The sequence below is a fragment of the Arthrobacter sp. Z1-15 genome (assembly GCF_054792395.1).
The window spans coordinates 113,663-167,401 of sequence record NZ_CP096454.1; the positions used below are offsets into that span (position 1 = coordinate 113,663).

Sequence of the window (53,739 nt, forward strand, 5' to 3'; positions counted from 1 at the left end):
CACCGTCGTGAATCCGGACATTGGGGTCTGGGATACCGTGCTTCCCTATTCCGCGGTCATCATGGTGTCTTTGGGACTTGCCCTCCTGTGGAACTCGCACCGGATCGCCAAGCGGCATCCCAAGCCGGGCCTGCTGGCCAGGGCCTACGCCTCCAGATAAAGAATCGGCAACGAACATTCACATTTTCATCATCCTGTGTCAGAATAATGATTATGTAACATCCGCTGCCTGTGGGGGGTCAGCGTGAGGTTACAACCGAAGCCAGCGGATTGCTCCGCTGGCTTCGTTGTATCCGTTTGCCGGAATGTGCGGCCAACGCAAAAAAGCGGGAGTTCCGGTAAATCCGAAGCTCCCGCTTTTGCATTTACCCGCAAATGCGGTGCTATTGGGCGTCGAGGTCCGTTTCCAGGATTTTGGCGAGGGCATCGAGGGCTTCGTCGGCGCCGTCGCCCTCGGCACGCAGCACCACCACATCCCCGTTGGAAGCGCCCAGGCTCATCAGCGACAGCATGCTGGCTGCATCCATCGCTTCGTCGGCGGGCTCTCCCTCCATGGCAATGGTGACGTCCACCGGCTGCGCCGCCGCGGCCTCGGCAAAGATCGACGCCGGGCGCGCATGCAGGCCAACCCGGCTGGCAATAGTGGCTTTACGTTCTGGCATGGGATGTTTCCTTCCGGTTGTACTGAACAGTGGGGAGGCCGGTCACAGGCCCAGCTCATCCAGGATGGCCAGCTTGCTGCGCACCGCCGTCCGCGCCTCCGCGGCGGACCCGGCAGCCAGGGCAAGGGACGCCAGGTCCCTGGCCTCTGCGATGCTCACCGAGGCCAGGACCGCGCCTACGGAAGCCAGTGCCCGCGGGGTCATGGACAGGGTGTTGACTCCCAGCCCCGCCAGCACGACGGCGAGTGCCGGGTCCGCGGCCGACTCCCCGCAGACTCCCACATTCTTGGGTGCCTCCAGGGAGTCCGATCCGGCCGCAGCCTCGGCCGCCCGGGCGCCGTCGACCGTGCTTTTAATCAGCTGCAGGACTGCCGGCTGCCAGGGGTCGTTCAGGGTTGCCAGGGAGCCAAGCTGACGGTCAGCCGCCATGGTGTACTGCGTTAGGTCATTGGTGCCGAGCGAGGCAAAGCGAACCTTCGCCAGAATTGCCTGCGACATCACGGCGGCCGCGGGGACCTCGATCATGACCCCGGGGATGGCAAGTCCCGCCCCGGTGCACATGACGGCAAAGTCCGCGGCTTCCTCAGCGGTGGCGATCATGGGAGCCATCACCCAGACATCCGCCTCGTGGGCACCCGCTGCAATCGCAATTGCCTCCAGCTGCCGTTCCAGCACCCCGGGGGAAGTGCGGTCCGTCCGGTAGCCGCGGACGCCAAGCGCCGGGTTGGGTTCGGTGGTGTCCGTCAGGAACGGAAGCGGTTTGTCTGCTCCGGCGTCCAGGGTGCGGATCACGACCTTCCGGCCCGGAAAGGCCTCGAAGACGGTCCCGTAGGCCTGCACCTGCTCCTCCACTCCGGGCTCGGAGTCGCGGCCCAGAAAGCAGAATTCGGTGCGCAGCAGGCCGATGCCCTCGGCGCCCGCCACGGCAGCGGCCCGGGCGTCCTTGCCGGAACCCACGTTGGCGAGCAGCGGAACGGCGTACCCGTCCGATGTCATGCCCTTGCCGCTGAACGGCGGAAGGGAAACCCGGGCAGCGTACTTTTGGGCTGCTTCCCGCTCGGCCGTTCCGGGGTCCACCACCACGGTTCCGGCTGCCCCGTCGAGAAAGAGCTCGGCGCCGTCGGCGATTGATTCGGACTCCGCGGCACCAACCACGGCGGGCAGGCCCAGGGAGCGGGCCAGGATGGCGGTGTGGGACTGCGGCCCGCCCCCGGACGTCACGAGGCCGATGACCTTGGCGGGATCCAGGGTGGCGGTGTCGGCGGGAGCAAGTTCTTCGGCAATGAGGATGAACGGAACGTCGGACGCCGGGATCCCGGGGGCGGGCAGCCCGTCGAGCCGGGCCACGATCCGGGCCCTGACGTCCAGGACATCCTGGGTGCGCTCGGCCATGTAGCCGCCCAGGCTCTGCAGCATGGCAGCCACTTCCAGTCCGGCTTCCCAGACAGCCCGTTCCGGAGTCATCCCGGCGTTGATGTGCTTGCCGGCGGCCTTGAGCAGCATGGGGTCCGTGGCCATCATGGCCGTTGCGTTCAGAACGGCTTTCGCGTCTCCCGACGCCGTCTCCGCCCGGTGGCGCAGATCGTCCCGCACGTCCTCCGCCGCGTCCCTGAGGCGTGCTTTTTCACCGTCAACCGTTTGCTCCGCCCCGAACCGGGCATCTGCTGCGGGCTCGGGCACCGGTGGCGGCATCCGCAGTGAGGGCCCCAGCACCCGCCCGGCGCTGACTCCGATTCCCGTGATGGTCCGCATCAATGTGCCTCTCGCTGGATGGATGGTGGGTTATGCAATGACAGGCTCCTCCGTGCGCTTGCGCGCCGTCAGACGCTTAAGGGCAACATAGATCAATCCTGAGGCCACCATTCCCGCGAGGATAGCCACAATGAACATCAGCACGTTGCCGATGGCGAAGAAGACGAAGATCCCGCCGTGCGGGGCCTGCGACGTGACGCCGGTGCCCATGCAGATGGCACCCGCCACGGCACCGCCGACCATGCAGGAGGGGATAACCCGGAACGGGTCCGCTGCGGCAAACGGAATGGCTCCCTCCGAAATGAAGGCGGCACCCAGCAGCCAGGCAGCCTTGCCGTTTTCCCGCAGGGCCATCGAGAACTGCTGCTTGTCCAGGACGGTGGCCAGCGCCATGCCCAGCGGCGGAACCATGCCTGCGGCCATGACTGCCGCCATGATCTGCCAGGGTGCCTGGTTCTCGAAACTGCCTTCGCCGAGTCCGGCGACGGCAAAGGCATACGCAACTTTGTTGATGGGGCCGCCGAGGTCCGAGCCCATCATCAGGCCCAGAATAATGCCCAGCACGACGGCGGCAGCCCCCGACAGTCCGGTCAGCCAGTCGTTGAGGGCGAGGGTTAGGCCGGCAATCGGTCCGCCCAGGACCAGGATCATCAGGCCCGAGGCTATCAGGGAGGCAACGAGCGGAATGATGACCACGGGCATGAGTCCCCGCAGCCAGGACGGCACCTGCCAGCTGCCCACCCACTTGGCAACGTAGCCGGCCAGCAGGCCGCCGATGATGCCGCCGATGAATCCGGCGTCCATAAAGATGGCGACGGCGCCGGCCGTGAAGCCTGGGGCAATGCCGGGACGGTCGGCGAGCGCGTAGGCGATGTAGCCGGCCAGCGCAGGCACCAGGAAGCCGAGGGACAGGTTGCCGATCTTCCAGAACACGGCGCCGAGATAGGTCAGCAGGCCTTCCTCCCCGGGGTTGAACAGCGTGTTCCCGTCGAGGATGAGGTCACCGGTGAGGTTGCCGTCGTCGTCGGCCAGCGAGAGTTCGTACCCGCCGAGCAGGAAGCCCAGGGCAATCAGCAGTCCGCCGCCGGCAACAAACGGAATCATGTAGCTGACGCCGGTGAGCAGCGCACGCTTGAGCTGGCCGCCGAAACCCTCGCCGCCGCCGCTGCTGTCGGAGTCCCGTTCCTCGCCTCCCGAACCTCCGCCGCCGGCAACCCGGCGCGCATTGGGGTCCTTTGCGGAAGCGAGTGCTTCATCAATCATCACGCCCGGCTCGTCGATGCCCCGCTTCACGGGGCCGCTGACCACGGGCAGGCCGGCGAAGCGGCCCTTGTCCCGCACATCGACATCGGTCGCAAAGATAACGGCATCCGCGTTCCGGATCACCGAGGGATCCAGCGGGGTGGAGCCCGCCGATCCCTGAGTCTCCACCTGCAGGTCGATGCCGCGCTCCGCTGCCGCCGCCGCCAGGGAGTCCGCAGCCATGTACGTGTGGGCAATGCCGGTGGGGCAGGCTGTGACGGCGACAAGCCGCCGGGTCTCCCCGCTGCCGGACCGTCCCCCGGCCTGCTCCCCGGTCAGGGGATCCGCTTCCGCCGCCCCGGCGTTTCCTTCCCCGGCACTAACGCCGGATGTCCTGGCGCCTGCGGTGTGGGCGCCGCCGGGAGCACCGGCTGTGGAAGCGGCAGCGCCGGCCGCTCCGGAACCCGCCGCACCGGCTGTCCCTGAAGCCGCTCCGGCCTGCGATTCCGGAACGGGACCCAGGCCGAGTGCGCCGTCCACCAGTTCCACGATTTCCGCGGGGGACTGTGCCGTCCGGAGTGCCGCGGTGAAGTTCTTCTTGATCAGGGAGCGGGCCAGTTTGGCCAGCAGCTGCAGATGCTCCTGGTCCGCACCCTCGGGCGCGGCAATGAAGAAGACAATGTCCGCCGGGCCGTCTTTGGCGCCCCACTCCACCGGCGGGCTGATGCGGGCCATGGCCAGCGAGGGCTGGGTAACGGCAGCGGACCGGCAGTGCGGAATGGCTATGCCGCCGGGAACACCCGTTGCCGTTTTGGCCTCGCGGGCCATCGCATCGGAATAAAGGTCCTCGAAACTCGTGGCACGGTGGGTCGAGACGACATTCTGGACCAGGTGGCGGATCACCTCGGACCGTTCAGATCCCAGGTTTTGGTCCAGCGTGACCAACTCCGGAGTGATGAGTTCAGACATTAGTCTTCCTCCTTGGTGGATGCTGCCCGGGTTGAGCTGGTGTGCGGGCCCGCGACGGTGCCGGCTATCTCCGTCACGGTCACCGCGCCGGGATCGGTCTGGGCGAGTGTCGGGACAGTGGTGCCCGGCAGGGAGGCTGCCGCGGCTCCGTGGGCGACGGCCTGGCGCAGGCAGTCCCGGGGCGGCGCTCCGGCGACGTCGGCGAGAAGGAAACCCGCCAGCGAAGAATCGCCGGCGCCCACGGTGGAGCGGGCCTCCACGGGAGGACGGGTTGCGTGCCAGGCGCCGTCGGCCGTGACCAGCAGCGCCCCCTTGGGGCCGAGGGTCGCCAGGACTGCGCCGACACCCCGGGCGATCAACGTCCGCGCCGCGCTGACGGCCAGGCCGGAATCCGCTTCGAGTTCATCCTCGGTCCCTATTCCGGTCACCTCCGCCAGCTCCTCGGCATTGGGTTTGAGCAGGTCCGGGGTGGCGTTGTGGAGGAGCGCCCCGAGAAGCGGCGGGCCGGAGGAATCAATGGCAATCCGCGGCGCCCGGTCTCCGAAGCGCTGCCGGACGGCATGCGCAACCAGTGCATACAGATCCGGTGACGCACCCGGCGGGAGGGAGCCGGCAAGCACCAGCCAGGACGCCGGGGAGCCGTCCTCGCCGGCAGCGCACGTGGTGACCAGCAGGTTGATGAGGCCTTCCTGTTCTCCGGCGTCGAGGGGCGGGCCCGGGAGGTTGATCTTGGTGGTGGTTCCGTCCGGCTCCGTGAGCGTGATGTTGCTCCGGAGCGTGGCAGCTATGGGCAGATTGGCGTAGCTGACACCTGCCGTGCGCAGCCCGGCCATCACGGGATCATCGTCGCGGCCCGGAAGGACGGCTACCGCCCGGACCCCGGAGGCGCTCAGGGCCCGGCAGACGTTGACGCCTTTGCCGCCGGGGTCTTCGCTGATGGCCGCGGCGCGCTGCACGGCGCCGCGGACCAGTGTCCCGGGCAGTTCAACGGTCCGGTCCAAGCTGGGATTGACGGTGAGGGTGACGATCATTGAACCACCATGGTTGGGCTCCTGGGAGTGCTGCAGCTTCAGCCGGCTCCGGGCGGCTGTGGCGCTCGCCGGTGCTGCTGCTGTGGGGGAATCATTGGCCGGTGTTGGTTTGGTGTTGGTTGGGAGCTCAGGCATTAGCACCCGCAGGCTGTGGCGCGCACCACGTCCGGTGCGCTCTGTCCAGCGTACTTTTGGGAGATTGGCGCGTGCAATGTCCTGCGCCGGGACGGACCTCCGCCGCGGCACATTGCTTGGCGGCGGCCTCCGCCGAGCAATGCCGGCGGGCAGCTGTGCACCTCCGGGCAGAAGCGGGCAGAAGCGGGCAGGGCGGCGGTTTAGGGTGGGTGGATGCACATTGAATCGTGGTCGGCGCCCGCGGATGCCCGCTCCGGGACCCATCTCCTGGTGATGCTGCACGGCTACGGCGCCGATGAAGCCGGAATGGTCCGCCTTTTCCCGTCGCTTCCCGCCGGAATCACCGGTGTTGCCCTGCGCGGCAGCTTCCCCGTGGGGGATTCCTTCGGGTGGTTCCTGCTGGATCCCTACCTCGGCTCGGACACCTCCGACGTGCTGGAGGCTGCAGCCGGGCTGCTCTCCCGGGTGGACCGCATCCGGGCCGAAGGCGCCTTCACGGGTGTCTCACTGCTCGGGTTCTCCCAGGGCATGGCCATGGCGACCACGCTGCTGCGGCTGCGTCCGGCCGGCTTCGACGCCGTTGTCGGACTGTCCGGTTTTATCGCCGAAAACGAACTGCTGGCCATGGCCGAACCGCTGCCGGAGCCGGTTCCGTACTTTTGGGGGCGGGACCGAAACGACTGGGTGATCAATGAAGATGCGATTTTCCATACGGAGATTTGGCTTCGGGAAAATACGGCGTTGACGGCACGGACGTATCCCGGGATGGGGCACTCCATCGGGTCCGAAGAGGTCCGTGATGTGGGAATCTTTTTGCGCCGTTATGTATTGCCTTCCCCTTGATCTGACGCGAAATACAAAGGGGCCTAACATTGATAACCGACGAAGAAAAATCGACTTCGACTACTACCTAAGCATGCTTATGAAGTAGAGTGGAGGAAAGCGCGGCCCACAGGTCGCTCAGTAAAACAACGAAATCATCACTCGTTCACACAGCAAGGAGTACATCATGGGTTTCATTGCTTTCCTTATTCTGGGTCTTATCGCCGGTGCAATCGCAAAGGCTATCCTTCCGGGCCGTCAGGGTGGCGGCTGGATCGCTACTCTGGTCCTCGGCGTCATCGGCGCCCTGCTCGGCGGCTGGATTGGCGGCGCACTCTTCGGCGCTGACATCAACGAGTTCTTCTCCATCGAGACCTGGCTTGTAGCCATCCTGGGCTCCCTCGTTGTCCTCGTGATCTACGGCTTCGTTACTCGCAAGAGTGGCAACCGCGCCTAGTTTCATGAGTTCCGCGCCTCGGCGCGGACCCCTGCACTAGCTGCAGGCAGCGGGGCCGGCGGATTTCCGCCGGCCCCGCTTTTTTCGTATCACCCTCACGTAGGCTTAACCCGGCCGGGTCACCGCGCCGGTTCGCCGAAGTTGGAAAAGGAGCGTTGCCGTGGGTTTTGCATCCAACCGTGCCTTCAAGGTTGCCGGAGGGGCCGTCTTCGAGAAGGACGGAACACCGAAAGCCGGACTCCTGAGGGCAATGGAACGGGCCGTCGAGGTCCAGCGTCCATTGGTCCTGGCCAACATCCGCAGGCTGCAGCGCAAGCATCCGCACGCGACGCCGGCGGAACTGGTGACGATCATCGAGAAGCACTACCTGGCCACCGTGACGGGCGGGGGAGCCGCTGTGGGAGCCACCGCCGTCGTACCCGCCATCGGCACCATGGCCGCCCTGGGCCTGTCCGCGGCAGCAACCGTGGGCTTCCTCGAAGCCACGGCGCTTTTTGCCCAGTCCGTGGCTGAACTTCACGGCGTGCACCTGCTGGATCCTGAGCGGTCACGGACCATGGTCATGGCCATCATGCTGGGCGAAGAAGGAACTGCCATGATGCAGTCCGTTGCCGGACGCGGAGCCAAGCCCTGGGCCAGCTCGCTGGGCGGCATGTCCTCCGGAGTGATGGGCAGTGTGGGTTCCTCGATCCGCAGGCAGTTCACCAAGCGCATCATTGCCCGCCAGGGCACTGCCATGCTGGGCCGCGCGCTGCCGCTCGGAGTTGGCGCAGTGGTGGGCGGCGCGGGCAACCACGCAATGGGCAAGGGGGTCATCAAGACGGCACGGAAGGCCTTCGGCCCGGCTCCGGAGAGCATCCCCGGCGAACTGGCGGACGACCTGCGGAAGCTTCCGGAGAGCGATTCGTAAACCGCCCGCCGGTCCCGACGCCCGGCCCTTTCCGGCCGGGCGTCTGCCCGGTCCGGCGGTCCGGGCGCAGTCCTAGCCGAAGACCGCGTGCGCGATGCTGAAGATCGCCAGGCCGGCCAGCGAACCGACCACCGTGCCGTTGATGCGGATGAACTGCAGGTCCTTGCCCACCTGGAGCTCGATCTTCTCGGACGTCTCCTGTGCATCCCAGTGCTCAACCGTTTCGGTGATCACCGCGGCGATGTCGCTGCTGTACGTCTTGACCAGGTAGCCGGCGCCGTCGGCGATCCAGGTGTTCACCTTCGCGGCGAGTTCCGCGTCGGTGCTCAGCCGGCGGCCGAAGTCCTGTACGGCAGCCTTGAAGTTCCGCGTCAGCTCACTGTCCGGATCGTCGACGGCGGTGGTCAGGGCATTCTTGATGGTGGCCCAGGTCTGGGTGATGAGCTGCTGGACCCGGGGATCGTCGAGGACCTGTTCCTTGATGGCGTCTGCCTTGGCCATCACGGCCGGGTCTTCCTGCAGATCCCGGGCCAGGCCCTTGAGGTAGTCGTCCAGGGCGCGGCGCAGCTCGTGGTGCTGGTCCTCCTGCACGGCGGTCAGGAAGCGCCGGACCTCCACCTGCACGCGGTCTCCCACCAGGTCATCCACAAAGGACGGCACCCAGGACGGCGAGCGCTGGGTAACCAGTTCGGAGATGACATCCGGGTTGGCGGCCACCCAGTCGCTGATGCTGTCCACCACCAGGTTCACCAGCTGGTGGTGGTGGCCCTCGTCGAAGACCCGTTCCGCCACCCGGCCCATGGGCGGGCCCCAGGGCGGGTCCACCACGTGGCGCCGGAACATGGACTCCAGGACGCTCTTGACGGCGTCATCATCCAGGACGCGCAGGATGCCGCGGATTGCCGCCGATCCTTCGGTCGCCACGCGGGCTGCGCTCTCCGGGCGTTCCAGCCAGGCTCCTGCCTTCTGCGCGAGTTCCATGGAGCCGAGCTTTTGGCGGATGACCTCCTCGGAAAGGAAGTTGCTCTCCACGAACTGCCCCAGGGAGGCGCCAATCTGGTCCTTCTTGCGGGGAATGATCGCGGTATGCGGGATTTTTACGCCCATCGGGTGCTTGAAGAGCGCCGTGACGGCAAACCAGTCGGCCAGCGCGCCCACCATGCCGCCCTCGGCTGCGGCACGGACGTACTGCAGCCACGGGTAGCGGTCCTGCAGGGCGAACGAAAAGACGAAAATGACCGCCAGCAGCACAAGCAGGCCGGTGGCCAGCATCTTCATCCGCCGCAGGCCTGCGGCGCGCTCGACGTCGTTCAGCAGCGGGACGCTCATGCGCGGGCTCCGCCGGTCCGGACGCGCCGGACGGGATGTGTCGAAAGTAAGGTCATGCCGCTCCTCGTGCTTGTGCCGGACCGCGTGCCCCGGCCGGTTCGGCGCGGGGCAGGAGCCGGCGAGCCGAATATAGTCTCCAGCCAATATTGTCAGTCTGCTGCGCAGGGTGCCATCTCGGCAAACGCGGGGCGCCCTGCGGTGTCCTAGGACAAGCTGCAGCCGTGTGATTGAGTGGGATGATGGCTGCTCCGATTGAGGACTACGCGCTCGTGTCTGACCTTCACACGGGTGCCCTGATATCCCGGCGGGGAAGCATTGACTGGCTGTGCCTGCCCCGGTTTGATGCGCCGTCGGTATTCGGGGCGCTGCTGGGAACGCAGGACCACGGACGCTGGCTGCTGGCGCCGGACGGAGCCGCCGACGTCGTCCACCGCAGCTACGCGGGCTCCACCTTCATTCTGCAGACCCGTTGGGCCACCGAAACCGGAAGTGTTTTGGTCACTGAATTTATGCCTGTGGGGGACGGCCGTGCCTCGATCGTGCGGCGGGTGGAGGGAATCAGCGGCACCGTGGATATGCGCCAGGAGCTGGAGGTTCGTTTCAACTACGGCACCGTCCTGCCGTGGATGCGCCGGGACCCGTACCCGCACGGAGAACGCCTGCTGGCCATTGCCGGACCGAGCGCACTGGTGCTGCGCGGAGGAAACCTGCCCCTGGCCGAAGACCACCGCCACGTGGGCAGGTTCAGCGTTAAGGCCGGGGAACAGGTGGACCTGGAGCTCACCTGGTTCCGTTCACACTCCGCCGTTCCCGCACTGACGGACATCGATGCCGCGCTGGAGGCCACGGCCGCCTACTGGGAAAGCTGGGCGGCGCACTGCAAACCTGCACCGAAGTACATGCCGGCGGTCCGGCGCTCCCTGCTGGTGCTGCGGGCGCTCACGCACGAGTCCACCGGCGGCATTGTGGCGGCCCCCACCACCTCGCTTCCGGAAGTCGCCGGCGGGGAGCGGAACTGGGACTACCGCTACTGCTGGCTGCGGGATGCGGCCCTGACGCTGGAAGCCATGCTGGGCCACGGCTATGCGGATGAAGCGCTGCAGTGGCGCAACTGGCTGCTCCGCGCGGTGGCGGGGGATCCGGAGGACCTGCAGATCATGTATGCCGTGGACGGTGCCCGTGACCTGCCCGAACGCATCCTGACACAGTTCTCCGGCTACCGCGGAGCCGTTCCCGTCCGGGTGGGAAACCGGGCCGTCAGCCAGTACCAGGCCGACGTCGTCGGCGAAGTGATGGTGGCGCTGGCCAAGCTGCGGGAGAACGGGGTGGCCGAGGACCACTTCTCCTGGCCGCTGCAGCGCGCCCTGATGTCCTTCCTGGAGCGCCACCTGGAAGACAAGGACCACGGCATCTGGGAAATGCGCGGCGAACCGCAGCACTTCACCCACTCCCGCGTCATGATGTGGGCCGCCTTTGACCGGGCGGCGGCCGCGGCCCGGACCTACGGCCTGGACGGGCCGGTGGAACTGTGGGATGCCCTGCGGGACGGACTGCGCGAGGAAATCCTGAACCGCGGGTACAACCCCGAACTGGGGTCGTTTACGCAGTATTACGGCAGCTCGGAGGTGGATGCCTCCCTCCTACAGCTGCCCCAGGTCGGTTTCCTGCCGTACGACGACGAACGCATGCTCGGCACGGTGGCGCGGCTGGAGAAGGATCTGCTGACCGAATCCGGGCTGCTGCTGCGCTACGCCACCCAAACCGGGGTGGACGGCCTGCCCGGCGGCGAAAACCCCTTCCTCGCCTGCAGCTTCTGGCTGGTGGAGCAGTACGCCGCGACCGGCCGGGAAGAGGAAGCCGCCGCCCTCATGGACCAGCTGGTGGGCTATTCCAATGAGCTGGGTCTGCTGAGTGAGGAGTACGATCCGGTAAACAGCACCATGGCCGGGAATTTCCCCCAGGCTTTTTCCCACCTTGCCCTGGTCCGGGCCGCAGATGCGCTGAACAACGCAGCCCGGCTGCCGGGCCGGACGTCCCCTGTGCCCACCGGCGCAGTTTCCCCCAGTGAAAGAAGCACATGAACCGCCACAGCATTTCAGCCGCCGCCATGGCCTCCCTGCTGACCATTAGCGCCGTGAACCATTTCCGCAATCCCAAGTTCTACAACGCCGTGGTGCCCCGGAGCATCAGCACTGACACCGGCGGCAAGCTCGGCGTGATGACGCGCCGGCAGTGGACGCATCTGAGCGGCGGCCTGGAGTTCGCCGCAGCCGCCGGCCTCCTGCTGCCGGCCACACGCCGGGCTGCGGCCACGGCAACGACGCTGATGTACGTTGCCTTCATCGCAGGGCACCTCAGCGCCCTGCAGCGCGCCTTCGGATCGCGCGGCTCCGATCAGCAGAAGGCCATCCACCTGGCCCGCCTGCCGCTGCAGCTGCCCCTGATCCGATGGGCCTGGAGCCTGCGCCGGTAGGAGGGCCGGACCGTGGCTACACACCTGCTGGTGCTCTCCGACACCCATCTGCCCAAGCGGGCGAAGGAACTTCCCAAATCGCTGTGGCGGGACATTGAGGCGGCCGACGCCGTTGTCCACGCCGGCGACTGGGTCAGCGAGGACGCGCTGGACGAGATGCTGCGGCGCTCCCGCCGGCTGATCGCCTGCTACGGCAACAACGACGGCGGTGCGCTGCCGGACCGGCTGCCCCTGGTGGCCACCGCCACCGTTGAAGAGGTCCGTCTGGCTGTCATTCATGAAACCGGCCCGGCAGCGGGCCGGGAACGGCGCATGGACGAACAGTTCCCGGACACCGACCTGCTGATCTTCGGGCACAGCCATATCCCGTGGGACACGGTGACGCCGCACGGCCTGAGGCTGCTGAACCCCGGCTCGCCGACCGACCGGCGCCGGCAGCCCTTCTGTACCTACCTGCGCGTCACGGTGGACGGCACAACCGTGGACTCCGAGCTGGTGCGGCTCCCGCCGCGAAGGCCCGCGGCTTAAACGACTGCTGCCCCGCCCCTCCTAAATGCGGACGGGCGGGGCAGCAGACGGGACTGCTTAGTTGCTTCCGGGCTGGAAGACGACCTTGATGCAGCCGTCTTCCTTCTTCTGGAACTTCTCGTACAGCTCCGGGGCGTCTTCCAGGCTGGCCTGATGGGTGACCAGGTTGGTGACACCCAGCGGATCGGCGGGATCCTCGACCAGCGGCATCAGGTCATCGATCCAGCGCTTGACGTTGCACTGGCCCATGCGCAGATTCAGCTGCTTATCGAACATGTTCATCAGCGGCATCGGGCTGGCCGTGCCGCCGTACACGCCGCTGAGTGAGACCGTACCGCCGCGGCGGACCGCGTCGATGGCGCCGTGCAGGGCTGAGAGGCGGTCGGTACCGGCGTTCTCCATGGCCTTCTGTGCCAGCTTGTCCGGCAGCAGGCCAACCGCAGTCTGGGCGGCCTTGCCCACCGGGGAGCCGTGGGCTTCCATGCCGACGGCGTCCACCACCGAGTCGGGGCCGCGCCCGTCAGTCATTTCACGCAATTCGTCGGCTACGTCCTTCTGCAGGTCCAGGACTTCCACGCCGTACTGTTCGGCGAGCTTCCGGCGCTCCGCCACGGGATCGACACCGATCACGCGGTAGCCGAGATGGGTCCCGATGCGGGCTGCGAACTGGCCCACCGGGCCCAGTCCGTAAACGGCCAGGGTGCCGCCGTCGGGCACGTTGGCGTACTGCACGCCCTGCCAGGCAGTGGGGAGGATGTCGGAGAGGAACAGGTAGCGGTGGTCCGGCAGTTCCGAGCCCACCTTGATGGGGCCGTAGTCCGCATGCGGCACGCGGAGGAATTCCGCCTGACCGCCGGGTACCGAGCCGTACAGCTCGGAGAAGCCGAAGAGCTGGGCGCCCATTCCCTTTTCACGGACCTGGGTCACCTCGCACTGGGTCTGGAGGCCCTGCCGGCACATGAAACAGCTGCCGCAGGAGATCTGGAAGGGGATGACCACGCGGTCGCCCTTCTTGAGGTTGGTGACTGCCGAGCCGACTTCTTCCACGATGCCCATGGACTCGTGGCCGAGGATGTCCCCTTCCTTCATGTAGGGCATCAGGACGCCGTACAGGTGCAGGTCCGAGCCGCAGACTGCAGTGGACGTGACGCGGATGATGGCGTCAGTGGGTTCCTGGATCACCGGATCCGGAACACTTTCGACACTGACGGACTGCTTTCCCTGCCAAGTTACTGCTCTCACGCGCGAACCTCCTGCTGATTGCTTTGGGTGCTTTGGACGTAACCCCCATTCTTACAAATAGTAAGGTTACTGACAAAACATCCGGAAGCGGCGCGCGTTCGGTTACCGTTTCCGCGGCCGGCAGCCGTTCCGGTCCGCCAGAACCTGCGAATCCCTCTGTGTGATCAGTGTGGCGGCGTCTTCGTTGGTCAGGGCCAGACCCCAGGAGCCCGCACCCGGTGGTGCCTGGGCTGCCGGAACCGGATCGAGGCGGCAGACCGGCAGGTCCGGCGGTGCCAGGATCTCGACCGGCCGTGTCTCGGCACCGGTATCAACCGCAGCCCCGGCGCCGGCGCACAGCAGTTCAAGGGCTTCCTCTTCCACGTGCGCGGCCCGGAGCAGATTCACGCTCACCGCCGCGCCCAGAGTACCGGTGTGGGTCAGGATGTTCATCAGCGTGGAGCAGGTGTCCGCGGTGAGGCACCCTCGCACTTCCAAGCAGGCAAGCTGCAGCTGGGTGTCGATCCGGACCAGAACCCGGAGCGAATGTTCGAAGGACGGGTGTTCCCGTGAGCTGAAGCTTTCCATGGGATTCTCCGCAGGCGAGGAGCGGCCGGCCTTTGCTTAACCGGTATTCGACCGTAGCCGAAAGGGCAGCGGAATGGCAGTCCCTTCCACCGATTACCGGCCTGTCACTCAGTCTCATCCGGGTAATCCGGGAGGTTTCGTCAGCTGCTCGCTGCTCCCGCGGGCGAGGCAAAGTCCCGCGCCACCGTTTCGGCGGTCGCTTCGGCGATGGCTTCCTCCTCATCGGTCGGGACCACCAGTACGGGAATAGCGGACTCTGCCGTGCTGATCAGGCGGGCTTCGGATCCGCGTTTCCGGTTCGCTTCCGGATCCAGTGTGATTCCCAGGGCTGCCAGCCGGTTCACCGTCAGCTCGCGGAATTCCCAGGCGTTTTCACCGATGCCTGCCGTGAACACCAGCGCCTGCGCTCCTTCCACCGCCACGTGGTAGGCACCGATGTATTTCGCCAGCCGGTAGGCTGCAACGTTCAGCGCCAGGGCAGCCGCTTCGTCCCCGCCTTCCGCCGCTTCAGTCAGGGTCCGCATGTCCGAGGCACCGCCCAGTGCCAGGAGGCCCGACTCCCGGTTCAGCAGGTTGTCCAGGGAATCGGCGTCGTATCCTTCGCGGAGCAGGAACACCAGGATGGACGGGTCAACGTCGCCGCTGCGGGTGCCCATGACCAGCCCCTCCAGCGGGGTGAAGCCCATGGAGGTGTCAATGCTCCTGCCGTCCCGGATTGCCGTGACGGATGCTCCGTTGCCCAAATGGGCGATGACGGCATTGAATTCCCCGGGGTCGATGCCCAGGAACCGTGCCGCGGCCGGGGCAACAAACCCGTAGCTGGTCCCGTGGAAGCCGTAGCGGCGGATGCCGTACTTCCGGTAGAGGCTGTTCGGCAGGGCATAGCGCCAGGCCTGCTCGGGCAGTGTCCGGTGGAAGGCGGTATCAAAAACTGCCACTTGGGGAATCTTCGGCCATTTGTCATGCACGGCCCGGATCCCGCGGGCACTGGCCGGGTTGTGCAGCGGAGCCAGCGGGCTGAGGCGTTCGATTGACCGTACGATTTCGTTGTTGATCAGGACGGGTTCGCTGAACCGCTCGCCGCCGTGGACCACCCGGTGCCCAACGGCGTCGATGCTTCGGCCGCCCAGCGCGTCGGGCAGGCGGCGGCTCAGCTCCTCCAGGGCGGCGCCGTGGTCCGGCACCGCTTCCTCGCCGATGCGGTCAATGATCCCTTTAACGAGGAGTTCTCCGTTGGCGGTGTCCCGCACCTGGTACTTCAGGGACGAGGAGCCGGAATTAATGACGAGTACGAGCATCAGCCCTCCTGGGCCTGGACCGCGGTAATGGCCACGGTGTTGACGATGTCCTCGACCGTGCAGCCGCGCGAGAGGTCATTGACCGGTTTGCGCAGTCCCTGCAGGATGGGCCCCACCGCCACTGCTCCGGCGGACTGCTGCACCGCCTTGTAGGTGTTGTTGCCCGTATTGAGGTCGGGAAAGATGAAAACGGTGGCGTGCCCGGCGACGTCGGATCCGGGCATTTTGGAAGCGGCCGTGCTGGCGTCCACCGCCGCGTCGTACTGAATGGGGCCCTCCACCGGAAGGTCCGGCCTGCGGCTGCGGACAATTTCCGTGGCCTCCCGGACCGTTTCCACCGACTCGCCGTGCCCGGAGGCACCCGTCGAATAGGAGAGCATCGCCACCCTCGGCGTCACGCCGAACCTCGCCGCGGTGTCCGCAGACGCCAGGGCGATGTCCGCCAGCTGCTTGGCATCCGGATCGGGATTTACGGCGCAGTCGCCGTAGACCAGCACCCGGTCCTCGAGCAGCATCAGGAAGACCGAGGACACAATATCCACCCCCTCCTTGGTGCGGATGAATTCCAGTGCCGGGCGGATCGTGTTGGCTGTCGTGTGCGCCGCGCCGGAGACCATTCCGTCCACACGCCCCAGGTGGACCATCATGGTCCCGAAATATGCCCCGTGCAGCATACGTTCCTGGGCGTCGTCAAGCGTGACGCCCTTCTTGGCCCGCAGCTCCGCGTATTCGCGGGCGAACTCGTCCCGCAGGGCACTGGTCGCCGGGTTGATGATCGTGGTGCCGCTGAGGTCGATCCCCTCGCTGGCCGCCAGTTCCCGCACCTCCCCTTCCGGCCCGAGCAGGGTGAGCGAGCAGACGTCCCTGCGGTGCAGGATTTCGGCCGCCCTCAGGACCCGCGTGTCCAGGCCCTCGGGAAGAACAATGTGCTTGCGCTGCGCCCGGGCCCGGACGATCAGCTGGTTCAGGAAGCGGAGCGGGGTGATTTTCTCCGGCCGGGGCAGCTCCAGGCGCTCCAGAAGCTCATGTTCGTCGACATGGCGGGTCCAGACGCCCAACGCGGCCGCCACCTTGCGGCGCTGGCCCGACGATATTTCCCCGCGGACCCGGCTGACCTGCCGGGCGGCCGAGTAGGTGTCCACGTCGACGGCGAACACCGGAAACGGAGCCTGGGACAGCAGTGCCAGGATTCCGGGATCGATCGGCAGGCCGCCGGTGAGGAGCATGCCGCTGGGCACCGGGAACTCCGGCGAAACGGCGGACGCCAGCGCGGCCACCATGACATCGGCCCGGTCGCTGGGGGCAATCACCAGATTGCCGTGGTCCAGCTGAGAGATAAAGTTGCCCACCGTCATGGCGGCGACCTTGATGCCGACAACATCGCGTTCCAGAGATGCGCTGCCGGCCACCTGCCGCGCATTCAGTGCCTTGGCAACCTCGGACATGGAGGGCTGGGAAATCTCGTTCAATTCGGGCATCACGTACACCGGCCTGCCGGAGGCTCCCGGGCGCACGGCGGCCCTGACCTCATCAACCGCGTCCGGTTCCGCCCGGTTGACCATCATGGCGAGGAGGTCACAGTGCGCGTCATGCAGCTCCCGGCGGGCCACGTCCACTGCATCGGCCGTTTCCGGCACTGTCATCTCCCGTGCGTTGACGACCGCCAGCACCACGGCGCCCAGGTTGTTCGCGAGGCGGGCGTTCAGGACGAACTCGAGGGCGACGTCGTGCCCCGAAAGGTCAGTGCCCTCGATGATCACCACGTCGCAGTGGGCGGCAACTTCGTTGTAGATCGTCAGGCATCTGGAATCCACCTCGCCGCGCTCACCGGCTACGAGCAGGGAGCGCACTTCGCGGCGGGTGAGCCCGCCCCGGCTTGTTTCAGCCGTGAGGTTGAACTTGCGCTGCATCAGCCGCACCATCGGGTCCTGCGCCGGTTCGCTGCCTTCCACAATTGGCCGGAAGAACCCCACGCGGTCAGCGTGGCGCAGCAGCATGTCGGCCAGGCCGAGGGTGACAAGGGACTTGCCCGACCCCGGGGTCATGGCACTGATGTAGATTCCGCGGGCCATGGTTGTTGTCCGATCTCTGAGCTGGAGAGCGGGAGGTCCGCGCCCCGTGCTGGGTGAAGCGTGCCGGCATGGCGGTGCGTTTCGCCTCACCGTGCTGTGGTGCTGGACACAGTCTTATCCTCCCAAAAGGGCCGGGCAGTGGCTAGCGGACATGCGGCAGCAGTGCTCCGAATCGGCAGTCGCGCAGCTCCGGCTGGACTGCAGCGTCTCACCATGTGGGATTAAACTGGAGGCAGCCGCGCCGCGGCCTACGATTGGTCGGTTAGTTTTCACGAATACCAGAGCACAAGGACCACCGTGAGTCTCTTCAGAACCAAGCCCATCGAGGATTCCCTCGCGGACGCCGACGAGCCCGGACGCCGGCTCAAGCGGACGCTGACCACGTGGGACCTGATGATTATGGGTGTCGCTGTTGCCGTCGGTGCCGGCATCTTCTCCGTGGGAGCCAACGCGGCGGCCAATTTTTCCGGCCCCGCCGTAACCCTTTCCTTTGTCCTGGCCGCCATCACCTGTGCCTTGGCCATCATGTGTTACGCCGAGTTTGCCACCGCCATTCCGGTGGCCGGCTCCGCCTACGTGTTCACGTACGCCACCATGGGCGAACTGGTGGCGTGGATCATCGGCTGGAACCTGATCCTGGAGCTGTTCACTGCGGCGGCCGTGATTGCCAAGTACTGGGGCATCTACCTCAGTGAGGTGTTCAGCCTGATGGGCCTGGACATACCGGCCACCATTGACCTGGGCATCGTGGACCTCACCTGGGGACCCCTGCTGATCGTTTCGGTGTTCACCGTACTGCTGGTCATGGGGACCAAGCTCTCCGCCCAGGTCGGCAACATCTTTACGCTGATCAAGATCGGCGTGGTGCTGTTCGTCATTGTTGCTGGTTTCTTCTACGTCAAGGCCGAGAATTACATTCCGTTCATCCCGGATTCCGTGCCGACTGAGTCGCTGGGCAGCGAGGGCGTCATGCAGCAGTCGCTGTTCTCCTTCATGACCGGTGCCGCCCCGGCGCAGTACGGAACCCTGGGCGTTTTCGCCGGCGCAGCCATCGTGTTCTTCGCCTTTATCGGGTTCGACGTCGTCGCCACCTCTGCGGAAGAGGTGAAGAATCCCGGCAAGACCCTGCCGCGCGGAATCTTCGCCGGACTGGCCGTGGTCACCCTCCTCTACATCGGCGTTTCCCTGGCCCTGACCGGCATGGTTCCCTACACCGAACTTGCCGCCGCCGAGTCGCCGAACCTCGCCACTGCCTTCACGCTGGTGGGCAACCCCTGGGCGGCGCAGGTCATCGCCGTCGGCTCCCTGATCGGCCTCACCACGGTGATCATGGTCCTGCTCATGGGCCTGGCCCGCGTGGTCCTCGCGATGAGCCGCGACGGCCTGCTGCCGCGCTCCCTCTCCCGCACCAGCGACAAGCACTCAACTCCGGCCCGCCTGCAGATCCTGTGCGGAACGCTCGTGGCACTGGTCGCCGGGTTCACCCAGGTGGACGTGCTGGAAGAAATGATCAACATCGGCACCCTGTCCGCCTTTGTCGTGGTCAGCGCCGGCGTGCTGGTTCTGCGCCGGAAGCGCCCGGACCTCAAGCCCGCTTTCCGGGTGCCCTTCGGCCCGGTGCTGCCGGTCCTCTCGGCTGTCCTGTGCCTGTACCTGATGACGAACCTTGCCGTGGAGACCTGGATCTACTTTGCCGGGTGGCTGCTGGTCGGGTTCCTGCTGTACTTCGCGTACGGCCAGCGTCACTCCCGCCTGAATGACAAATTCGCGGACCTGCGCACGGCGGAGCGGGCAGAGCGCGCCGACCGGCTGGAACGCGAGCAGCACTCTCCCGCGTCGGAAGCTTAGTCCGGACTTGCGCCTGACGCCGGCGGTGGCAGACTGGGCGGCATGTTAGTTGCCTTTTCAGTAGCCCCGTCCGGCGTCGGTCCGGATACCCCCGCTGGCCCCGGTGCGGCGGATGCATCAGTGCACGACGCCGTCGCGGCCGCCGTTCGGATTGTCCGCGAGTCAGGCCTCCCGAACCGCACCGATGCCATGTTCACCACCCTTGAGGGGGAGTGGGACGAAGTCATGGAGGTGGTCCGCCGCGCCACGGAGGCTGTGGGCCGCTACGGCAGCCGGGTATCCCTGGTGCTTAAGGCGGACATTCGGCCCGGCCATTCCGGCGAGCTTGAGGGCAAGGTGGAACGCCTGGAAGCAGCCCTGGAGCGTTCCGGGGAGCCCGGAGCCTGATTCTGCTGGCCCGGGGCCGGGCCGGCGGCGCTTAAACTGGGGATATGACCCCCACGCTCAGCCGGATCCCGGCCGCCCGCATCTCCTGGAACGTCCGGACGCTCCGGACGGTGGCCTGATGGGCCGGCAGCGGCCGGGCAAGGGACCAGCGGTCTCCGAACCGGGCGGGACCCCTGAATCCGGGCCGGTGGCCGGTACTTTCCCCATCGACACCGGAACCTGCGAGCTCCTGCCGGACCAGTTCAATCCCAACGGCTGGATCCTGAAAGTCAACGGCGTGCACAGCTCGCACATCGACGTCGCAGATCCCCGCCAGCTCGACTTTGAGTACATGCGCTGGATCGCCGCCCTGGTTGACACCCACTGGGAAGCCGACGCGAAGCTGCGCGCGCTCCATCTGGGCGGTGCCGCCTGCTCCCTCGCCCGCTACTTTGCCGCGGGCTACCCGAACGCACGCCAGGTTGTCGTTGAGCTGGACGGCCGCCTCGCCGAACTGGTGCGGGCCTGGTTCGACCTGCCCCGCGCGCCGCTGATGCGGCTGCGGGTGGGGGAAGCCCGCGAAGTGACGCAAACTCTCCACGACGACAGCCGGGACCTGATCATCCGGGACGTGTTTGCCGGGGCCAAAACCCCGCCGGCCCTGACCACCCTTGAGTTCACCGCCGAGGCGGCGCGCGTCCTGGCGCCGGGCGGGCTGTACATCATGAACTGCGGAGACACGCCGGATTTGAAAGGCGCCCGGCGCGAAGCTGCCGCTGTGTGCTCGGTGTTCGCGCATACGGCCATCGTTGCCGACCCCGCCATGCTCAAGGGCCGGCGGTACGGGAACATGATTATTGCCGGCAGTGACCTCCCCTTCGCCGGGCACCCTTCGCTGCCCCGGACACTGCTGGGCGGCGGCGTTCCCGCCCACCTGTGGGACGACGCCAAGGTACGGGCGTTCGGGGCGGGGACGCACCCGCTCACTGACGCCCAGGCGGCATAAACCGACCGGACGGTGTTCCGGGCCGGCTCCGGATACAAGAAAGCCGTCCGAAGTGCCCAGCACTTCGGATGGCCTTTTGCTGCGCCGGTTCCGGTCCTAAACCCCGAGGACCGAGGAAATGGCACCCACGGAGAAGAACAGCACGAAGGCTGCGGCAACCACGTACATCAGCGGGTGGACTTCCCGGCCGCGGCCCTGGAAAACACGGATCAGGGCGAAGGTGACAAACCCGGCGCCGAGGCCGTTGGCGATGGAGTACGTGAACGGCATCAGGGCGATCGTGAGGAACGCCGGAATGGCCAGTCCTATGTCGCTCCAGTCGATCTTGCCGACCTGCGAAACCATCATGTAACCCACAACCACCAGAGCCGGGGCAACGGCCTCAAAGGGCACCAGGTAGATCAGCGGCGTCAGGAACATGGCGACGATGAAGAGCAGGCCGGTGACCACGGAGGCCAGGCCGGTGCGGGCGCCCTCGGCAATGCCGGATCCGGACTCCACGTAGATCTGGTTGGACGAGACGCCGGCTGCTCCGCCGACAACGGCGCCGGCGGCATCCACCAGGAGCACGCGGTCCACGTTCGGAATGTTGCCGTCCTTGTCGATTGAACCGGCCGAAGTGGCCAGCCCCACCATGGTGCCCATGGCGTCGAAGAAGATGCTCAACAGGATCACGAACGCGAGCAGGGACGCGGCAACGACGCCGAGGGTTTCGAAGGATCCAAAGACACTGACCTGGCCCAGCAGGGAGAGATCAGGTGCCGCCCATTCGGGCATGCTCGGCGTGACCAGTGACCAGCCGGTCGCTACGCCGGCGCCCTGTGACCCCGGTGAGGCCACCAGCTCGACGATCACGGCGAAGATGGTGGAAGCGACGATGCCGATGAGGATCGCGCCCCGAACCTTGCGGGCCAGCAGTCCGATCGTGAGGACCAGTCCGAAGACAAAGACCAGGCTGGGCCAGCCCAGCAGCTGGCCTCCGGTGCCCAGTTCCAGCGGAACGGTGGTTCCCGCCTCATCGGGTATCCGACGGATAAAGCCGGCGTTGACGAACCCGAGCATGGCAATGAAGAGGCCAATGCCCGCCACGATGGCTGTTTTCAGACTGGCGGGAACCGCCCTGAAGACGGCGGTCCGGAACCCGGTGAGCACCAGAATGAACATGGTGACACCGGAGAGCAGGATCAGGCCCATGACGTCCGGCCAGGTCAGGCCCGGATTGGTGGCAACGGTCGCCGCAACGAAGGCATTGACGCCCAGACCGGTGGCCATGGCAAAAGGATGCTTGGCCCAGGCACCCATGATGATGGTCAGCACGCCGGCCACGAGTGCGGTGGCGGCAGCGACGGCAGGGCCGGACAGCGTGTTGCCTACCCCATCCTCGCCGCCGAGGATCAGCGGGTTAAGCACCACGATGTAGCTCATGGCGAAAAATGTAGCCAAACCACCCCGGACTTCGCGGGAGACGGACGAGCCCCTTTTGGAGATTTCAAAATACCGGTCCAGCTTTGAACCTTGTTTGAGCATGACGCTTCCTCTGAATGAGTGATGGCTAGGTAGGGGAATCCCGCCATCCGATCTTATCGCGCCGGTTCCGGGGCAGACCGTGGCCCGGGTTGCACGGAACGCGGGGATACCGCGTGAGATTCATCGCATTCTGCGGTGCTGTGCTTTAGGCAGTGCCCGTCCGGATGCCGGAAGCGCCGTCGAGTGCCGCATCGCGGGCAGCTATTTCTTGGCCGGCCCGCTTTGCCTGGCGCAGAAGCTCCCGGGTGGGAGCAGTCAGCACCTCGCCGGCGCCCACGACGTAGAGCCCAACGCTGCGCAGGGCGTTCCTCAGTTCCGCGCCTGCCGTGAAACCGAGGGTGCGGATCAGTTTCACCAGTGCCGGCTGACCGCAGCCGGCGAGCACCACGGTGTCCGCCAGCAGGACTCCGTGGCGGGTCCGGACGGCCCATTTCATGCCCGGCTCGGGGTCCGGGCTGCCGGAACCGCGCAGCGGGCCCAGCTCCTCTGCGGGGGTGCTGCGGCGGATATCCAGTGAATGCCCGGCAGCGTAGCCGTGCAGCAGACGCAGCAGTTCCGTGCGCTCCGAAAGGCTCAAGGCATCAGGCACAGGGCCGGGCGCCGGCTCGGTGTCCTGGCGGAGCCCGTTGAGAACGACGGGATGAATTCCATGGCGGCTCAGTTCGCTCGCCACCGCCAAACCCGTCAGTCCGCAGCCGATGACGACGGCGGCCGTCGCTTCCGTGCGCGGTCCCGCCGCTGCGGGTGCGTCATTGTCCGCGACGTTTGTTGTCTTAACCACCGAGGCAACCCCCTGACGTAGATCAAGGCTGCGGGGCCGGCGCCTCTTCCGGTCCCGCAGATGGGCGTCAGCCGGTTGCCCGGCGACGGTCTTCGGTTGTGATGCCCCGAAGCCTAGCGTCCGCGGACACCTCTGTGTAGTTCTTTGGCGGGCGTGTTTGAGCAGAGATAACGTGCGCGGAGCAGGCGCGGTAGGCTACCGAAAACAAGCACTGTTCCGGATGTTCGATGAAGAACGCGGCAGCCGGTGAGGAACTCTAAGGGGTGGGGCACTGTGACTTCAATGTGGAGCGAGTACGGCGGGCTGGAAGGATCGGCGGGCATTGTCGTCGGCGTGGACGGATCGGACCAGAGTCTCTGTGCGCTGGTCTGGGCGGCGAAGGAGGCCGAGCGCCGCAGGACTCCACTGCATGTGGTCACCGCCTACACCGTTCCCATTTTTGCCGCCTCCTCCATGGACGCCGGATACACCACCATGGATGACGCCATCATCCGCGAGGGTGCGCAGTCGGTGCTGAACAAGGCGCTGGAGCGTATTGGCAGGTATGACATTGAGGTCTTCTCGCGGGTGGAGACCGGGGACGCTGCGGCTGTCCTGCTGGAGCTCTCCGAGCAGGCCGATCTCATGGTTGTCGGCTCGCGGGGGCGCGGCGGGTTTGTGGGCCGGCTGCTCGGTTCGGTTTCCAGCGCACTGCCCGCCCATGCGAAGTGCCCCACGGTTGTGGTCCCGCTGCGCACCGCCGGCAGGCTGCCGGAAGCCGGGGTCCGGCCTCCGTCCGGGGCGCCGACGGAGCAAACCGTCGAGGACGTGGTGGTGGTGGGCGTGGACGGCTCGGAGCAGGGGCGGGCCGCTTCCCTTGTGGCTGCGGAGCAGGCAATGAACCGGGGCCTGCCGCTGCAAATCCTGTGTGCCCTGCCGCCGTTCACCGGGTCCCTGGCGTGGGTGCCGGCACCGCTGGATTTGGAAGCGCTGCACGAGGAAATCTCCGAACAGCTGCGGGCGGGCCGGGCCTGGCTGCAAAGCCATTTCCCGAAATTGGCCATGACGGTGCAGCTCATCGACGGGCCGCCGGCGGAAATCCTCATTGACCGCACGGCTTCCGTGGAGCTGCTGGTGCTGGGAACGCGCGGCCGGGGCGGTTTCGCCGGCATGCTGATGGGATCGACCAGCCAGAGCGTCCTCCACCACGCCAAGGGGCCGGTCATGGTGGTCCCCGACCACGACGACCCCCGCCTGGCGGACCGCGCGGCGTTCGGCGCGCTCCCCGAGGAATAACCGGCTCGGTTCGACTGTCTGTCCGGCACCCCGGTCACGGCGGGCCAGTGCTTCACACGGCGGGCCAGTGCTTCACCGGCGCTCAGGCGTGCTGGTGTCCTTCATGGACGGCGTGGCTGGCGGGTTCGAGCTGGAAGGTGCAGTGCTCGGTGTCAAAGTGCCGGCTCAGGCAGCTTGTAAGCCGGTCCAGGAGCTGATCCATCCGTTCCGAGGTGAGGTGGTCGTCGTCGACCACCACGTGCGCCGAGAAGACGGGGACACCGGACGTGATCGTCCAGATATGGATGTCATGTGCGTCCGAGATGCCCTCCACGTTCACAATGTGGTCGCGGATCATTTCGGTGTCCACGCCCTGCGGTGTCGCTTCGAGCAGGACGTCGATGACTTCCTTCAGCAGCGACCAGGCCCGCGGCAGGATCATCAGCGCAATCAGGATGGAGGCCCAGGTGTCCGCCTGCTGGTAGCCGGTGAGCATGATGACCAGCGCGGAAACGACGACGGCGGCCGAGCCGAGCAGGTCGCCCAGGACCTCCAGGTAGGCGCCGCGCACGTTCAGGCTCTCCCGGCGGCCGCTGTGCAGCACCAGCAGGGATGCGAGGTTCGCCAGTCCGCCGATGATCGCAGCGCCGAGCATCAGGCCCGTGTGCACCTCGGGTTCGGAGCCGAAACGGCGGACGGCTTCCACGAAAATCACGGTGGCAATAACGATCAGCAGGACTGCGTTGGCCAGTGCCGCCAGGACTTCGGCGCGCTGGTAGCCGTACGTCCGCCGCTTTGTTGCCGGGCGGGTGGCAATCCACGCTGCCAGCAGGGCGATGGAAACGCCGGCGGCGTCGGAGAGCATATGTCCGGCGTCGGCCAGCAGGGCCAGCGAACCGGAGAGCAGGGCACCGGCCACCTGAATGAAAACCACGCTGAAGGTGATCAGGAAAACGATCAGCAGCTTGCGCCGGTGTCGTCCCGTTGCGGTGCCTGCCGGCAGTCCGTGGCTGTGGCCGTGATGATCTCCCATGCCTTAAGGCTAGCTACCCCCAGCCGAGTTCATGCAGCCGGGCATCGTCAATGCCGAAATGGTGGGCAACCTCGTGAATGACAGTGATGCGGATTTCACGCACCAGCTCCTCCCTGGAGGAACACATGCGCATCAGCGGCCCGCGGAAAATGACGATCCGGTCCGGCAGCGAACCGGCGTCCCACCAGGAGTCACGTTCCGTCAGGGGCGTCCCGTCGTAGATGCCCAGCAGTTCGGTTTCCGGATCCTCGCCCGGCCCGGGAACGTACTCATCCTCGATGAAAATCGCGACGTTGTTCATGGCCGCCGCCAGGTCTGCCGGGATGGAGTCGATGGCATCGTCAACTGCGGTCTCGAAGTCTTCGGGGAGCATGTCTATGGGCACCCAGCCACTCTAACCGGGCCCGCCCCGGCGGTGCTTGCCGAAGCCGTTTTGCTGTTTTCCCCAACAGGCCCTATAGTTTTATGAGTCCACCGGGGCGCAAACAAACGGAAACTTCCGATCTTGCAGCGCTCAGGTGTGTTCTAAAGGCCCCCATCGTCTAGCGGCCTAGGACACCGCCCTTTCACGGCGGCGGCACGGGTTCGAATCCCGTTGGGGGTACTCATGAGTGGTAATCGGGCCGGCGAAATGCTGGTAGAGTTTACACTCGTGAAAAGCAAGGCCCTGTAGCGCAGTTGGTTAGCGCGCCGCCCTGTCACGGCGGAGGTCGCGGGTTCGAGTCCCGTCAGGGTCGCTCAGATTTTCTGAAGCGATTTGGAAGATCTCGGTGATCATCGGTTGCGATGATGCCCGGCTCTGTAGCTCAGTTGGTAGAGCGTTCGACTGAAAATCGAAAGGTCACCGGATCGACGCCGGTCGGAGCCACCAGCTAAAACCCCGGACTCACAGAGTCCGGGGTTTTTCTTTGTCCTTGTGCCGCCCGGCCGCCGCTGCCCTTCCCAAATTCCGCCCTGTTGCGCTTGACTGGTCCCGAAATCTACCTCGGAGGCAATGATGGCGACGGAAGCACAGGGTTTCGCGTGGGAAACTGCGGCTACACACCAAAGTGTTGATCTGACGGAAGCGGAATGCTGGACACTTTTGGCCAGCCAGGGGACCGGACGGGTCGCCTATCAGGACAACGGCAGGGTCCTGGTGTTCCCCGTGAACTATGTGGTCCATGACAGGGCTGTCTATTTCTGCACCGCCCGTGAGGGAGTCCTGGGCGGTGGCCTGGACTACCGGAACGCCTCCTTCCAGATTGACGAGCACGATGCCCTGCGCATGGACGGGTGGTCGGTCCTGCTCAGCGGACGGGCGTCAGCGGTGGATGACTCCGAATTGCTGACAATCCTCTGGGGGCGCCGCATGGCCGAGCCCTGGGGCGGCGGGCAGCGTGACGTTTTCATCGGAATTGAGCCCGCACTGGTGACCGGCCGCCGGGTCGGAATGCGTTGAGCACCCGGACGCCCGCCTGCCCAAGGACGAGGGCTGCAGGATACGCTGGGCATCATGGATGACGCCCAGAATGAGAACTTTCCTCCGGCCAGTACGCCCCCGGCCGTCAGCGGCTCCACGGACGCTGCCGCTCCGGCTCACCGCACGCCGGGCCACGCACCCGCGCCGGTGCAGGCGCCGTCGGCCGTCCGGGCCCCGGCTGCCTCCGCGGGCGCCGCTGTCCGTCCGGAGGACATCGGCGGCAAGACCGCCATCAGCGAGCAGGCCGTGGCCAAGGTTGCGGCCATCGCGGCCCGTGCAGTGGACGGCGTCTATGCCCTCGGCACCGGCTCCGGCCGGGCGCTGGGCGCGGTTCGCGACGCCGTGGGAGGCTCCAGTGCCACTCAGGGCGTCCACGTGGAAGTCGGGGAAACCGAAGTCGCCGTCGATGTCACGCTGGTGGCTGTGTACGGGATCCCGCTCACCCGGATCGCGGATGCAGTTCGGACCGCCGTCTACTCCGCGGTGGAATCCCTCGTGGGGCTGCGGGTAGTGGAAGTGAACGTGGACGTGAACGACGTCCAGATTCCCGGAGCCCCGGAGGGCCGGCCGGACAAGGCACGTCCGGGCTCCACTCCGTCCTAGCCGACACGGCTGGGCGGGAGGAAGCGGTATAGGGTCGGAGAGAGCCGGAAACGCAACACCAGGGAACACCGTCATGAGGCAGGAACAATGAAACCAACCGTAACGGGCATGGCGATCGGGGCAGTTCTGGCCTTCACCGCCCTGATTTTCGATTTTTGGGGGTTCCTCCTGATGGCGCTGTTCATCGCCGTGGGCGCCCTGTGCGGCCGCGCGGCCGAAGGCAAAGTGGATTTCCGCACCGTCCGCGATGCGCTGACCGGACGCCGTTCATCCTCGTGAGCCCCGCTGTCCCGGCCGCTGCCCCCGCCGCTGATCGGAACTCCGGCCTCGCCGGCCACAACCGGATCAGCACCCAGGCCCTGACCTCCACCGCGAAGGCGGCTGCCGCAGAGTTCTTTAATGTTCCCCCCGGTTCCATCCGGGTCGGCTGGTCGGATGACCAGGGGATGCTGGCCATGGCACTGTCCCTGCCGGTGTCACTTCCGCCGCTGAACCGCATTGCCGCCGACCCCGGGCTTGTCACCCGCGCCGGCGGTTCCGTCTGGGACCGGGCGCACGACGCGAAACCGTACCTGAAGGACAAAGTCACCGCACTCACCGGGTCGCTGGTGTCCCGGGTGGACATCCGCATCACCGGTGTCCAGCTCAGCGAAGGAAGCAGGGTCCGTTGAGCAGCAACGACTCCCTCACCCGGCGGATAGTGCGCCGCGAGACCCACGCCAGCCGGACCTCCGGCTCCATGATTGCCGCCTTCCTGGGGATCCTGTTCTGCCTCTACGTCCTGCTCGAAGCAACGCTGCAGGCCCTGGGCCAGGACGCCTGGCTGACGGATCCGGCCGCCCTCGGCAGCTGGCTGTCCCGCCTGCCGGCGGAAACGGATTCGGCCATCCTCGGGCTCGCTGGCTTGCTGATCCTGCTGGCCGGGCTGGCCTTTTTCCTGCAGGCGGTCCTGCCGGGCCGCCGTCCGCGCTATGCCCTGCCCAACCCGCGGGCCGCCGTCGTCGTGGACGCCGAGGTGCTGGCCTCGTCTTTGGCGCGCCGCGCACGCCTCACGGCCGGGGTCACCGCCGAGCAGGTGCTGGTCACGGTCGGCCGGAACCGCGTCGACGTGAGGATCCGCCCCACCTCGGGCGTGCCCGTCAACGGCGACGCGGTGCGCGAGGCCGTCCAGGAAGAACTGCAGCTGACCGGGCTGGAACCGCAGCCCGAGGTCCGCGTACAGGTTTCCACTCTCGGGGTGATCGGACAGTGAACCGGACTCCGCGGTCGCTGAACCGCTTCCTGCTGGGTCTGCTGGGGCTGGTCCTGATCGGCATTGGCGGCGGACTGCTGTGGATCAGCGTCGACGGCGGCGCGGCCCGCCGCTGGCAGTCCTTTGCGCCCGGCGTGATGGACAGGCTGCAGGAGGTCGGGGAACAGACCGCACTGCCCGGCCAGCCGCAAAGCTGGATCTGGGCGCTGCTGGCCCTGGCCATGGTCGTGGCGATCGTGCTGCTGATCCTGTGGGCCGCGGCGCAGGGCCGCGGCCGGACCGGCACCCTGGTCTCCGAATACGACGATGACGGCGCCCCGGGGCGGGTGGCGATCAGCGGAGCCATGGCGGAACAGGCGCTGCGGTCGGCGCTGCAGGAAGACCCGGACGTGGCCGCCGCCGCCGTCAGCACCTACGACGTGCACGGCAGCTCGGCCCTGCGGATCCGCATCAACCCCCGCCCTGGCGCGGCACCTCACCTGATCGCCGCCGACGCCACGGCGCTGGTGGAAGCGCTCGACGTTGCACTGGGCCGGGAAACTCCGGTGCTGATCAGCATTGACAGCGGCCGCAAGCTTCGCTTCAGCCGTGAGGACCGGGTCCGCTAACTGGCGCGGGAAAGCTGCCGGATTGGAATCCAGCGGTTGGCCAGCCGGCGGTAGGACGCGGCGGCTCCGGTCATGTCGCCCTCGGCCAGCGATTCGATCCCCAGCCGCACGTCGGAGGGGGAATCGTCGGGAAAGACCAGATCCGCCACCGGACCGTAGTCCAGTTCCAGGACGGCGTCCTCGGAGAAGATTTCCAGCCAGTTGGTCAGCTCGTCCAACTCGTCCAGCAGGTCCAGCTCGGGAGCGGCCATCGCCAGCGCCGCGCTCGCCTTCCGCGCCCGGTCCAGGCACTGGGTGACGGGTGCGGTCAGCCGGACGGTCTGAACCTTCCCGTCGTCCTCCACCACCTCGGAGTGGTCGTCCTCGTGCAGCAGCACAAACCAGCCGAACGGAACTCCCCACGTCGCCGACCGCGTGTGCAGGTGCGCGAGGGAGTCGGCGAAGGAATCGGGATCGATCCGGGCGGCGTGCGCCTCGCGGGCCACCTCCGGCACCAGCACGTCCACCAGCGGCCCGCGGATGCTCTCCCCGAGGGACTCCGCCGCCAGCGACGTCCGGACGGCGAGCTGGTTGGGGCAGTACAGCCGGCGGGTGGTTCCGTCATGGTCCGGATAATGCAGCACGCGCACCAGATCCGCGGTGCTGTGCGGAAACGGGTCCGAGACCGCACGGACCAGCCGGCGCACGGCGTCGCTGCGGTCCAGCACCTCGGTTTCATGCCGTCCCCGGGCACGCTGGTCCATGATCGCCATCTGCTGGTCGTCGTCGAACACATCCAGCGGTTCGTAGACGCGCAGGTGCGACACGTAGGGGAACGTGCGGTAGAGGGAGCGCTGCGGCTTCCCGCTCACGGTCAGTCCAGCTCCACAATGACGGGGGCGTGGTCCGAGGCGCCCTTGCCCTTGCGTTCTTCACGGTCAATGGAGGCACCCGTAACGCGCGCGGCAAGCGCCGGGGAACCGAGGACAAAGTCGATGCGCATGCCTTCCTTCTTCGGGAAACGAAGCTGGGTGTAGTCCCAGTAGGTGTACACCCCGGGTCCCGGGGTGTAGGGACGGGCGACGTCGGTGAAGCCGGCGTCGAGGAATGCCCGGAACGCCCGGCGCTCCGGTTCGCTGACGTGCGTGTGGTTCTCGCGGCGGAACAGCTCGATGTCCCACACATCATCATCCTGCGGTGCAATGTTCCAGTCACCCATCAGGGCCAGCGGCAGGTCCGGGTTCTCTTTAATCCAGCCTGCGGCCTGGTCCTTCAGGATGTCCAGCCACTGCAGCTTGTAGGGCATGTGGGGATCGTCGAGGGACCGGCCGTTGGGGACGTAGAGGCTCCAGATCCGGACGCCGTTGCAGGTGGCGCCGATCGCGCGCGCCTCGGACACGGTGGTTTCCTCGGTCTTGCCGAACTTCGGCTGCCCCGGGAAGGTGCGCTCGACGTCGTCGAGACCCACCCGGGAAGCAATGGCAACACCGTTCCACTGGTTCAGGCCGAAGTGCGCAACCTCGTAGCCGTTGTTTTCAAAGACTTCCCACGGGAAATTCTCGTCCTTGGCCTTGGTTTCCTGAATGGCCAGGACATCGACGTCGGAGCGCCGCAGCCACGCTTCCACGCGGTCGGCACGGGCACGGATGGAGTTCACATTCCAGGTAGCAATCTTCACCCTTGCTACGTTACCGAATGCGCCGCCGGATCAGGGCATGCCTCAGGGCTTCCACCACGTGTCCAGGATGCTGACCGGGACGGTGCGCTTGTGCCGGGTCATCAGGAAGCGCCGTTCAATCTTTTCGGCGGCGTCGTCGGGAACGGCCCGGCCTTCGAGGTAGTCATCAATCGTGTCGTAGCTGATGCCCAGTTCGGTTTCGTCGGTCTGGCCGGGGGCGTCGTCGAGCAGATCCGCCGTGGGAGCCTTGTTGACCAGGCTCTCCGGAGCGCCGAGTTCGGCGAGCAGCTTGCGGTTCTGGCGCTTGTTCAGCCCGAAGAGCGGCAGGATGTCCGCACCGCCGTCGCCGTACTTGGTGAAGAACCCGGTGACGGATTCGGCGCCGTGGTCGGTGCCGATGACCAGCAGGTTATGCTGTCCGGCCACCGCGTACTGGGCGGTCATCCGCGCCCGCGCCTTGATGTTGCCCTTGTTGAAGTCGCTGAGCTGTTCGCCGCTCATCTTCACGTATTCCTCCTGGTAGCCGTCCACGGCCGGAGCTACGTTGTAGACCCAGGAGAGGGTGGGGCGAATGAACTCAAGGGCTGCCTGGGCGTCCGCTTCATCATGCTGGACCTGATAGGGCAGGCGCAGTGCGATGAACTGCGATTCTTTGCCCTCGGCGGTGAGTTCGTCAACGGCCAGCTGGGCCAGCCGGCCGGCGAGCGTGGAATCCAGGCCGCCGCTGATGCCCAGCACAAATCCGCCGGTGTGGGACGCCGCTGCGTAGGACTTCAGGAAGTCCACCCGCCGCCGGATCTCGGCAGCGGCGTCAATGTCGGGCTGCACGCCCATTTCCGCGATAATTTCAGCTTGTAGTTGGCGCATGTCCTCCACCCTATATCTCCCGTCACATCCGCGGCGGGAAAAGAAACGGCTCGGCTAGGATTGAGGCCATGACCGCGCCCGTTTTGCCTGCAGCCCGTGCCCGCCTTCTGGACCTCATCAGCGAACTGGCCGTGGTTCGCGGCAAAGTGACGCTTTCCTCCGGAGCGGAGGCCGACTATTACATTGACCTGCGCCGCATCACCCTCCACCACGAAGCGTCTCAGCTGGTGGGCGACGTCATGCTGGACCTGATCGACAATGCCGGCATTTCCTTCCAGAGCGCCGGCGGGCTGACGATGGGCGCCGACCCCGTGGCCACGGCCGTCATGCATGCCGGTGCCCGGGCGGGCCGTCCCATTGACGCCTTCGTCGTCCGCAAGGCGCAGAAGTCCTACGGCATGGGACGCCAGGTCGAGGGGCCGGATGTTGCCGGCCGCAACGTTGTGGTCCTGGAAGACACCTCCACCACCGGAGGATCCGCGCTGACCGCGGTGGAAGGCGTGCGGCGCGCAGGCGGCAACGTGGTTGCCGTGGCAGTGATCGTGGACCGGGATACGGGATCCAAGGAGCGCATCGAAGCTGAAGCCGGCGTGCCGTACCTGTACGCCTTTGGCAAGGATGAACTGGGTCTGGACTAAGGCCGGGCCCACGGCGGCGTCCGTCCTGCCGGGCCCGGAAGCCGGGACGGCGTGAGCATGGACCCCGCCGACTTCCTGCGGTCCGCGGAGAGCCTGAAACGCTATTCCCGCCGCCGGTTCCTGGCCGGCAGCGCGCTCGGCCTGACCCTGGCCGCGGACCTCTTTGTCACCCGCCGGATTCAGCGGTACCGCGAAGACCTGGAAATTCTGCGCGTCCGCGACGAGGAGGCCGAACGGCGCTTCCCCGCTGCTTCCTGGTTCCTGTTCCCCGGCTACAAAACCAGCTGGGAAGAGACGGTCTGGATCCTGAATTCACTGCGTCCGGCGCTGATCTCCCGCGGGCAGCTGGCCGGCGTCGGCTACTCCAACCTCGGGCTGGACGTGGATGACATTGTCGCCGCGGTATTCCGCTACATCCGCAACCACCAGCTGCGGCGCATCTACTTTTACGGCCACAGCTTCGGCGGAATGCTGGCCGTGGAAGTGGCGGCCCGGCTGCTCGAGCGGGGCGTCGCCGTCGAACTCATCATCCTCGACTCCAGCCCGGCCGGCGCCCAGGATGTGCTGGACCGCGCAATGTTCAGGGGCGTGGCGGCCCTGTACGACGCCGGCTACCGGATTCCCAGCGTGCTGCGCGGCGGCTACGAACTGGGGGAGCGGGTCCTGCACAAGGACGAGCGGTCCTGGGACACCGTGGTGGACCAGACCCTCGAGCAGCTCTCGCCGCTGGCGCCGTCGACCACCCTGATTCAGGCGGAGGCCTCCTACATCTACCACTTCGACGCCGGGCTGTACTCCGGCGCCCTGGGCAGCACCTCGCTGGCGTTCATCGGGAACCCGGAGGACAAAACCGTCAACTACTTCGGCGCGAAGTACGAGTGGGCGGCGCTCTTTCCCGGCAACATGGTGTCCACGTCCCTGGTCACCGAAGGCGCCCGGCCCGCCCACGCCAGCCCGCAGTGGAACCCCGGCATCTACCAGGAGGTGCTGCGCGAGGTGCTGCGGCTGTACTCCCCGCCGGAGCTGGGCGGCGGGCTGAAGTCCGTGTTCTAGACGGTGTCGATCAGGTCAGCCACGGAGTTCATGATCTGCGTGGGGCGGAACGGATACCGGTTGATGTCCTCGCGCTGCGTGATGCCGCTGAGCACCAGCACCGTATGCAGCCCGGCCTCGATGCCGGCCACGATGTCGGTGTCCATCCGGTCGCCGATCATGGCCGTGGTTTCCGAGTGCGCGTCGATCTTGCGCATGGCGGACCGGAACATCATCGGATTGGGCTTGCCCACAATGTAGGGCTCCATGTTGGTGGCCGCCGTGATCAGGGCGGCGATGGCGCCGGTGGCGGGCAGGACGCCCTCATGCGACGGTCCGGTGACGTCCGGATTGGTGGCAATGAAACGGGCGCCGCCGAGGATCAGCCGGATTGCCTTGGTGATGGTGCCGAAGGAGTAGGTGCGGGTTTCGCCCAGCACCACATAGTCCGGGTTCGTGTCGGTCAGGATCATTCCGGCCTCATGCAGCGCCGTCGTCAGCCCCGCCTCGCCCACCACGAAGCAGCGGCCGGGAGCGCCGGTGTTCTTCACCTGGTCCTTAAGGAATTCGGCGGTGGCCAGCGCCGAGGTCCACAGGTTCTCCTCCGGCACCTCCAGCCCGGAAGCGCGGAGGCGTGCGGCCAGGTCGCGCGGGGTGTAGATCGAGTTGTTGGTCAGCACCAGGAACCGCTTTGAGGTGGCCACCCAGCGTTCAATGAGTTCGGCTGCTCCCGGAATGGGATGGTTTTCATGGACCAGGACGCCGTCCATGTCCGTCAGCCAGCATTCAATGTTCTCGTTTTCGCCCACGCTTTTCCTTTTCCTTGCCTGCGGCCGGGTCCCCCCGGAGCCGCTGTTGCCTCATGATCCTGCGGTCCAGTCTTTCACCTTAGGCTTGTTGGGTGATAGACAGCGTTGAGCAATTGCCGGAGAACCCTGAGTTAACAGTCGAAACCGCCGAACCCGCCGGCCCGGACACGGTGCCCGCCCACCAAGTTGGCGTTGGCCCCTGGGAGGGCCCGCTGCCCGACGGCGACCACTGGGATCCCGAGCTGCTCGCCAATGGGGACACCCGCAACGTGGTGGACCAGTACCGGTACTGGAAGCACGACGCGATTGTGGCTGACCTGGATGCCAAGCGGCATCCGTTCCACGTGGCGATCGAAAACTGGCAGCATGACCTGAACATCGGCTCCGTGGTCCGCACGGCCAATGCGTTCATGGCCAAGGAAGTGCACATCATCGGACGACGGCGGTGGAACCGGCGCGGGGCGATGGTCACCGACCGCTACCAGCACGTGCGCCACCATCCCACGGTGGAAGAGTTTGTCGAGTGGGCGCAGGGCGAGGGCCTGCGCATCATTGGCATCGACAACTTCCCCGACTCCGTGCCGCTGGAGACCTACGAGCTGCCGGAAAACTGTGTGCTGGTGTTTGGGCAGGAAGGGCCGGGCCTGACGCCGGAGGTGCACGCCGCCGCGGATGCGACGCTGTCCATCGCACAGTTCGGCTCCACCCGGTCCATGAACGCCTCGGCGGCCGCGGCCATTGCCATGCACGGGTGGGTGCGGCGCCACGTTTTCGGCCAGCGCGTGAACTGAGTCCGGCCCCGGGGTCCGGACACGGACGCTGTTATCCGGGGACATGCCTGATGTCCGAAGCCCACATGTGGCTAGGATGGAGGAAGCCAACGAGGGCCCTGGCCCTGCCGTAGATCGACCTTTCACGAGGAGTCAGCATGCCTATTGCAACCCCTGAGATTTATGCCGAGATGATCGACCGAGCCAAAGCCGGGGGCTTCGCATATCCGGCTGTGAACGTCACCTCGTCCCAGACGCTGAATGCGGCGCTCGCAGGCTTTGCCGAGGCCGGCTCTGACGGAATCGTCCAGGTCTCCACCGGCGGTGCCGCGTACTGGTCCGGCGCCAAGGTCAAGAACATGGTCACCGGTTCCCTCGCCTTCGCCGCGTACGCCCGCGAGGTCGCCAAGAGCTACAACGTGAACATCGCCCTGCACACCGACCACTGCCCCAAGGACAAGCTGGATGACTTCGTGCTGCCCCTGCTGGCAGCCTCCGAAGCAGCGGTCAAGCGCGGCGAGGACCCCATCTTCAACTCCCACATGTGGGACGGCTCCGCCGAAACCCTCGAGGAAAACCTGCGCATCGCCCAGGAGCTCCTCGCCCGCACCCACGCCGCCAAGATGATCCTTGAAGTGGAAATCGGCACCGTGGGCGGGGAGGAAGACGGCGTGGAGAACGCCATCAACGACAAGCTCTACACCACGGTGGCGGACGGCACGAAGACGATCGAGGCACTGGGCGACGGCGACAAGGGCCGCTACCTTACGGCGCTGACGTTCGGCAACGTCCACGGCGTGTACAAGCCCGGCGGCGTGAAGCTGCGCCCCGAGATCCTCAAGGACATCCAGGACGCGGTGGGCGCGTCCATCGGCAAGGAACGCCCCTTTGATCTGGTGTTCCACGGCGGCTCGGGTTCCTCCGCCCAGGAGATCGCCGACGCCGTCTCCTACGGCGTCGTGAAGATGAACATCGACACCGACACGCAGTACGCCTACACCCGGCCCGTCGCGGACCACATGTTCCGCCACTACGACGGCGTCCTGAAGGTCGACGGCGAGGTTGGCAACAAGAAGCAGTACGACCCGCGCGTGTGGGGCGCCTCGGCCGAGGCCGGGATGTCCGCCCGCGTGATGGAAGCAGCCCAAACCCTAGGATCGGCAGGCAAGTCCCTCTAATGTCAGATGAATTCCGCAAGAACCTGCTTGGCCCCGAGCCCACGTACCTGCCCGAGGAGACCGACGTCGTCGCGCGCCTCGAAGCCGGAGACGAAGCCGTGGACCTGGCAGCGAAGCACCCCACTTCCTCGCAGGTGTGGGCGATCCTCGCCGACGAAGCCTTCGATGAAGGCCGCACCATCGAGTCCTACGCCTACGCCCGGGTCGGCTACCACCGCGGCCTGGACGCGCTGCGCCGTTCCGGCTGGCGCGGCGCCGGCCCCATCCCCTGGGAGCATGTACCGAACCAGGGCTTTCTGCGTGCGCTGTATGCACTGGGCCGGGCGGCCGCAGCCATCGGCGAGAGCGAAGAAGTAGACCGCATCACGAAGTTCCTGAACGAGTCGGACCCGCAGGCGAAGATCGCCATCGAGGGCCGCGAGTCCTAACCCCCGGCACAAGCCGGCAGCCCTGATTCCGGGGTTGCCGGCTTGTGCTGTGTCCGGAGGGTTTCGGTTCACCAGCCGCCGGTGCCCGGGGCGCCCTTGAACGGGCCGGTAATCGCCCGGTGATCCAGCCGCCGTAAAAGTCGCCTGCCTGCGCCTGCACTTCCTCGCCGTCCACCGTGCAGCGGTCCATCTTTCCGGGATACACCGCCGCCCGGCTGGCGAGCGGACCGTAGCCGGAAACCGGGTCCGGGTAGGTCCAGGCTGCCCGGCGGGCACGCGTGCCGCCGGCGACGACGTCGAAATAGGCCGCCTTTCCCTTGTATTCGCAAAAGCTGGAACCGGATACCGGCACCAAAACGTCGGGAGCAAAATCCTCCAATGGAAGGTAATACACCGGCGGATGGCTGGTCTCCAGCACCCGGACGGCGGAGGTGGTATCGGCAATCAGCTCTCCGCCGAGGAAAATCCGGATGTGTTCGGAGGTCGGCTCCAGCCGCGGCGGGCGGGGATAGTCCCAGACCGACTCCTGTCCGCGGTCCTGGTCCTGTGCACGGTTCAACGCTTGATGTTCCATGGCCAGCCTTTCGAATGCCGGCCGGAGCCGGAGGTAAGGCCCGGATCCCGGGTTAAGGGGTGCTTCGGAACCGCGGGGGCCGGGGATGGGTGCTGCGGGCCCGGAATCCCTCCGCTTTGGGATGACCCTCCGGTTTGTGCAGATCCCTCCGCTGCAAACCGGAGGGATCTGCACAAACCGGAGGGAACGCCTGGGAGAAGTTGCACTGTCGGGTCCCGGGTTAAGGGGTGCTTCGGAACCGCGGCCCGTCCGGATGGCCCGGTGCGGACTATTGGCTGAGGCGGGCGTACACCACGTAGTTGTCGTCAAAGGTTCCGGCCTTGGGGTCATATCCGTCGCAGGTGATCAGGCGCAGCTCGGGACCTTCGGTGTTGCCGTAGACCTTCTCGGTGGGAAACGAGTCCTTGGGATACTGCTCCCCGTATTGGACGGAAAAGACTGCCGTGCTGCCGTCCTCGCGGGCCACCTCCACTTCATCTCCGGGCTGCAGCTTTCGCAGGTCTGCGAAGATCCCGGGACCGCCGCCTTCGGCGTTGACGTGGCCCAGGATCACCGCGGGTCCGGGTTCCCCGGGAGTGGGGGAGTGAAGGTACCAGCCTGCAGGTGACCCCGGCTTGCCGGGAGGAACTTCCAGGGCTCCCTTGTCATCCACGTCCAGGCGGATCAGGGGGGAGCGCGCCCCCACGGACGGAATGTTCAGGGAGGCCGGTACGGATGGTGCCAGAGCCAGCGGAGGTGGAGGTGCCGGGGCAGGGGGACTTGCGGCCTGGGGTGGCTCCTGACCCGGAACGGCGGACTCGGCAGGTGCAGCGGTGTCAGGGGGTGATGCCGGAGAGGGCGACGACGGCGAAGTCGTCCGGGCTGATATCTCCAAACCGGCGGTTGCCGTGCTTCCGGCGCCAAGAGGTTCGGCGCCTGCCTGGCCGGTGCTGCTGCAGGCGGTGAGAAGAAGGAGGACGGCCGCCGCTGCGGCCCGAAGGCTTCCGCGGCGGCCGTATGGTGCACTAGTCATTCCGGTTCATTTCTGACGCCTAGTCCTGCTGGGCCGTGCGGCGACGAACAATGAACGTACCTCCTGCGGCGGCTGCCAGCACCAGCCCGCCGCCGAGAGCCAGCACTCCGGCATTGGACCCCTGCGGTTCCTGGGCTATGCCGGTGTTGGCCCCGCCCGAAGGCACGCGGTCAACCTGCGGTGTGGACCAACCGGACTGGGTCGTTGGTATCTGTGCCACCGGCTTCGTGGCGTCATCACACCCGTAACCGTCCATGTCCTGGTCCAGATGCGTTCCGTAACGGGGATGGTTGGAAGGAATGTTGTACACGCCCTCATTGGCCGCCTCTGTGCAATTCGCGTAGGGCATGACCGGCGGCTCGGGCGGCTGGGGAGGCTGACCCGGTCCGTCAGCAAAAGCCGGAGTTGCCGAAAGGACTGAGAAGCCGGTGACCGCGGCGAGAGCCAAACCTGCAGTGCGCTTTTTCATGGTGCCTCTGCTTTCCGTGTGGAGGTAGTCACCCAAGTGGTGGGTGATGGAAACAGAGTAGGGAGAAGGTAGTTTTTGTCACCCGAGTAGGAGGGGGTTTTGGGTCCCCGGCAGGCAAATAAAACCCGGTGCGGGAGCGCTTAGGAAATGATGGTGGTAGTCACGGCCACAATTTGGGGTTTGGGCGGAAACGAGCTGAAACCGAAGCGAACGGGCGGTTTGAGGGGGGAGAGCCGGCCCAGGTCCCGGCCGTTCCACACCGCGGAAGCTCCGGCCACGGAACGGATGGAACGCACGCCGTAGAACTCATGGCGCCCGGCGCCGGCAGAACCTGCCGTGGAGACGCCCGGCACCAGCACCGCGGCCACGGGGTTGACCGCCGCCAGCCAGCGCGGATGCACGGCCAAAGCAGGAGGCACGTGCTCCAGCAGCCGCCCCAGGATCGTCCGCGGTCCCAGGGCCAGGTTCAGTCGAAGGGGGCCGGCGCTCACCAGGAACCGGTCGGCCGTGAGCCTGGCCTCGACGTCGACCACATCCACCGCGTCGAAATGGTAGGTGCCTCCGACATACGCCGCGACGTCGCTGTTCGGCGCCAGGAGCAGACGGGAGCCGGCGGCATTCTCCGCCATAACGTCGGTGAAGGCCCCGAACGGCGACTCAAGCCAGTGTCCCACCACCAGCCGAGTACCCGAATACGTGCCGATCCCTGCAATGTAGCCGCGAAAACGGTCCATCCGGTTACGCTACGCGAAGGTTTCCACCGGGAATACCCATTGTGGCGCTGCGTAAAGGGCGCCGGCGTTACAATCGGCTAAACTTGGTAGGTAAGAGCCCCGCGACTCCGGCTTGACTCCGGCTTTCTGTTATTCCGGTCTGGCCTGCGAGTTCAGGGGCGTTCTCATGCACGGAAGCGGATCGCGCCGTCGGCGTTTTTCCCCTTTCGTAACTAATGGGGGAGGATCCCATGCCCGCAATTGTCATCGTCGGCGCCCAGTGGGGCGACGAAGGTAAAGGTAAGGCCACCGACCTGCTGGGGGGCCGCGTCGATTATGTCGTCAAGCCCAACGGCGGAAACAACGCCGGCCACACCGTCGTCGTCGGCGGTGAAAAATACGAACTCAAGCTTTTGCCGGCCGGCATCCTGAGCCCCAACGCCATTCCCGTGATCGGCAACGGTTGCGTGGTGAACCTCGAAGCGCTTTTTGCCGAGATTGACGGCCTGGAGGCCCGCGGCGCGGACACCTCCAAACTGAGGATCTCCGCCAACGCCCACCTCGTGGCGCCGTTCCACCAGGTGATGGACAAGGTGACCGAACGGTTCCTGGGCAAGCGCGCCATCGGCACCACCGGGCGCGGCATCGGCCCGGCGTACATGGACAAGGTGGCCCGCCTGGGCATCCGGGTCCAGGACATCTTTGACGAGTCGATCCTGCGCCAGAAGGTCGAAGGCTCGCTGCGCCAGAAGAACCAGCTGCTGGTCAAGGTCTACAACCGCCGCGACGTCGACGTCGAAGAAGTTGTCGAATACTTCCTGTCCTACGCGGACCGGCTGCGCCCCATGGTCATCGACTCCACGTACGAGCTGAACCGCGCGCTGGACGAGGGCAAGGTTGTCCTGATGGAGGGCGGCCAGGCCACCTTCCTGGACGTGGACCACGGCACCTACCCGTTTGTGACGTCCTCCAACCCCACCGCCGGCGGCGCGTCCGTGGGCTCGGGCATCGGCCCGACCCGGATCACCCGTTCCGTGGGCATCATCAAGGCGTACACCACCCGTGTGGGCGCCGGCCCGTTCCCCACCGAGCTCTTTGACGACATGGGCCTGTACCTGCAGAAAACCGGCGGCGAGTTCGGTGTAAACACCGGCCGTCCCCGCCGCTGCGGCTGGTACGACGCCGTGCTGGCCCGCCACGCCTCGCGCGTGAACGGCTTCACCGACTACTTCGTCACGAAGCTGGACGTGCTCACCGGCATCGAGCAGATTCCGGTGTGCGTGGCCTACGACGTCGACGGCGTGCGGTTCGACGAGATGCCGATGACGCAGACCGACTTCCACCACGCCAAGCCGATCTTCGAGTACTTCGACGGCTGGACCGAGGACATCACCGGTGCCCGGACGCTGGACGACCTGCCCAAGAACGCCCGGGACTACGTGCTGGCACTGGAAAAAATGTCCGGCACCCGTTTCTCGGCCATCGGCGTCGGGCCGGACCGCGACCAGACCATCGTGGTGCGGGATCTGATCAACGAGTAGGACTTCGATAGAAGGAAGGCCCCGCAGCCGCTAAGGCTGCGGGGCCTTCCCCTGTTTAGGGTGCGGCCGGCATATCCGGGGCGGCCGGCACATCCAAGGCGGCTTCCTCGGCGGAACGGCGGAGCACGCAGAATTCGTTGCCCTCCGGATCGGCCAGCACCACCCAGCCCCTGCCCGACGTCGGCGCGCACTGCGCCCAGCGCGAGGAGCCGTTCCGCTTCCTGCTCCTGAGTGCTGCTCCCGGCCAAAAGTATCAGGCGCAGGGTCTAATCCGCCCGGCCGGAACCGATTAGTGTTTCTGCCCGCCTTGGGGCGGTGCTGTCCCGTTCGGCGGCTGCGCAGTGAGCGCATCCCGGATTTCGGTCAGCAGCATCACCTGCGGATCCGCGCTCTGCTCCGGGGTGATCCCAAGCCTCCGGTTGCGCCGTTCGATCATTTTGTTCATCGGCAGCACGATCGCGAAGTACACGGCAGCCGCGATGAGCAGGAAGTTCACCACGGCGGTCAGCAGGACCCCGAACTGAATCTGGTTCCCGTTGAAGGTAACTGCAGCGAAACTGTCGAAGTTCGGCGAACCGACGAGCCCGGAGATGAACGGCATAAGCACCGAGTTGACCAGGGCGTTCACGACTGTACTAAACGCTGCGCCGATGATTACGGCAACCGCCAGGTCCAGTACATTGCCCTTCATGATGAAGTCTTTGAATCCCTTTAGCATCTCGCCAGAGTAACCGCCCCAGGACCCGCGGCACCTCCCCCCACCGAAGAAACACTAGGCTTTGGGGAGAAATGAAGTCCCGCAGAACCTGATTCATGCGTGCTTACGCCAGCCGCATTGTGGTGATGCAGGTGGGACTGTCTTCGAAGGTCCCGAAGTCCTGGGTTGCGGTGCCTGCAGCGGAGGTAATCTGCAGGGACCCGGTAATGTCCTTCGGCACCCAGAAGCCGGCGAAGCCGTTCTCATAAGTGCTGGTGCTTTCATCCACCAGCACCGTTCCGTCGGCAGCTGTGATCCGCACCTGCACGGGGGTGTCGGTGAGTTCGCCCTGACAGCCGGAGAGACTGTGGTGGAAACAGTCGTGGGTGGTGGTGGTCCATGGTGCCACGGCCAGATAGAACTGATCCTCCGGCAGAGCCAGTATGGTCTCCTGCCCCTTGTCCTGAAGGATGACCGAATCGTAGGTCACCGAGGCGGAGAGGCCGGTGGACCGGTCCTCGTTGGTGCGGTCCAGCTGTTCAACGACTTCCGAGGTGCTGGCATGCTCCAGCCCATGCTCACGCAGCAAATTGCGGCTGTTCGTTTCACTGTCGTCCGGGCCGGCGCTGCAGCCCGTGGCCAGCAGCAGTGCGGCAACGGGCAGGATGAGACGCGTGAGCTTCATGGCACCAGCCTACGACGGCTCCGCGCCGGGCCTCAAAACGCAGCTCAGGCCACGGGGGTTCACCAGCGGTGCCGGGCCTCCTCGATCCAGCCGGTTAGCCCGCTCAGCGAATACTCGGTCCCGTCCGGGGTGCGTGCCGTTCCGGTCCAGGCGCCGAAGGCCTGCCAAATCTCGGAGGAGATCACGCCCAGCTTGGTGGCCGAGGTCCTGCGGTGGAACGGCGTCAGCACGGCATCGATCCACGGCCCGTGCACTGTCCAGGGTGATGCGGGATCACTGAGGTCATACGTGAACTCAAGTTCGCCGTCGTAGTGGTGCAGCCGACCGTCCACAATCAGGGCGTTTTCCGTGGCCGGAGTTCCGGCCGTCCACTGCCCGCCGATCTGCAGCCCCAGCCGCGTACCGTTCACGGTTCCCGACCCCGCACCCCAGGTCCACGTGGTCCGGTACGGCCAGCGGCCGCGCCCGCGGTCCAGAACGGCAAAGGCGCCGGCGCCGACGTCAAACGTCTTCCCGTCCACCGTCACGGTTCCGGAGACGTCCCGTGCCACGTCCTTGAGCGAGTACTGGAAGCGCCGGTCGGACCAGGGCACCACCACGCCCAGCACCTCTCCGTCCGCGGGTGCGTACAGATCCACCGCCACCCGCGGCGAGCGGGCACGCAGGTGGGTGCCGCCGTCGTCGTCGTGGAAGCGCAGCGACACATCGCCCGCGGCGCCCAGCGCCGTCAGCGGCGGAAGCGTGTCCGGCAGCTGGACGTCTGCGGGGGAGGGGAGGATCTTCAGCGGCTCGATGCTGATTTCCTCTCCGGTGGCCCGGACCAGCACGTAGATCTGGAGACTTGCCGCATACCCGAGGTTCACAATGGTCATGCCCACGGCCAGTTCCGGGGACAGGATCCCCCAGTACTCCCAGCGCTTGGTCCGCAGCCGCCCCGCCGGGCCGTCAGGGAGCGGGGTGCGGTGCAGCGGCGAGCGGGAGTAGCCAACGGCCTGCGGATTAAGGGATCCGCGGGCAGTGGTCAGGTCGGTCGGCAGCGTGAGTTCGTCCATGCGGCACCAGTCTAGGCGGCTGGTGCTCTCGATCCGTGCTCCGCTTCCGGGTCCTGGTCTAGGCTGGGAGGAACTTCGGTTCCGGAAGAAGGCGGTTTTTATGTTGGTGAGCGTAGGCCAGTTCAGTCCCACGGGCGACGTCGGGGAGAACCTTGACGTCATGTGTTCCCTGACGGCCAAAGCGAAGGCCGAGGGCGCCGAGCTGATCGTGTTTCCCGAGGAATCAATGTTCAGCGTCGGCAAAGTCGAAGGCCCGCTGGCCGCGGCGGTCGACGCCGGCTGGACCACCTTTGTGCAGCAGCTGTCCCTCCTCGCTGCCGAACAGGGCATCGCCGTCGTTGCCGGCGGGTATGAATCCAGCGGCGAGGACCGGCCCTTCAACACGCTGGTGCTGATAGACGCCACCGGGCGGATCGCCGACACCTACCGCAAACTGCACCTGTATGACGCTTTCAGTTACGCCGAGTCGGAGCGGATCAAGCCCGGCGACGGCGGCGTCAAGGTTGTCGAGCTTGGAGGCATCAAGGTTGGGCTGATGACCTGCTATGACATCCGCTTCCCTGAACTGGCACGTGCGCTCACTGATCAGGGCGCGGACCTGCTGGCGGTTCCGGCGGCCTGGTTCAAGGGCGAGCACAAGATTGAACACTGGGAAACGCTGCTCAAGGCCCGCGCCATCGAAAACACCGTATGGGTGGCCGCCGCGGGAACCTCGAGCCGCCACACGGTGGGCCACTCGGCGATCCTGGACCCGATGGGCGTGGCGCAGGCATTCCTGGGTGATGAATCCGAGGCAGTGGTCACGGCCGAGGTCACCCGCAAGCGGATCGACGACGTCCGGGAGTTCCTGCCGGTGCTCCGCAACCGCCGCTTTGCGGCCAACGACCGCATTGTTTCCGCCCAATAAAACTTTTTTCGCAACAACGTAACCTTTCGGTACTCCGGTACGATTACTCTTTTGGAACGACCGCACCGAGGCTTATCCCCCCAACGAGCCCCGGTGCGGTCGTTTCTTCATGTGTGGGGGCCAAACCGGCAGGGTAGTATGTGGGGCGCCCATCCTTCCGCGAGGGAAAGACCGAACCTTGGCCACAGCCCTGACAGAGGAAATCCTCTCTGCCGCCGCCGGCGGGAAGCCCGAAGCACTTCGCCGGATCTATGAGGCGCTCGCACCGTCGATCCTGGCCTATCTCAGCGGCAAGGGAAGCGAAGATCCTGAGGCACTGACCCAGGAAGTCTTCCTGACGGTCTTCGGCAAACTGAACACGCTGACCGGGGGTTTATCCGGATTGCGGACCTTCGCTTTTTCAGTGGCCCATGCACGGATGGTTGATGATGCCCGGAGGCGTGAGCGGCAACCGCTGCTGGCGGAGTTTCATCCCTCGGCCGATGCCCGAGTCACCGCTTCAGCCGAAGAAACGGTGCTTGGATCGGGAGCCGGAGTCGCCGAACTTCTGGAAGGGCTGACACGCCGGCAACAGGAAGTGCTCCTGCTGCGTGTTGTTGGTGACCAGTCCGTCGAAAACACGGCCAAGATCATGGGATGCACCGAGGGAGCAGTCAAACAGCTGCAAAACAGGGCGTTAAAAACACTCAAGGACCGGTTGGAACGGGAACGAAAGGAGGAGCCGGCTCATGAACGAATTGCCTGAACCGGACAACGACCTGGGCATCCGGCATCTCCTGGCCGAATCCGGGACCGGGGAAAGCCCCGAGCTCCTCGAGGGCCTGCGCCGCCTGCGGTCCTTTCGCTCCGCCCCCGCCCCCAAACCCACGGGCGAGCTGGCTGCCCTGCTTGCCGAAACACCCGCCCCGCCCCCTCAGCGGCCGCCGCGGCACCGCGGCTTGATCCTGAGCTTTGCGTTGGCGGGTGCCATGGCGGCGGGCACCACCGGGGTTGCCGCGAACAACGACCTGCGCCTCGCCACCGATACATTCTCCGCCCACCTGATTGAACAGATGCTGCCGGGCCACAACCACGACGAGCCGCAGCCGCCCGCCCAACCGCCCGACGACGTCCCCCTGGCCGCCGGTGACGCTGCGGCGGAAGGCGGTGCCGGCGGTTCCGGCGGTTCCGGCGGAGAGCCGGCGGTTCCCGGAACCCACCTGCCGGTGCCCGCGGTTGACGCCGGCGGGCAGGGGGCACCGGCAGCGGCGGAAACCCCGCCTCCGGCCGACAACACGCTGCCCGCCCCGGCTGCTGAACCCGCACCAGCCGTCCTTCCGGAAACCGCTGCCACTCCGGAAGCCCCGGCCATTCCCGAAGCCAGCGCAGAGCAACCCGGGAAGAGCGGCGGCGCGCATCCCTCCGGCATCCATCCGGGACAGGGCAGGCCGGCCGACGGCCACAACGGGCGGGGCAGGCACTGGCCCGGCGACCGGGAATCGGCCCAGGCCCCCGGACAGGGGAGGGGCTCCGCCGGCCCCGCCGGCCCCGCCGGCCCCGCCGGCCACAGCCGAGAGAGCGCCCATCCAAACAACCGGACCGGACAGGGCCCCTAAGCGGTCAGCTGCCGCTTCGAGGAAATGACTCCGGTGTTAAACCCGGCCAGGTTCAGTCCGCCGTGGAACCGCGCATGCTCGATCTTGATGCAGCGGTCCATCACCACGTTCAGGCCGGCGGCCTCCGCGTCCCGCGCCACCTCCTCATGCCAGGAACCCAGCTGCAGCCACAGGGTCTTCGCGCCGACGGCGACGGACTCCTGAAGCACCTGCGGCAGGTCATCATGGCGCCGGAAAACATCCACGATGTCCGGAACCTCGGGCAGGTCCGCCAGGGAGGCATATACGGGCCGGCCGAGGATCTCCCGGGCCACCGGGTTCACGAAGTAGACCGTGTAGGGCGAGGAGGAGAGCAGATACGTGGCCACGAAGTAGGAGGCACGGGACGGCTTGTCCGAGGCTCCGACAATCGCGATCGACTTCGCACTGCGCAGCAGAGCGAGCCGTTCCGGGGCGCTCGGCCCGTCCCAGGTCCTGGATTCGGTTCCAACTTCAGCTGACATTGGCGGGCTCCTCAACGGTGGATGCAACGGGAAAGGCAGAGGCGGCAGCCACGGCCGCGGCGAGTGCCTGGTCCAGGTCCCAGAGGATGTCCTCGAGGTCCTCCAGGCCCACGGAAATCCGGACCAGATCCTCGGCCACTCCGGCGGCGGAGAGCTGCTCGGAGGAGAGCTGGCCGTGCGTGGTGGATCCGGGATGGATCACCAGCGTCCGGGAGTCACCCACATTGGCCAGGTGCGAGGCCAGCTGCAGGGCTTCAATGAAGGTCTTGCCGGCCTCGCGGCCGCCGCGGACACCAAAGCTGAAGACCGATCCCGGTCCCTTCGGCAGGTACTTTTTCGCCCGGTCGTGATGGGGGTGGGACGGAAGCCCGGCATAGCTGACCCACGACACGCGCTCGTCGGCTTCGAGCCATTCGGCCACGGCCTGAGCGTTTTTCAGGTGCTCGTCGAGCCGCTGCGGGAGGGTCTCCACCCCCTGCAGCAGGGCAAATGCCGACGTTGCGCTCAGCGTCGGCCCGATGTCGCGCAGCTGCTCGGAGCGCAGCTTGGTGAGGAACCCGTATTCGCCGAAGTTCCCCCACCACGAGATGTTGCCGTAGCTGGCCACCGGTTCCGTCATGGCCGGGAACTTGCCGTTGCCCCAGTTGAACTTTCCGGATTCCACCACCACCCCGCCCAGCGTGGTGCCGTGGCCGCCGAGGAACTTGGTGGCCGAGTGGATGACAATGTCAGCGCCGTGCTCAAACGGGCGCACCAGATACGGCGTACTGAGGGTGGCATCGAGGATCAGCGGCACACCGGCGTCGTGCGCCACCTTGGCCAGTCCCGCAATGTCGGTGACTTCGCCGCTGGGATTGGCCACCACCTCGGCGTACACGGCCTTGGTGTTCTCCCGGATTGCTGCAGCGTAGTCCGCCGGGTCGGTGCCGGAAACAAAGGTGGTGTCGATGCCGAAGCGGCGCAGGGTTACGTCCAGCTGGGTCACGGTGCCGCCGTAGAGCTGTGCGGCGGCCACGATGTGGTCGCCGGCCCCGCACAGCGCGGCAAAGGTCACGAATTCCGCGGACATGCCCGACGCCGTCGCCACCGCCCCGATGCCTCCCTCGAGTGAGGCGATGCGTTCCTCGAAGGCAGCCACGGTGGGATTGCCGATGCGGGAGTAGATGTTGCCGTACTTCTGCAGCGAGAAGAGGTTGGCGGCGTCGTCGGTGTCCTTGAAGACAAACGACGTGCTCTGGTAGATGGGCACGGCGCGGGCACCGTGCGTGGCGTCGGGGGTTCCGCCGGCGTGCAGGGCACGGGTCCGGAAGCCGAAGTGGCGATCACTCATGAAATGAGTGCTCCTTTCTGGTGGCCGCGGCAAAGCGGCTCGTTGATCGTTGCGAGTTGGAGACAGCGGGCGAAGAATGTTCAGCAGGAGCGGGCACACAGCGGACGGGCAGCGGCGGGCGACGCCGGAGGGACCAACGAAGGGCATCAGCGCCATGGACGAATACGTCGTTGTCATCGAAACCGGCTACAAGCTCGGTGCCGCTACGCACAAAATCTCCGCCACGGAACCGCTGCCGCAGGTCGAAGCCAGCCGGCTGTTCCTGGAACTGATGGACGGGATGCACGCCGATCTTCTGCCCGCAAAGGCGGACACCACCTACCTGGAAATTTCGCCCACGGAGTTCATGCGGATCCACCGGCTGATGGGCGGAGTAGTGGTGATGGACCGGGTGACGCTGGCCCGCGTTCACTGAGACACTCCTTCGCGGCGGTCCCGGCACACGCGGGCGATGTCCGCGATGCAGGGCTCGTTCTGCAGGCTGGTGGTGTCGCCCAGCGCCGTGCCGTCAAACAGCTGGGTCAGCAGCCGCCGCATGATTTTCCCGGAGCGGGTCTTGGGTACATCGGGAACGACGACGACGGCGGCCGGCTTCGCGATCGGCCCGATCTCCCGGGCAATGTGGGCCCGCAGTTCCACGGTGACGCGCCGGGTGAAGGCCGGGTCCGCCGGACCCGGTTCGGGCAGGGCGGCGGCGGCCGCCGGGGACAGGACTACGAACGCCGCGATCGCGTGCCCGGTTTTGGGATCCGGCACCGGACAGACGCCCGCCTCGGTGACCCAGGGATGGGAAACCAGGGCTGACTCAATTTCGATCGTGGACAGCCGGTGCCCTGACACGTTGAGCACGTCGTCGGTGCGGCCGAGAATCCAGGTGTCGCCGTCGTCGTCGTACTTTGCACCGTCGCCGGCCAGGAACCAGCCCTGCCGGGCGTACTGCCGCCAGTAGGAGGACAGGTAACGCTGCGGATTGCCCCACACCGTGCGGGCCATCGCCGGCCCGGTTTTATCCACCACGATGAAGCCCTGCGTGTTCGGCGGTACCGGGTTTCCGTCACCGTCCACGATCCGGGTGCTCACGCCGGGCAGCGCGCGGGAGGCGCAGCCGGGCTTGAACTGCGCGTCGCCGGGCCGCGGGGAGAGGATGGTGGCGCCGGTCTCGGACTGCCACCAGGTATCAATGACCGGCACCTCCCCGCGGCCAAGCTGCTCGCGCAGCCAGCGCCACGCCTCCGGGTTCACCGCTTCACCCACCGTGCCCAGCAGCCGGATGGAGGAGAGGTCGTACGTTCCCGGAACGCCCTCGGGGAACCAGCCCATCAGCGACCGGAGCAGGGTGGGAGCGGTGTAGTAGCTGGTGACCTGGTACCGCTGGATGATCTCGAAGTGCCGGCCCGGATGCGGCGTATCCGGGGTGCCCTCGAAGATCACCTGGGTGGCGCCGTTGGAGAGCGGACCGTAGATCTCGTAGGTGTGCGCGGTGACCCAGGCCAGGTCGGCGGTGCACCAGTGCACGTCGCGCTCGCGGGCGCCCGGATCCGGGTTCGCGAAGAGGTATTCGTAGCTCCAGGAGGTCTGCGTCAGATAGCCGCCCATGGTGTGGACCAGGCCCTTGGGCTTCCCGGTGGTGCCCGAGGTGTACATGATGAACAGCGGCGTCTCCGCGTCGAAGGCCTCCGGCTCGTGCAGGTCCGGGGCGGTGTCCACGGTTTCGTGCCACCAGAGGTCCCGTCCCTCGGTCCAGTCGATCTCGGATCCGGTGCGGCGGACCACCAGCACATGCTCAATGGCGTTGGTTCCGGACACCGCGGCGTCGGCGTTGTCCTTGACCGGTACTGCGGCGCCGCGGCGGAACTGGCCGTCGGTGGTCACCAGCAGCTTGGCGCCGGTGTCCTCGACGCGGAACTTCAGCGCTTCCGCGGAGAAGCCGCCGAACACCAGCGAATGCACGGCGCCGATCCGGGCGCAGGCCAGGGTGATCACGATGGTCTCCACGATCACCGGCAGGTAAATGACCACGCGGTCTCCGCGGCCGATGCCCAGCGCCAGCAGCGCGTTGGCGGCGCGGGAGACCTCGCGCTGCAGATCGGCGTAGGTAACAGTGCGGCGGTCACCGGGTTCGCCCTCGAAATGCAGGGCCACCTTGTTGCCGCGGCCTGCGGCCACATGGCGGTCCACGCAGTTCACGGCGACATTCAGGGTGCCGCCGGCGAACCATTCGATCGAGGGGACGCTGTATTCGGCGTCGTCCTCGGGCGTTTGCGGCCCGCTCAGGCGCTGCGGCGCGGCGAAGGTGTGGGCGGTGTGCCAGGGCTGCTCCCACTGGAGCCGGCGTGCGGCGGCTTCCCAGAACGCGATGCGTTCATCCTCCGTGGCGGGATCGACGGCGCCGGCCGGGTCAACGGTGGCTTCGATCGCTGGGATCAGGCCCATTTCTTCACGGCCCCTTTCTCTGCAAGTCCCAGGAGCGCGTCGGTGGCCTTGCCGATGAGGGCAAGCAGGACGATGGCCAGCAGCAGCCGGTCGGTGCGTCCGTTGTTCTGCGAATCGATGAGCAGAAAGCCCAGCCCCATCGAGGAGGCAATGAGTTCGGCGGCAACCAGGAACAGCCACGCCTGGGCCAGGGCCAGCCGCAGCCCGGAGAACACGGCGGGGACGACGGCGGGCAGCTGCACCGTTCTCAGCAGCTTCAGCCCGTTCAGGCCAAAGGCCCGGGCAGCTTCGACCAGGTTCCGGTCCACGTGGCGCAGGGCCAGGGACACTGTGGTGAACACCGGGAAAAACGCGCCGATGGCGATCAGGGTGATCTTGGAATCCTCACCGATCTTCAACCACAGGATCAGCAGCGGCACCCAGGCCAGGGACGGTACGGCGCGCAGTGCACCGATCACCGGGCTGAGCAGGACCTCCGCCAGCCGGGACAAGCCCAGCAGGGCACCCAGCGCCAGCCCCAGCAGGGCGCCGATGACAAAACCAATGAGCACCCGCTGGGTGGAAATGGCGATGTGCTGGCCCAGCTGGCCGCGGTCGATGAGGTCGAGGGCCGCTGTGTAGACGGCGGCGGGGGAAGGCAGCTGGACGGCGGTGAAGACACCGGCGGCCGTGCTGAGCTGCCAGGCTGCCAGCAGGGCGGCCGGAACCACCAGTCCCAGGGCGAGCCGGATCCAGCGGCGGGAAAGCAGGCCTGCGGGTGCAGTTTCCCTGCTTGGCCCGGAAGGGGAGGGTGCCGCCGCAGCTCCGGTGGCGGCCAGGCCTGCCCGGGAGACGGGAACGGCGCTGTTGCCGGTGAGGTACGGGGTTTCGAACTGCGTCATCAGGACTCCTTGACGGCGTCGGGGTCGGCATTACGCACGTAGGAATCGTCAAAGAGGCTGTCCAGGGCGGTGTCGATCTTGGCCTGGTCCGCAACGTCTCCGGTCTCCACGAGCGTGGGGCCGATCTTCTCCAGGACGCTGCGCTGCGCCTCGCCCGGGGCGGGGTCGACGTCGAGGTTGCTGCGTTCGAGCACCACGGTCTGCGCAACGGCCAGATCCAGTCCGGCGACGTCGGCGAGGATCTGCGCGGTTTCCTCCGGGTTCTCCGCAGCCCAGGCGCGGGCCCTCTCGTAGGCGTTGACGACGGCCTGTGCCTGCTCGGGATCCCCCTCAAGGAACGCCTCATTTGCGGCCAGGATGCCGTAGGTGTTGAAGTCCAGGTTCCGGTGGACCAGCCGGGCACCGTTTTGCTCGGCGCCGGCCATGATCGGGTCAAGTCCGGCCCAGGCGTCCACCGAACCGTTCTCCAGTGCGGTGCGCCCGTCGGCGTGCTGCAGCTGCTCCACGGTGACGTCGGTGAGGCTCAGCCCGGCCTCTTCCAGGGCCTGGACCAGGAAGAAATACGGGTCCGTGCCCTTGGTGGCGGCCACCGACTTGCCCTTGAGGTCCGACACGGACGTGATCTCCGAATCCGCGCCGACTACCAGCGCTGACCACTCGGGCTGGGAAAAGACGTCGATGGCCTTGATCGGGGACCCGTTGGCACGGTTGAGCAGCGCGGCGGAACCGGCCGTGGAACCGACGTCCACCGCTCCGGACCGCAGATTCTCGTTGGCCTTGTTGGACCCGGCCGACTGCACCCACTCCACGGTGACGCCGTCCTCCGCGAGCGTTTCCTCCAGCCAGCCCTGGTCCTTGATGATCAGGCTCAGCGGGTTGTACGTCGCGAAGTCCAGGGTGAGTGTTCCGCCGTCGGCGGTTCCGGCGTTCGCGGCAGATTCGGAATCCTCCCCGGCCACGCAGCCGGTCAGCAGCAGGGACGCTGCGGCCGCGGCCGCGGCGAGGGCCTTGATGGGGGAGGAAATCGGAGAGGAGCTGCGGGAACGGCTGTTCATGGGAGTTTCTTTCTCTGGGAAGTCTGGGAAGCATGAGTCAGTGCCGCAAAAGGCACGGGAGGACCGGGAGTGCGCCCGGGAACCGGGGCGCGTCCCGGGAGGGCGGCAGCCGGGGTGGTTCCGGGAGGGGCGCTGGACGGCTAGTGTCGGTCGACGCCGAGGCGGGCCAGGAGCTCGCCGCGCATTCGTGCCAGCTCCGCCGACGCGCGGTTCCGCGGCCGGCTGCCGGGCACGGTGATGGTGTCCGTGATTGTGGCGCCGGGGGTTCCGGGCTCTTTGCCGAGGATGATGATGCGGTCGGCCAGCTGGAGGGCCTCGTCCACGTCGTGGGTCACCAGCAGCACGGTGGTGGGGGTGGCCCGGTGCACTGAGAGCAGCAGGTCCTGCATCTTCAGCCGGGTCAGTGCATCCAGGGCACCGAAAGGTTCATCGAGCAGCAGCACCCCGGGGGTGCGGGCCAGTGCCCGGGCCAGCGAGGCGCGCTGCGCCATGCCGCCCGAGACGGCACGCGGCCGGTGCTTGGCGAAGGACGCCAGTTCCACCAGTTCCAGCAGTTCGGCGACCTTGGCCTTGCCGTTTTTGGCGCTTGTGCCCTTGGGCAGTCCCATGGCGATGTTGGCCTGCAGGGTCTGCCAGGGCAGCAGCCGGGGTTCCTGGAACGCGACGGCGCAGCGGTCGTCGATTCCGTTCACGGCAGTGCCGTTGATCAGGACTTCGCCGGTGCTGGCAGGATCCAGGCCGGCAGCGGCACGCAGCAGCGTGGACTTTCCGCAGCCGCTGGAACCCAGGATGGCCAGGACCTCGCCGGGGGAAACTTCAAAGGTGATGTCCCGGAGGACGAGGTGGGCCTCCGGTCCGGTGCCGAAGCTGCGGCCCAGGCCGGAAAAGGTCACGGGAAGCGCGGAGCCGGCGGGTGACTGCCCGGAAACAGCGGGCGGGGCGGCGGCAGGGGACTGTGAAGCCAAGGCGGTCATGTTAACTCTCCATCGGTCCTGGCAGTAGCACCCTACGGAAAACACCTTGGGCCGGTTACGGCCTCCTGCGGCGTTGTCCTCGTTATTGCCGTTCCTCAAGGAGGAGGTACGGCAACCAGGGTTGCTGCGGCTTCACTGATCCAGGTCTCTCAGCCGCTCGGGATGGTCAAGTGCTACTAAACGCGCCATTCGGGAAACGGGCAAGTCCCCGGCGTAATATTTCGCTGCGCTGCCCTGGCGGCCCACAAGCCGGTGCAGGCTGTGGATCATCATCTGCGCAGGCTTTCGAGGGCAGGGTGGGCCTTCAGTCCGTGCTCCCCGTAGAGTGCCCAGACCAAGTAGGCGATGGCCACCGGCGCCTCCGCTCCTCCGATCAGAAGCGGTTCGGAGGAGTGGAATTCGAGCACCATGCTGTTGTTCTCCGGCTCGGGATAACAAACGGAGACGTGCGCGTAATAGAAGCTGAGCCACCTGCCGTTTGCTTGGCAGATAATCCTCCGGTCGGTCAGGAACATTTGACTGTGCTGGGAATCGCGCCACTGTTGGCGCGATGCAGCCTGAGCTGCCCGCCGTCGTGATCTGTTGGCTAGGGCGGTAACTCCGAATCCTGCTAGGACAAAGGCAGGCTGCCCCCAAAAGAATCCCGATGTATGAACATAAGTTCCGTTGAGGCCGTAAAAGCGTGCATAATCCGCTCTGATTGAAAGGTG

The 53,739-nt window shown here is 66.5% G+C and carries 58 protein-coding genes and 3 tRNA genes (2 of these 61 only partly in view); 30 read left to right on the plus strand and 31 right to left on the minus strand.

Annotated features, from left to right (window positions below):
• Positions 1 to 160 carry the 3' end of a hypothetical protein gene (locus M1D40_RS00570; protein ID WP_461169820.1) on the plus strand. The gene continues 488 nt to the left of window position 1, outside the view, so only the last 160 of its 648 coding nucleotides appear in the window; the start codon falls outside the window, past its left edge; the stop codon is at positions 158 to 160.
• A gap of 223 nt (positions 161 to 383) precedes the next feature.
• Here the strand turns inward: M1D40_RS00570 and M1D40_RS00575 are convergent, their stop codons facing one another.
• From M1D40_RS00575 to M1D40_RS00590, 4 genes are read right to left on the minus strand one after another with little or no spacing between them, the layout of a single operon-like run.
• Positions 384 to 662, minus strand: a complete 279-nt coding sequence (locus M1D40_RS00575) for an HPr family phosphocarrier protein (protein WP_461169821.1) — start codon at positions 660 to 662, stop codon at positions 384 to 386.
• Positions 663 to 704: 42 nt separating this feature from the next.
• A complete protein-coding gene (ptsP, locus tag M1D40_RS00580; RefSeq protein WP_461169822.1) occupies positions 705 to 2,414 on the minus strand; it encodes a phosphoenolpyruvate--protein phosphotransferase in 1,710 nt (569 codons plus the stop codon).
• A gap of 30 nt (positions 2,415 to 2,444) precedes the next feature.
• Positions 2,445 to 4,625, minus strand: coding sequence for a PTS fructose transporter subunit IIABC (locus tag M1D40_RS00585; RefSeq protein ID WP_461169823.1), 2,181 nt, complete (start codon positions 4,623 to 4,625; stop codon positions 2,445 to 2,447).
• Complete coding sequence (locus M1D40_RS00590) at positions 4,625 to 5,656, minus strand: 1-phosphofructokinase family hexose kinase (protein ID WP_461171090.1); 1,032 nt, start codon at positions 5,654 to 5,656, stop codon at positions 4,625 to 4,627. The genes M1D40_RS00585 and M1D40_RS00590 overlap by 1 nt, the downstream gene beginning before the upstream one ends.
• 348 nt (positions 5,657 to 6,004) lie before the next feature.
• Between M1D40_RS00590 and M1D40_RS00595 the strand changes: the two genes are divergently transcribed.
• The 3 genes from M1D40_RS00595 (at position 6,005) to M1D40_RS00605 (ending at position 7,980) form a co-directional block, all read left to right on the plus strand.
• Positions 6,005 to 6,634, plus strand: a complete 630-nt coding sequence (locus M1D40_RS00595) for an alpha/beta hydrolase (protein WP_461169824.1) — start codon at positions 6,005 to 6,007, stop codon at positions 6,632 to 6,634.
• 166 nt (positions 6,635 to 6,800) lie between these two features.
• Positions 6,801 to 7,070, plus strand: a complete 270-nt coding sequence (locus M1D40_RS00600) for a GlsB/YeaQ/YmgE family stress response membrane protein (RefSeq protein ID WP_341394662.1) — start codon at positions 6,801 to 6,803, stop codon at positions 7,068 to 7,070.
• A 160-nt stretch (positions 7,071 to 7,230) separates the two neighbouring features.
• Positions 7,231 to 7,980: a hypothetical protein gene (locus M1D40_RS00605; protein WP_341394663.1), complete on the plus strand. Its 750-nt coding sequence runs from the start codon at positions 7,231 to 7,233 to the stop codon at positions 7,978 to 7,980.
• A gap of 72 nt (positions 7,981 to 8,052) precedes the next feature.
• On the opposite strand, the gene M1D40_RS00610 is transcribed toward M1D40_RS00605, so the two are convergent.
• Positions 8,053 to 9,309 carry a DUF445 domain-containing protein gene (locus tag M1D40_RS00610; RefSeq protein ID WP_341394664.1) on the minus strand — a complete coding sequence of 419 codons (1,257 nt, stop codon included), beginning with the start codon at positions 9,307 to 9,309 and terminating at the stop codon, positions 8,053 to 8,055.
• Between the two features lie 239 nt (positions 9,310 to 9,548).
• Between M1D40_RS00610 and M1D40_RS00615 the strand changes: the two genes are divergently transcribed.
• The 3 genes from M1D40_RS00615 to M1D40_RS00625 are packed head-to-tail and all read left to right on the plus strand — an operon-like array spanning position 9,549 to position 12,310.
• On the plus strand, positions 9,549 to 11,390 hold the full coding sequence (locus M1D40_RS00615) for a glycoside hydrolase family 15 protein (protein ID WP_341394665.1): 1,842 nt from the start codon (positions 9,549 to 9,551) through the stop codon (positions 11,388 to 11,390).
• Positions 11,387 to 11,782, plus strand: coding sequence for a DoxX family protein (locus tag M1D40_RS00620; protein ID WP_461169825.1), 396 nt, complete (start codon positions 11,387 to 11,389; stop codon positions 11,780 to 11,782). The genes M1D40_RS00615 and M1D40_RS00620 overlap by 4 nt, the downstream gene beginning before the upstream one ends.
• Positions 11,783 to 11,794: 12 nt before the next feature.
• Positions 11,795 to 12,310, plus strand: coding sequence for a metallophosphoesterase family protein (locus M1D40_RS00625; protein ID WP_461169826.1), 516 nt, complete (start codon positions 11,795 to 11,797; stop codon positions 12,308 to 12,310).
• A gap of 57 nt (positions 12,311 to 12,367) precedes the next feature.
• On the opposite strand, the gene M1D40_RS00630 is transcribed toward M1D40_RS00625, so the two are convergent.
• The 4 genes from M1D40_RS00630 to pta form a co-directional block, all read right to left on the minus strand.
• Positions 12,368 to 13,552, minus strand: a complete 1,185-nt coding sequence (locus M1D40_RS00630; protein WP_341394668.1) for a zinc-dependent alcohol dehydrogenase — start codon at positions 13,550 to 13,552, stop codon at positions 12,368 to 12,370.
• A gap of 102 nt (positions 13,553 to 13,654) precedes the next feature.
• A complete protein-coding gene (locus M1D40_RS00635) occupies positions 13,655 to 14,119 on the minus strand; it encodes a hypothetical protein (protein WP_461169827.1) in 465 nt (154 codons plus the stop codon).
• A 140-nt stretch (positions 14,120 to 14,259) separates the two neighbouring features.
• Entirely contained in the window at positions 14,260 to 15,417 is a 1,158-nt protein-coding gene (locus M1D40_RS00640) for an acetate/propionate family kinase (protein ID WP_341394670.1), read from the minus strand.
• Positions 15,417 to 17,489 (minus strand): phosphate acetyltransferase, encoded by a 2,073-nt coding sequence (gene pta, locus M1D40_RS00645; protein WP_461169828.1) that lies wholly within the window; start codon positions 17,487 to 17,489, stop codon positions 15,417 to 15,419. The genes M1D40_RS00640 and pta overlap by 1 nt, the downstream gene beginning before the upstream one ends.
• Before the next feature lie 297 nt (positions 17,490 to 17,786).
• On the opposite strand from pta, the gene M1D40_RS00650 reads away from it, so the two are divergent.
• The 3 genes from M1D40_RS00650 to M1D40_RS00660 all read left to right on the plus strand — a co-directional run bounded on the left by M1D40_RS00650 (position 17,787) and on the right by M1D40_RS00660 (position 20,709).
• Entirely contained in the window at positions 17,787 to 19,337 is a 1,551-nt protein-coding gene (locus M1D40_RS00650) for an APC family permease (RefSeq protein ID WP_461169829.1), read from the plus strand.
• Between the two features lie 42 nt (positions 19,338 to 19,379).
• Positions 19,380 to 19,724, plus strand: a complete 345-nt coding sequence (locus M1D40_RS00655; RefSeq protein WP_461169830.1) for a thiamine-binding protein — start codon at positions 19,380 to 19,382, stop codon at positions 19,722 to 19,724.
• 118 nt (positions 19,725 to 19,842) lie between these two features.
• A complete protein-coding gene (locus tag M1D40_RS00660) occupies positions 19,843 to 20,709 on the plus strand; it encodes a spermidine synthase (RefSeq protein WP_461169831.1) in 867 nt (288 codons plus the stop codon).
• A 96-nt stretch (positions 20,710 to 20,805) separates the two neighbouring features.
• Here the strand turns inward: M1D40_RS00660 and M1D40_RS00665 are convergent, their stop codons facing one another.
• Together M1D40_RS00665 and M1D40_RS00670 are read right to left on the minus strand one after the other, a co-directional pair.
• Complete coding sequence (locus M1D40_RS00665) at positions 20,806 to 22,236, minus strand: NCS2 family permease (protein ID WP_461169832.1); 1,431 nt, start codon at positions 22,234 to 22,236, stop codon at positions 20,806 to 20,808.
• A 145-nt stretch (positions 22,237 to 22,381) separates the two neighbouring features.
• Positions 22,382 to 23,017 carry an FAD-binding protein gene (locus M1D40_RS00670; RefSeq protein ID WP_461169833.1) on the minus strand — a complete coding sequence of 212 codons (636 nt, stop codon included), beginning with the start codon at positions 23,015 to 23,017 and terminating at the stop codon, positions 22,382 to 22,384.
• A gap of 282 nt (positions 23,018 to 23,299) precedes the next feature.
• Between M1D40_RS00670 and M1D40_RS00675 the strand changes: the two genes are divergently transcribed.
• Positions 23,300 to 24,292, plus strand: a complete 993-nt coding sequence (locus M1D40_RS00675; protein ID WP_341394748.1) for a universal stress protein — start codon at positions 23,300 to 23,302, stop codon at positions 24,290 to 24,292.
• 82 nt (positions 24,293 to 24,374) lie between these two features.
• Here the strand turns inward: M1D40_RS00675 and M1D40_RS00680 are convergent, their stop codons facing one another.
• Together M1D40_RS00680 and M1D40_RS00685 are read right to left on the minus strand one after the other, a co-directional pair.
• Positions 24,375 to 25,304 carry a cation diffusion facilitator family transporter gene (locus tag M1D40_RS00680; protein WP_461169834.1) on the minus strand — a complete coding sequence of 310 codons (930 nt, stop codon included), beginning with the start codon at positions 25,302 to 25,304 and terminating at the stop codon, positions 24,375 to 24,377.
• 13 nt (positions 25,305 to 25,317) lie between these two features.
• Entirely contained in the window at positions 25,318 to 25,677 is a 360-nt protein-coding gene (locus tag M1D40_RS00685; RefSeq protein ID WP_341394749.1) for a metallopeptidase family protein, read from the minus strand.
• A gap of 158 nt (positions 25,678 to 25,835) precedes the next feature.
• Here M1D40_RS00685 and M1D40_RS00690 point away from each other — a divergent pair.
• The 9 genes from M1D40_RS00690 (at position 25,836) to M1D40_RS00730 (ending at position 29,229) form a co-directional block, all read left to right on the plus strand.
• A tRNA-Glu gene (locus tag M1D40_RS00690) sits at positions 25,836 to 25,908 on the plus strand.
• 59 nt (positions 25,909 to 25,967) lie between these two features.
• Positions 25,968 to 26,041, plus strand: a tRNA-Asp gene (locus M1D40_RS00695).
• A gap of 58 nt (positions 26,042 to 26,099) precedes the next feature.
• Positions 26,100 to 26,175 (plus strand) — tRNA-Phe (locus M1D40_RS00700).
• 213 nt (positions 26,176 to 26,388) lie between these two features.
• Positions 26,389 to 26,745 carry a pyridoxamine 5'-phosphate oxidase family protein gene (locus tag M1D40_RS00705; RefSeq protein WP_461169835.1) on the plus strand — a complete coding sequence of 119 codons (357 nt, stop codon included), beginning with the start codon at positions 26,389 to 26,391 and terminating at the stop codon, positions 26,743 to 26,745.
• Between the two features lie 54 nt (positions 26,746 to 26,799).
• Positions 26,800 to 27,369: an Asp23/Gls24 family envelope stress response protein gene (locus M1D40_RS00710; RefSeq protein ID WP_461169836.1), complete on the plus strand. Its 570-nt coding sequence runs from the start codon at positions 26,800 to 26,802 to the stop codon at positions 27,367 to 27,369.
• 87 nt (positions 27,370 to 27,456) lie between these two features.
• On the plus strand, positions 27,457 to 27,648 hold the full coding sequence (locus M1D40_RS00715; RefSeq protein WP_152220571.1) for a DUF2273 domain-containing protein: 192 nt from the start codon (positions 27,457 to 27,459) through the stop codon (positions 27,646 to 27,648).
• A complete protein-coding gene (locus M1D40_RS00720; protein WP_341394680.1) occupies positions 27,645 to 28,040 on the plus strand; it encodes a hypothetical protein in 396 nt (131 codons plus the stop codon). The genes M1D40_RS00715 and M1D40_RS00720 overlap by 4 nt, the downstream gene beginning before the upstream one ends.
• Positions 28,037 to 28,621 carry a DUF6286 domain-containing protein gene (locus tag M1D40_RS00725; RefSeq protein WP_461169837.1) on the plus strand — a complete coding sequence of 195 codons (585 nt, stop codon included), beginning with the start codon at positions 28,037 to 28,039 and terminating at the stop codon, positions 28,619 to 28,621. Before M1D40_RS00720 ends, M1D40_RS00725 begins: the two co-directional genes overlap by 4 nt.
• Complete coding sequence (locus tag M1D40_RS00730) at positions 28,618 to 29,229, plus strand: hypothetical protein (protein WP_461169838.1); 612 nt, start codon at positions 28,618 to 28,620, stop codon at positions 29,227 to 29,229. The genes M1D40_RS00725 and M1D40_RS00730 overlap by 4 nt, the downstream gene beginning before the upstream one ends.
• Here M1D40_RS00730 and M1D40_RS00735 read toward each other — a convergent pair.
• From M1D40_RS00735 to nadE, 3 genes are read right to left on the minus strand one after another with little or no spacing between them, the layout of a single operon-like run.
• Positions 29,226 to 30,080, minus strand: coding sequence for a hypothetical protein (locus M1D40_RS00735; protein WP_341394683.1), 855 nt, complete (start codon positions 30,078 to 30,080; stop codon positions 29,226 to 29,228). The two genes, M1D40_RS00730 and M1D40_RS00735, sit on opposite strands and share 4 nt — an antisense overlap.
• Before the next feature lie 2 nt (positions 30,081 to 30,082).
• The gene (locus M1D40_RS00740; protein ID WP_341394684.1) at positions 30,083 to 30,886 is read right to left on the minus strand and encodes an exodeoxyribonuclease III; all 804 of its coding nucleotides are present in this window, start codon (positions 30,884 to 30,886) and stop codon (positions 30,083 to 30,085) included.
• A 42-nt stretch (positions 30,887 to 30,928) separates the two neighbouring features.
• Positions 30,929 to 31,753 (minus strand): ammonia-dependent NAD(+) synthetase, encoded by an 825-nt coding sequence (gene nadE, locus M1D40_RS00745; protein ID WP_461169839.1) that lies wholly within the window; start codon positions 31,751 to 31,753, stop codon positions 30,929 to 30,931.
• A 68-nt stretch (positions 31,754 to 31,821) separates the two neighbouring features.
• Between nadE and pyrE the strand changes: the two genes are divergently transcribed.
• Both pyrE and M1D40_RS00755 read left to right on the plus strand, forming a co-directional pair.
• Positions 31,822 to 32,391 (plus strand): orotate phosphoribosyltransferase, encoded by a 570-nt coding sequence (pyrE, locus tag M1D40_RS00750; protein ID WP_461169840.1) that lies wholly within the window; start codon positions 31,822 to 31,824, stop codon positions 32,389 to 32,391.
• Between the two features lie 57 nt (positions 32,392 to 32,448).
• Entirely contained in the window at positions 32,449 to 33,444 is a 996-nt protein-coding gene (locus tag M1D40_RS00755; protein ID WP_341394750.1) for an alpha/beta hydrolase, read from the plus strand.
• Here the strand turns inward: M1D40_RS00755 and M1D40_RS00760 are convergent.
• Entirely contained in the window at positions 33,441 to 34,193 is a 753-nt protein-coding gene (locus M1D40_RS00760; RefSeq protein WP_341394751.1) for an HAD-IIA family hydrolase, read from the minus strand. The genes M1D40_RS00755 and M1D40_RS00760 overlap by 4 nt on opposite strands.
• Positions 34,194 to 34,402: 209 nt before the next feature.
• Here M1D40_RS00760 and M1D40_RS00765 point away from each other — a divergent pair, with 209 nt between their 5' ends.
• The 3 genes from M1D40_RS00765 (at position 34,403) to M1D40_RS00775 (ending at position 36,608) form a co-directional block, all read left to right on the plus strand.
• Positions 34,403 to 35,023, plus strand: a complete 621-nt coding sequence (locus M1D40_RS00765) for a TrmH family RNA methyltransferase (RefSeq protein ID WP_341394752.1) — start codon at positions 34,403 to 34,405, stop codon at positions 35,021 to 35,023.
• Positions 35,024 to 35,160: 137 nt separating this feature from the next.
• Entirely contained in the window at positions 35,161 to 36,180 is a 1,020-nt protein-coding gene (fbaA, locus tag M1D40_RS00770; protein ID WP_341394687.1) for a class II fructose-bisphosphate aldolase, read from the plus strand.
• Positions 36,180 to 36,608, plus strand: coding sequence for a DUF3151 domain-containing protein (locus M1D40_RS00775; protein ID WP_341394688.1), 429 nt, complete (start codon positions 36,180 to 36,182; stop codon positions 36,606 to 36,608). Before fbaA ends, M1D40_RS00775 begins: the two co-directional genes overlap by 1 nt.
• On the opposite strand, the gene M1D40_RS00780 is transcribed toward M1D40_RS00775, so the two are convergent.
• The 4 genes from M1D40_RS00780 to M1D40_RS00795 form a co-directional block, all read right to left on the minus strand.
• Positions 36,544 to 37,182: a DUF427 domain-containing protein gene (locus M1D40_RS00780; protein WP_461169841.1), complete on the minus strand. Its 639-nt coding sequence runs from the start codon at positions 37,180 to 37,182 to the stop codon at positions 36,544 to 36,546. The genes M1D40_RS00775 and M1D40_RS00780 overlap by 65 nt on opposite strands.
• 268 nt (positions 37,183 to 37,450) lie before the next feature.
• Entirely contained in the window at positions 37,451 to 38,194 is a 744-nt protein-coding gene (locus M1D40_RS00785; protein WP_461169842.1) for a class F sortase, read from the minus strand.
• A gap of 19 nt (positions 38,195 to 38,213) precedes the next feature.
• Positions 38,214 to 38,663, minus strand: coding sequence for an excalibur calcium-binding domain-containing protein (locus M1D40_RS00790; protein WP_461169843.1), 450 nt, complete (start codon positions 38,661 to 38,663; stop codon positions 38,214 to 38,216).
• 140 nt (positions 38,664 to 38,803) lie between these two features.
• Complete coding sequence (locus tag M1D40_RS00795) at positions 38,804 to 39,397, minus strand: hypothetical protein (RefSeq protein ID WP_461169844.1); 594 nt, start codon at positions 39,395 to 39,397, stop codon at positions 38,804 to 38,806.
• 230 nt (positions 39,398 to 39,627) lie between these two features.
• Here M1D40_RS00795 and M1D40_RS00800 point away from each other — a divergent pair, with 230 nt between their 5' ends.
• Positions 39,628 to 40,917: an adenylosuccinate synthase gene (locus M1D40_RS00800; protein WP_461169845.1), complete on the plus strand. Its 1,290-nt coding sequence runs from the start codon at positions 39,628 to 39,630 to the stop codon at positions 40,915 to 40,917.
• A gap of 289 nt (positions 40,918 to 41,206) precedes the next feature.
• Here the strand turns inward: M1D40_RS00800 and mscL are convergent, their stop codons facing one another.
• The 3 genes from mscL to M1D40_RS00815 all read right to left on the minus strand — a co-directional run bounded on the left by mscL (position 41,207) and on the right by M1D40_RS00815 (position 43,351).
• Positions 41,207 to 41,635, minus strand: coding sequence for a large conductance mechanosensitive channel protein MscL (gene mscL, locus M1D40_RS00805; protein ID WP_341394693.1), 429 nt, complete (start codon positions 41,633 to 41,635; stop codon positions 41,207 to 41,209).
• Between the two features lie 103 nt (positions 41,636 to 41,738).
• On the minus strand, positions 41,739 to 42,299 hold the full coding sequence (locus M1D40_RS00810; RefSeq protein ID WP_461169846.1) for a CueP family metal-binding protein: 561 nt from the start codon (positions 42,297 to 42,299) through the stop codon (positions 41,739 to 41,741).
• 59 nt (positions 42,300 to 42,358) lie between these two features.
• On the minus strand, positions 42,359 to 43,351 hold the full coding sequence (locus M1D40_RS00815; protein WP_461169847.1) for a DUF2804 domain-containing protein: 993 nt from the start codon (positions 43,349 to 43,351) through the stop codon (positions 42,359 to 42,361).
• 100 nt (positions 43,352 to 43,451) lie between these two features.
• On the opposite strand from M1D40_RS00815, the gene M1D40_RS00820 reads away from it, so the two are divergent.
• The 3 genes from M1D40_RS00820 (at position 43,452) to M1D40_RS00830 (ending at position 45,853) form a co-directional block, all read left to right on the plus strand.
• A complete protein-coding gene (locus M1D40_RS00820; protein WP_461169848.1) occupies positions 43,452 to 44,258 on the plus strand; it encodes a carbon-nitrogen hydrolase family protein in 807 nt (268 codons plus the stop codon).
• Between the two features lie 178 nt (positions 44,259 to 44,436).
• Positions 44,437 to 45,003 (plus strand): RNA polymerase sigma factor, encoded by a 567-nt coding sequence (locus M1D40_RS00825; protein ID WP_341394697.1) that lies wholly within the window; start codon positions 44,437 to 44,439, stop codon positions 45,001 to 45,003.
• Positions 44,987 to 45,853: a hypothetical protein gene (locus M1D40_RS00830; protein WP_461169849.1), complete on the plus strand. Its 867-nt coding sequence runs from the start codon at positions 44,987 to 44,989 to the stop codon at positions 45,851 to 45,853. The genes M1D40_RS00825 and M1D40_RS00830 overlap by 17 nt, the downstream gene beginning before the upstream one ends.
• Here the strand turns inward: M1D40_RS00830 and M1D40_RS00835 are convergent.
• Positions 45,850 to 46,356 carry a CoA-binding protein gene (locus M1D40_RS00835; protein ID WP_461169850.1) on the minus strand — a complete coding sequence of 169 codons (507 nt, stop codon included), beginning with the start codon at positions 46,354 to 46,356 and terminating at the stop codon, positions 45,850 to 45,852. The genes M1D40_RS00830 and M1D40_RS00835 overlap by 4 nt on opposite strands.
• Positions 46,346 to 47,686: an O-acetylhomoserine aminocarboxypropyltransferase/cysteine synthase family protein gene (locus M1D40_RS00840; protein ID WP_461169851.1), complete on the minus strand. Its 1,341-nt coding sequence runs from the start codon at positions 47,684 to 47,686 to the stop codon at positions 46,346 to 46,348. The genes M1D40_RS00835 and M1D40_RS00840 overlap by 11 nt, the downstream gene beginning before the upstream one ends.
• A 76-nt stretch (positions 47,687 to 47,762) precedes the next feature.
• Between M1D40_RS00840 and M1D40_RS00845 the strand changes: the two genes are divergently transcribed.
• Positions 47,763 to 48,101, plus strand: a complete 339-nt coding sequence (locus tag M1D40_RS00845; RefSeq protein ID WP_461169852.1) for a hypothetical protein — start codon at positions 47,763 to 47,765, stop codon at positions 48,099 to 48,101.
• Here M1D40_RS00845 and acs read toward each other — a convergent pair.
• The 5 genes from acs to M1D40_RS00870 form a co-directional block, all read right to left on the minus strand.
• Entirely contained in the window at positions 48,095 to 50,119 is a 2,025-nt protein-coding gene (gene acs / locus M1D40_RS00850) for an acetate--CoA ligase (RefSeq protein ID WP_461169853.1), read from the minus strand. The genes M1D40_RS00845 and acs overlap by 7 nt on opposite strands.
• A complete protein-coding gene (locus tag M1D40_RS00855; RefSeq protein ID WP_461169854.1) occupies positions 50,110 to 51,000 on the minus strand; it encodes an ABC transporter permease in 891 nt (296 codons plus the stop codon). Before M1D40_RS00855 ends, acs begins: the two co-directional genes overlap by 10 nt.
• On the minus strand, positions 51,000 to 52,055 hold the full coding sequence (locus M1D40_RS00860; protein WP_461169855.1) for an aliphatic sulfonate ABC transporter substrate-binding protein: 1,056 nt from the start codon (positions 52,053 to 52,055) through the stop codon (positions 51,000 to 51,002). Before M1D40_RS00860 ends, M1D40_RS00855 begins: the two co-directional genes overlap by 1 nt.
• Before the next feature lie 140 nt (positions 52,056 to 52,195).
• Positions 52,196 to 53,029 (minus strand): ABC transporter ATP-binding protein, encoded by an 834-nt coding sequence (locus M1D40_RS00865; protein ID WP_461169856.1) that lies wholly within the window; start codon positions 53,027 to 53,029, stop codon positions 52,196 to 52,198.
• 269 nt (positions 53,030 to 53,298) lie between these two features.
• Positions 53,299 to 53,739: the 3' portion of a hypothetical protein gene (locus tag M1D40_RS00870; RefSeq protein WP_461169857.1), read on the minus strand. Its footprint extends 393 nt past the window's final position; only the last 441 of its 834 coding nucleotides appear in the window; its start codon lies beyond the right edge, outside the window — the gene reads right to left on this strand; its stop codon occupies positions 53,299 to 53,301.

What these genes read in the sequence shown, in the direction of transcription:
- M1D40_RS00575 (WP_461169821.1), bottom strand. Translation starts at nt 662, where the DNA reads ATGCCAGAACGTAAAGCCACTATTGCCAGCCGGGTTGGCCTGCATGCG.
- ptsP (WP_461169822.1), bottom strand. Translation starts at nt 2,414, where the DNA reads ATGCGGACCATCACGGGAATCGGAGTCAGCGCCGGGCGGGTGCTGGGG.
- M1D40_RS00585 (WP_461169823.1), bottom strand. Translation starts at nt 4,625, where the DNA reads ATGTCTGAACTCATCACTCCGGAGTTGGTCACGCTGGACCAAAACCTG.
- M1D40_RS00590 (WP_461171090.1), bottom strand. Translation starts at nt 5,656, where the DNA reads ATGATCGTCACCCTCACCGTCAATCCCAGCTTGGACCGGACCGTTGAA.
- M1D40_RS00595 (WP_461169824.1), top strand. Translation starts at nt 6,005, where the DNA reads ATGCACATTGAATCGTGGTCGGCGCCCGCGGATGCCCGCTCCGGGACC.
- M1D40_RS00600 (WP_341394662.1), top strand. Translation starts at nt 6,801, where the DNA reads ATGGGTTTCATTGCTTTCCTTATTCTGGGTCTTATCGCCGGTGCAATC.
- M1D40_RS00610 (WP_341394664.1), bottom strand. Translation starts at nt 9,309, where the DNA reads ATGAGCGTCCCGCTGCTGAACGACGTCGAGCGCGCCGCAGGCCTGCGG.
- M1D40_RS00615 (WP_341394665.1), top strand. Translation starts at nt 9,549, where the DNA reads ATGGCTGCTCCGATTGAGGACTACGCGCTCGTGTCTGACCTTCACACG.
- M1D40_RS00620 (WP_461169825.1), top strand. Translation starts at nt 11,387, where the DNA reads ATGAACCGCCACAGCATTTCAGCCGCCGCCATGGCCTCCCTGCTGACC.
- M1D40_RS00635 (WP_461169827.1), bottom strand. Translation starts at nt 14,119, where the DNA reads ATGGAAAGCTTCAGCTCACGGGAACACCCGTCCTTCGAACATTCGCTC.
- M1D40_RS00640 (WP_341394670.1), bottom strand. Translation starts at nt 15,417, where the DNA reads ATGCTCGTACTCGTCATTAATTCCGGCTCCTCGTCCCTGAAGTACCAG.
- pta (WP_461169828.1), bottom strand. Translation starts at nt 17,489, where the DNA reads ATGGCCCGCGGAATCTACATCAGTGCCATGACCCCGGGGTCGGGCAAG.
- M1D40_RS00655 (WP_461169830.1), top strand. Translation starts at nt 19,380, where the DNA reads ATGTTAGTTGCCTTTTCAGTAGCCCCGTCCGGCGTCGGTCCGGATACC.
- M1D40_RS00660 (WP_461169831.1), top strand. Translation starts at nt 19,843, where the DNA reads ATGGGCCGGCAGCGGCCGGGCAAGGGACCAGCGGTCTCCGAACCGGGC.
- M1D40_RS00665 (WP_461169832.1), bottom strand. Translation starts at nt 22,236, where the DNA reads ATGCTCAAACAAGGTTCAAAGCTGGACCGGTATTTTGAAATCTCCAAA.
- M1D40_RS00675 (WP_341394748.1), top strand. Translation starts at nt 23,300, where the DNA reads ATGTGGAGCGAGTACGGCGGGCTGGAAGGATCGGCGGGCATTGTCGTC.
- M1D40_RS00680 (WP_461169834.1), bottom strand. Translation starts at nt 25,304, where the DNA reads ATGGGAGATCATCACGGCCACAGCCACGGACTGCCGGCAGGCACCGCA.
- M1D40_RS00685 (WP_341394749.1), bottom strand. Translation starts at nt 25,677, where the DNA reads ATGCTCCCCGAAGACTTCGAGACCGCAGTTGACGATGCCATCGACTCC.
- M1D40_RS00710 (WP_461169836.1), top strand. Translation starts at nt 26,800, where the DNA reads ATGGATGACGCCCAGAATGAGAACTTTCCTCCGGCCAGTACGCCCCCG.
- M1D40_RS00715 (WP_152220571.1), top strand. Translation starts at nt 27,457, where the DNA reads ATGAAACCAACCGTAACGGGCATGGCGATCGGGGCAGTTCTGGCCTTC.
- nadE (WP_461169839.1), bottom strand. Translation starts at nt 31,753, where the DNA reads ATGCGCCAACTACAAGCTGAAATTATCGCGGAAATGGGCGTGCAGCCC.
- pyrE (WP_461169840.1), top strand. Translation starts at nt 31,822, where the DNA reads ATGACCGCGCCCGTTTTGCCTGCAGCCCGTGCCCGCCTTCTGGACCTC.
- M1D40_RS00755 (WP_341394750.1), top strand. Translation starts at nt 32,449, where the DNA reads ATGGACCCCGCCGACTTCCTGCGGTCCGCGGAGAGCCTGAAACGCTAT.
- M1D40_RS00760 (WP_341394751.1), bottom strand. Translation starts at nt 34,193, where the DNA reads ATGGACGGCGTCCTGGTCCATGAAAACCATCCCATTCCGGGAGCAGCC.
- fbaA (WP_341394687.1), top strand. Translation starts at nt 35,161, where the DNA reads ATGCCTATTGCAACCCCTGAGATTTATGCCGAGATGATCGACCGAGCC.
- M1D40_RS00775 (WP_341394688.1), top strand. Translation starts at nt 36,180, where the DNA reads ATGTCAGATGAATTCCGCAAGAACCTGCTTGGCCCCGAGCCCACGTAC.
- M1D40_RS00780 (WP_461169841.1), bottom strand. Translation starts at nt 37,182, where the DNA reads ATGGAACATCAAGCGTTGAACCGTGCACAGGACCAGGACCGCGGACAG.
- M1D40_RS00785 (WP_461169842.1), bottom strand. Translation starts at nt 38,194, where the DNA reads ATGACTAGTGCACCATACGGCCGCCGCGGAAGCCTTCGGGCCGCAGCG.
- M1D40_RS00790 (WP_461169843.1), bottom strand. Translation starts at nt 38,663, where the DNA reads ATGAAAAAGCGCACTGCAGGTTTGGCTCTCGCCGCGGTCACCGGCTTC.
- M1D40_RS00795 (WP_461169844.1), bottom strand. Translation starts at nt 39,397, where the DNA reads ATGGACCGTTTTCGCGGCTACATTGCAGGGATCGGCACGTATTCGGGT.
- M1D40_RS00800 (WP_461169845.1), top strand. Translation starts at nt 39,628, where the DNA reads ATGCCCGCAATTGTCATCGTCGGCGCCCAGTGGGGCGACGAAGGTAAA.
- mscL (WP_341394693.1), bottom strand. Translation starts at nt 41,635, where the DNA reads ATGCTAAAGGGATTCAAAGACTTCATCATGAAGGGCAATGTACTGGAC.
- M1D40_RS00810 (WP_461169846.1), bottom strand. Translation starts at nt 42,299, where the DNA reads ATGAAGCTCACGCGTCTCATCCTGCCCGTTGCCGCACTGCTGCTGGCC.
- M1D40_RS00815 (WP_461169847.1), bottom strand. Translation starts at nt 43,351, where the DNA reads ATGGACGAACTCACGCTGCCGACCGACCTGACCACTGCCCGCGGATCC.
- M1D40_RS00820 (WP_461169848.1), top strand. Translation starts at nt 43,452, where the DNA reads ATGTTGGTGAGCGTAGGCCAGTTCAGTCCCACGGGCGACGTCGGGGAG.
- M1D40_RS00830 (WP_461169849.1), top strand. Translation starts at nt 44,987, where the DNA reads ATGAACGAATTGCCTGAACCGGACAACGACCTGGGCATCCGGCATCTC.
- M1D40_RS00835 (WP_461169850.1), bottom strand. Translation starts at nt 46,356, where the DNA reads ATGTCAGCTGAAGTTGGAACCGAATCCAGGACCTGGGACGGGCCGAGC.
- M1D40_RS00840 (WP_461169851.1), bottom strand. Translation starts at nt 47,686, where the DNA reads ATGAGTGATCGCCACTTCGGCTTCCGGACCCGTGCCCTGCACGCCGGC.
- M1D40_RS00845 (WP_461169852.1), top strand. Translation starts at nt 47,763, where the DNA reads ATGTTCAGCAGGAGCGGGCACACAGCGGACGGGCAGCGGCGGGCGACG.
- acs (WP_461169853.1), bottom strand. Translation starts at nt 50,119, where the DNA reads ATGGGCCTGATCCCAGCGATCGAAGCCACCGTTGACCCGGCCGGCGCC.
- M1D40_RS00855 (WP_461169854.1), bottom strand. Translation starts at nt 51,000, where the DNA reads ATGACGCAGTTCGAAACCCCGTACCTCACCGGCAACAGCGCCGTTCCC.
- M1D40_RS00860 (WP_461169855.1), bottom strand. Translation starts at nt 52,055, where the DNA reads ATGAACAGCCGTTCCCGCAGCTCCTCTCCGATTTCCTCCCCCATCAAG.
- M1D40_RS00865 (WP_461169856.1), bottom strand. Translation starts at nt 53,029, where the DNA reads ATGACCGCCTTGGCTTCACAGTCCCCTGCCGCCGCCCCGCCCGCTGTT.